Annotated in this window: 51 protein-coding genes, 1 tRNA gene and 3 pseudogenes (2 of these 55 only partly in view); 31 read left to right on the forward strand and 24 right to left on the reverse strand. The window is 61.3% G+C overall.

The genetic code is table 11. The features are described from left to right. On the reverse strand, window positions 1-299 hold the start of the coding sequence (locus FHX03_RS09890; protein ID WP_131710998.1) for a peptidylprolyl isomerase. The gene continues 1594 nt to the left of window position 1, outside the view; only the first 299 of its 1893 coding nucleotides appear in the window; it begins with the start codon at window positions 297-299; its stop codon lies off the left edge, out of view. Window positions 300-518: 219 nt separating this feature from the next. Between FHX03_RS09890 and FHX03_RS09895 the strand changes: the two genes are divergently transcribed. Beyond that, the gene (locus FHX03_RS09895) at window positions 519-800 is read left to right on the forward strand and encodes a hypothetical protein (protein WP_003573046.1); all 282 of its coding nucleotides are present in this window, start codon (window positions 519-521) and stop codon (window positions 798-800) included. Window positions 801-865: 65 nt separating this feature from the next. Here the strand turns inward: FHX03_RS09895 and FHX03_RS09900 are convergent, their stop codons facing one another. Next, window positions 866-1120 carry a GlsB/YeaQ/YmgE family stress response membrane protein gene (locus FHX03_RS09900; RefSeq protein ID WP_131710997.1) on the reverse strand — a complete coding sequence of 85 codons (255 nt, stop codon included), beginning with the start codon at window positions 1118-1120 and terminating at the stop codon, window positions 866-868. Between the two features lie 672 nt (window positions 1121-1792). Here FHX03_RS09900 and FHX03_RS09905 point away from each other — a divergent pair. The 3 genes from FHX03_RS09905 to FHX03_RS09915 all read left to right on the forward strand — a co-directional run bounded on the left by FHX03_RS09905 (window position 1793) and on the right by FHX03_RS09915 (window position 4228). Beyond that, entirely contained in the window at window positions 1793-1948 is a 156-nt protein-coding gene (locus FHX03_RS09905; protein ID WP_097628852.1) for an entericidin, read from the forward strand. 464 nt (window positions 1949-2412) lie between these two features. Next, window positions 2413-3285, forward strand: coding sequence for a transglutaminase N-terminal domain-containing protein (locus FHX03_RS09910; protein ID WP_097628853.1), 873 nt, complete (start codon window positions 2413-2415; stop codon window positions 3283-3285). A 100-nt stretch (window positions 3286-3385) separates the two neighbouring features. Then, window positions 3386-4228, forward strand: a complete 843-nt coding sequence (locus FHX03_RS09915) for a transglutaminase-like domain-containing protein (protein WP_097628854.1) — start codon at window positions 3386-3388, stop codon at window positions 4226-4228. Here the strand turns inward: FHX03_RS09915 and FHX03_RS09920 are convergent. Both FHX03_RS09920 and FHX03_RS09925 read right to left on the reverse strand, forming a co-directional pair. Then, window positions 4215-4439 carry an alkylphosphonate utilization protein gene (locus FHX03_RS09920; RefSeq protein WP_097628855.1) on the reverse strand — a complete coding sequence of 75 codons (225 nt, stop codon included), beginning with the start codon at window positions 4437-4439 and terminating at the stop codon, window positions 4215-4217. The genes FHX03_RS09915 and FHX03_RS09920 overlap by 14 nt on opposite strands. Before the next feature lie 118 nt (window positions 4440-4557). Continuing rightward, window positions 4558-5451: a LysR family transcriptional regulator gene (locus tag FHX03_RS09925; RefSeq protein WP_097628941.1), complete on the reverse strand. Its 894-nt coding sequence runs from the start codon at window positions 5449-5451 to the stop codon at window positions 4558-4560. A gap of 135 nt (window positions 5452-5586) precedes the next feature. On the opposite strand from FHX03_RS09925, the gene FHX03_RS09930 reads away from it, so the two are divergent. The 3 genes and pseudogenes from FHX03_RS09930 (at window position 5587) to FHX03_RS09935 (ending at window position 8208) form a co-directional block, all read left to right on the forward strand. Beyond that, window positions 5587-7014 (forward strand): MFS transporter, encoded by a 1428-nt coding sequence (locus tag FHX03_RS09930; RefSeq protein WP_409565138.1) that lies wholly within the window; start codon window positions 5587-5589, stop codon window positions 7012-7014. Between the two features lie 325 nt (window positions 7015-7339). Continuing rightward, a pseudogene (locus tag FHX03_RS34390) lies at window positions 7340-7432 on the forward strand (ATP-dependent DNA ligase); the annotation flags it as partial. A 311-nt stretch (window positions 7433-7743) separates the two neighbouring features. Further along, window positions 7744-8208 carry a hypothetical protein gene (locus FHX03_RS09935; RefSeq protein ID WP_183853480.1) on the forward strand — a complete coding sequence of 155 codons (465 nt, stop codon included), beginning with the start codon at window positions 7744-7746 and terminating at the stop codon, window positions 8206-8208. Window positions 8209-8716: 508 nt separating this feature from the next. Here the strand turns inward: FHX03_RS09935 and FHX03_RS09940 are convergent. The 3 genes from FHX03_RS09940 to FHX03_RS09950 all read right to left on the reverse strand — a co-directional run bounded on the left by FHX03_RS09940 (window position 8717) and on the right by FHX03_RS09950 (window position 10581). Continuing rightward, a tRNA-Ser gene (locus tag FHX03_RS09940) sits at window positions 8717-8806 on the reverse strand. A gap of 193 nt (window positions 8807-8999) precedes the next feature. After that, entirely contained in the window at window positions 9000-10175 is a 1176-nt protein-coding gene (locus FHX03_RS09945) for a GGDEF domain-containing protein (protein WP_183777672.1), read from the reverse strand. 202 nt (window positions 10176-10377) lie between these two features. Further along, complete coding sequence (locus FHX03_RS09950; RefSeq protein WP_097628858.1) at window positions 10378-10581, reverse strand: hypothetical protein; 204 nt, start codon at window positions 10579-10581, stop codon at window positions 10378-10380. A gap of 393 nt (window positions 10582-10974) precedes the next feature. Between FHX03_RS09950 and FHX03_RS09955 the strand changes: the two genes are divergently transcribed. The 4 genes from FHX03_RS09955 to FHX03_RS09970 all read left to right on the forward strand — a co-directional run bounded on the left by FHX03_RS09955 (window position 10975) and on the right by FHX03_RS09970 (window position 15238). Then, entirely contained in the window at window positions 10975-12069 is a 1095-nt protein-coding gene (locus FHX03_RS09955) for a septal ring lytic transglycosylase RlpA family protein (RefSeq protein ID WP_183777673.1), read from the forward strand. Window positions 12070-12143: 74 nt separating this feature from the next. Next, window positions 12144-13391, forward strand: coding sequence for a D-alanyl-D-alanine carboxypeptidase family protein (locus FHX03_RS09960; RefSeq protein WP_281413094.1), 1248 nt, complete (start codon window positions 12144-12146; stop codon window positions 13389-13391). A 132-nt stretch (window positions 13392-13523) separates the two neighbouring features. Next, window positions 13524-14204: a dTMP kinase gene (gene tmk / locus FHX03_RS09965; RefSeq protein ID WP_097628860.1), complete on the forward strand. Its 681-nt coding sequence runs from the start codon at window positions 13524-13526 to the stop codon at window positions 14202-14204. Window positions 14205-14212: 8 nt separating this feature from the next. Then, complete coding sequence (locus FHX03_RS09970; RefSeq protein ID WP_183777674.1) at window positions 14213-15238, forward strand: DNA polymerase III subunit delta'; 1026 nt, start codon at window positions 14213-14215, stop codon at window positions 15236-15238. A gap of 19 nt (window positions 15239-15257) precedes the next feature. Here FHX03_RS09970 and FHX03_RS09975 read toward each other — a convergent pair whose 3' ends face one another. Continuing rightward, window positions 15258-16046 (reverse strand): sulfite exporter TauE/SafE family protein, encoded by a 789-nt coding sequence (locus FHX03_RS09975; RefSeq protein WP_003586405.1) that lies wholly within the window; start codon window positions 16044-16046, stop codon window positions 15258-15260. A gap of 235 nt (window positions 16047-16281) precedes the next feature. On the opposite strand from FHX03_RS09975, the gene metG reads away from it, so the two are divergent. The 3 genes from metG to FHX03_RS09990 are packed head-to-tail and all read left to right on the forward strand — an operon-like array spanning window position 16282 to window position 19448. Continuing rightward, window positions 16282-17832 (forward strand): methionine--tRNA ligase, encoded by a 1551-nt coding sequence (gene metG, locus FHX03_RS09980; protein WP_183777675.1) that lies wholly within the window; start codon window positions 16282-16284, stop codon window positions 17830-17832. A 4-nt stretch (window positions 17833-17836) separates the two neighbouring features. Next, entirely contained in the window at window positions 17837-18619 is a 783-nt protein-coding gene (locus FHX03_RS09985; RefSeq protein ID WP_183853482.1) for a TatD family hydrolase, read from the forward strand. Window positions 18620-18623: 4 nt separating this feature from the next. After that, window positions 18624-19448, forward strand: coding sequence for an MBL fold metallo-hydrolase (locus tag FHX03_RS09990; protein ID WP_097628864.1), 825 nt, complete (start codon window positions 18624-18626; stop codon window positions 19446-19448). Between the two features lie 31 nt (window positions 19449-19479). On the opposite strand, the gene FHX03_RS09995 is transcribed toward FHX03_RS09990, so the two are convergent. After that, window positions 19480-20088 (reverse strand): TerC family protein, encoded by a 609-nt coding sequence (locus FHX03_RS09995; RefSeq protein WP_097628865.1) that lies wholly within the window; start codon window positions 20086-20088, stop codon window positions 19480-19482. A gap of 289 nt (window positions 20089-20377) precedes the next feature. On the opposite strand from FHX03_RS09995, the gene FHX03_RS10000 reads away from it, so the two are divergent. Together FHX03_RS10000 and FHX03_RS10005 are read left to right on the forward strand one after the other, a co-directional pair. Further along, window positions 20378-21037, forward strand: coding sequence for a hypothetical protein (locus FHX03_RS10000; RefSeq protein WP_183853484.1), 660 nt, complete (start codon window positions 20378-20380; stop codon window positions 21035-21037). Between the two features lie 79 nt (window positions 21038-21116). After that, entirely contained in the window at window positions 21117-21494 is a 378-nt protein-coding gene (locus FHX03_RS10005; RefSeq protein ID WP_183853486.1) for a hypothetical protein, read from the forward strand. Window positions 21495-21553: 59 nt separating this feature from the next. On the opposite strand, the gene FHX03_RS10010 is transcribed toward FHX03_RS10005, so the two are convergent. After that, window positions 21554-22042: a PAS domain-containing protein gene (locus tag FHX03_RS10010; protein WP_097628868.1), complete on the reverse strand. Its 489-nt coding sequence runs from the start codon at window positions 22040-22042 to the stop codon at window positions 21554-21556. A gap of 270 nt (window positions 22043-22312) precedes the next feature. Between FHX03_RS10010 and FHX03_RS10015 the strand changes: the two genes are divergently transcribed. After that, window positions 22313-23005 carry a DUF599 domain-containing protein gene (locus tag FHX03_RS10015; protein ID WP_003586416.1) on the forward strand — a complete coding sequence of 231 codons (693 nt, stop codon included), beginning with the start codon at window positions 22313-22315 and terminating at the stop codon, window positions 23003-23005. Between the two features lie 78 nt (window positions 23006-23083). Then, window positions 23084-23977: a LysR family transcriptional regulator gene (locus tag FHX03_RS10020; protein ID WP_183853488.1), complete on the forward strand. Its 894-nt coding sequence runs from the start codon at window positions 23084-23086 to the stop codon at window positions 23975-23977. A gap of 7 nt (window positions 23978-23984) precedes the next feature. Here the strand turns inward: FHX03_RS10020 and FHX03_RS10025 are convergent, their stop codons facing one another. After that, on the reverse strand, window positions 23985-24935 hold the full coding sequence (locus FHX03_RS10025; RefSeq protein WP_097628871.1) for an alpha/beta fold hydrolase: 951 nt from the start codon (window positions 24933-24935) through the stop codon (window positions 23985-23987). Between the two features lie 354 nt (window positions 24936-25289). Between FHX03_RS10025 and FHX03_RS10030 the strand changes: the two genes are divergently transcribed. The 3 genes from FHX03_RS10030 (at window position 25290) to FHX03_RS10040 (ending at window position 31933) form a co-directional block, all read left to right on the forward strand. Then, window positions 25290-26600, forward strand: a complete 1311-nt coding sequence (locus tag FHX03_RS10030) for an epoxide hydrolase family protein (protein WP_097628872.1) — start codon at window positions 25290-25292, stop codon at window positions 26598-26600. 155 nt (window positions 26601-26755) lie between these two features. Further along, complete coding sequence (locus FHX03_RS10035; RefSeq protein WP_097628873.1) at window positions 26756-28906, forward strand: mechanosensitive ion channel family protein; 2151 nt, start codon at window positions 26756-26758, stop codon at window positions 28904-28906. Window positions 28907-29674: 768 nt separating this feature from the next. Continuing rightward, entirely contained in the window at window positions 29675-31933 is a 2259-nt protein-coding gene (locus FHX03_RS10040) for an EAL domain-containing protein (RefSeq protein WP_183853935.1), read from the forward strand. Between the two features lie 341 nt (window positions 31934-32274). Here the strand turns inward: FHX03_RS10040 and FHX03_RS10045 are convergent, their stop codons facing one another. Continuing rightward, the gene (locus tag FHX03_RS10045) at window positions 32275-33147 is read right to left on the reverse strand and encodes a LysR substrate-binding domain-containing protein (protein WP_183853490.1); all 873 of its coding nucleotides are present in this window, start codon (window positions 33145-33147) and stop codon (window positions 32275-32277) included. A 102-nt stretch (window positions 33148-33249) separates the two neighbouring features. Here FHX03_RS10045 and FHX03_RS35085 point away from each other — a divergent pair. The 3 genes and pseudogenes from FHX03_RS35085 to FHX03_RS10060 all read left to right on the forward strand — a co-directional run bounded on the left by FHX03_RS35085 (window position 33250) and on the right by FHX03_RS10060 (window position 38368). Continuing rightward, window positions 33250-34261 (forward strand): annotated as a pseudogene (locus FHX03_RS35085) (YeiH family protein). Between the two features lie 108 nt (window positions 34262-34369). Further along, on the forward strand, window positions 34370-37615 hold the full coding sequence (locus tag FHX03_RS10055; protein ID WP_183853492.1) for an adenylate/guanylate cyclase domain-containing protein: 3246 nt from the start codon (window positions 34370-34372) through the stop codon (window positions 37613-37615). A 72-nt stretch (window positions 37616-37687) separates the two neighbouring features. Next, window positions 37688-38368 carry a peroxiredoxin-like family protein gene (locus tag FHX03_RS10060; RefSeq protein WP_003586427.1) on the forward strand — a complete coding sequence of 227 codons (681 nt, stop codon included), beginning with the start codon at window positions 37688-37690 and terminating at the stop codon, window positions 38366-38368. A 31-nt stretch (window positions 38369-38399) separates the two neighbouring features. Here FHX03_RS10060 and FHX03_RS34900 read toward each other — a convergent pair whose 3' ends face one another. Further along, on the reverse strand, window positions 38400-38675 hold the full coding sequence (locus FHX03_RS34900; protein WP_275593024.1) for a LysR substrate-binding domain-containing protein: 276 nt from the start codon (window positions 38673-38675) through the stop codon (window positions 38400-38402). Further along, on the reverse strand, window positions 38642-39007 hold the full coding sequence (locus FHX03_RS34905; protein WP_312865336.1) for a LysR substrate-binding domain-containing protein: 366 nt from the start codon (window positions 39005-39007) through the stop codon (window positions 38642-38644). Before FHX03_RS34905 ends, FHX03_RS34900 begins: the two co-directional genes overlap by 34 nt. Window positions 39008-39086: 79 nt before the next feature. On the opposite strand from FHX03_RS34905, the pseudogene FHX03_RS10070 reads away from it, so the two are divergent. Further along, window positions 39087-39572, forward strand: a pseudogene (locus FHX03_RS10070) (MFS transporter); the annotation flags it as partial. Here the strand turns inward: FHX03_RS10070 and FHX03_RS10075 are convergent. Further along, window positions 39545-41053 (reverse strand): winged helix-turn-helix domain-containing tetratricopeptide repeat protein, encoded by a 1509-nt coding sequence (locus FHX03_RS10075; protein WP_183853494.1) that lies wholly within the window; start codon window positions 41051-41053, stop codon window positions 39545-39547. The pseudogene FHX03_RS10070 and the gene FHX03_RS10075 overlap by 28 nt on opposite strands. A 127-nt stretch (window positions 41054-41180) precedes the next feature. Here FHX03_RS10075 and plsY point away from each other — a divergent pair, with 127 nt between their 5' ends. Then, the gene (plsY, locus tag FHX03_RS10080) at window positions 41181-41840 is read left to right on the forward strand and encodes a glycerol-3-phosphate 1-O-acyltransferase PlsY (protein ID WP_183853496.1); all 660 of its coding nucleotides are present in this window, start codon (window positions 41181-41183) and stop codon (window positions 41838-41840) included. 48 nt (window positions 41841-41888) lie between these two features. Here the strand turns inward: plsY and FHX03_RS10085 are convergent, their stop codons facing one another. Further along, complete coding sequence (locus FHX03_RS10085; RefSeq protein WP_097628881.1) at window positions 41889-42800, reverse strand: agmatinase; 912 nt, start codon at window positions 42798-42800, stop codon at window positions 41889-41891. 168 nt (window positions 42801-42968) lie between these two features. Here FHX03_RS10085 and FHX03_RS10090 point away from each other — a divergent pair, with 168 nt between their 5' ends. The 3 genes from FHX03_RS10090 to FHX03_RS10100 all read left to right on the forward strand — a co-directional run bounded on the left by FHX03_RS10090 (window position 42969) and on the right by FHX03_RS10100 (window position 45385). Beyond that, window positions 42969-44138, forward strand: coding sequence for an MFS transporter (locus tag FHX03_RS10090; protein WP_183853498.1), 1170 nt, complete (start codon window positions 42969-42971; stop codon window positions 44136-44138). Between the two features lie 78 nt (window positions 44139-44216). Then, window positions 44217-44708 carry a MarR family winged helix-turn-helix transcriptional regulator gene (locus FHX03_RS10095; RefSeq protein WP_097628883.1) on the forward strand — a complete coding sequence of 164 codons (492 nt, stop codon included), beginning with the start codon at window positions 44217-44219 and terminating at the stop codon, window positions 44706-44708. Further along, window positions 44705-45385, forward strand: a complete 681-nt coding sequence (locus FHX03_RS10100) for a GNAT family N-acetyltransferase (protein WP_097628884.1) — start codon at window positions 44705-44707, stop codon at window positions 45383-45385. The genes FHX03_RS10095 and FHX03_RS10100 overlap by 4 nt, the downstream gene beginning before the upstream one ends. Before the next feature lie 34 nt (window positions 45386-45419). Here the strand turns inward: FHX03_RS10100 and FHX03_RS10105 are convergent, their stop codons facing one another. Further along, window positions 45420-48263 carry a M16 family metallopeptidase gene (locus FHX03_RS10105; RefSeq protein WP_131710894.1) on the reverse strand — a complete coding sequence of 948 codons (2844 nt, stop codon included), beginning with the start codon at window positions 48261-48263 and terminating at the stop codon, window positions 45420-45422. A 196-nt stretch (window positions 48264-48459) separates the two neighbouring features. Here FHX03_RS10105 and FHX03_RS10110 point away from each other — a divergent pair, with 196 nt between their 5' ends. Next, window positions 48460-49440 carry a substrate-binding domain-containing protein gene (locus FHX03_RS10110; protein WP_097628886.1) on the forward strand — a complete coding sequence of 327 codons (981 nt, stop codon included), beginning with the start codon at window positions 48460-48462 and terminating at the stop codon, window positions 49438-49440. 65 nt (window positions 49441-49505) lie between these two features. On the opposite strand, the gene FHX03_RS10115 is transcribed toward FHX03_RS10110, so the two are convergent. The 6 genes from FHX03_RS10115 to FHX03_RS10140 all read right to left on the reverse strand — a co-directional run bounded on the left by FHX03_RS10115 (window position 49506) and on the right by FHX03_RS10140 (window position 55174). After that, complete coding sequence (locus FHX03_RS10115; RefSeq protein WP_183853500.1) at window positions 49506-50771, reverse strand: ABC transporter substrate-binding protein; 1266 nt, start codon at window positions 50769-50771, stop codon at window positions 49506-49508. Window positions 50772-50796: 25 nt separating this feature from the next. Continuing rightward, window positions 50797-51633: a carbohydrate ABC transporter permease gene (locus FHX03_RS10120; protein WP_183853502.1), complete on the reverse strand. Its 837-nt coding sequence runs from the start codon at window positions 51631-51633 to the stop codon at window positions 50797-50799. Further along, entirely contained in the window at window positions 51630-52553 is a 924-nt protein-coding gene (locus FHX03_RS10125) for a carbohydrate ABC transporter permease (protein ID WP_183853504.1), read from the reverse strand. The genes FHX03_RS10120 and FHX03_RS10125 overlap by 4 nt, the downstream gene beginning before the upstream one ends. Continuing rightward, entirely contained in the window at window positions 52546-53754 is a 1209-nt protein-coding gene (locus FHX03_RS10130; protein WP_183853506.1) for an ABC transporter ATP-binding protein, read from the reverse strand. The genes FHX03_RS10125 and FHX03_RS10130 overlap by 8 nt, the downstream gene beginning before the upstream one ends. Next, window positions 53751-54581, reverse strand: coding sequence for a metallophosphoesterase family protein (locus FHX03_RS10135; protein WP_183853507.1), 831 nt, complete (start codon window positions 54579-54581; stop codon window positions 53751-53753). Before FHX03_RS10135 ends, FHX03_RS10130 begins: the two co-directional genes overlap by 4 nt. 197 nt (window positions 54582-54778) lie before the next feature. After that, a complete protein-coding gene (locus FHX03_RS10140) occupies window positions 54779-55174 on the reverse strand; it encodes a hypothetical protein (protein WP_097628891.1) in 396 nt (131 codons plus the stop codon). Between the two features lie 208 nt (window positions 55175-55382). Here FHX03_RS10140 and FHX03_RS10145 point away from each other — a divergent pair, with 208 nt between their 5' ends. Then, window positions 55383-55571: a hypothetical protein gene (locus FHX03_RS10145; protein ID WP_097628892.1), complete on the forward strand. Its 189-nt coding sequence runs from the start codon at window positions 55383-55385 to the stop codon at window positions 55569-55571. Between the two features lie 45 nt (window positions 55572-55616). On the opposite strand, the gene FHX03_RS10150 is transcribed toward FHX03_RS10145, so the two are convergent. Further along, a protein-coding gene (locus tag FHX03_RS10150; RefSeq protein WP_183853509.1) for an alpha-amylase family glycosyl hydrolase crosses the window boundary here: on the reverse strand, window positions 55617-56365 show its 3' portion. It continues 1624 nt past the right edge of the window; only the last 749 of its 2373 coding nucleotides appear in the window; the start codon falls outside the window, past its right edge — the gene reads right to left on this strand; its stop codon occupies window positions 55617-55619.

The following is a 56365-nucleotide window of genomic DNA, read 5'->3' on the forward strand; positions in this document are numbered from 1 at the left end:
TCGAGCGAGGCGCCGGCGACGAGCTGGGAAAGCACCTGCTGCTCGACGCCGAAAGCGCGAGCCTGTTCCGGAGTGAGACGCGTGCCGAACTGCTGGCCGAGACTTGCCACCTGGCGCTGGTAGGCGAGGTGGAATTCGTTGACGTCCACATGCTGATCGCCGACGGTCACGACCGTGGTGCTGTTGCTGCCGGTAATCAGCGACCGGGAGACGCCCCAGATGCCGAACGACGCGACCAGCAGAAGCATCAGCAGCTTGGCGACCCAGGTCTGAGCGGCTCTTCTCAGGATATGGAACATAGAAACGCAAACCTCGCAGTATCATTGAGCCGCGCGCGGGCGGACATTCGACGTTCCTTAGAACAAACCCGACAGGAAATGAAGAGTTTGTCGCGCGAAAAGCTGCGCCGGGCGGCGGTGGCCGCGTGGCGGCCCTGCGGCCAACAAAAGATCGGCTGCGGCGGAACCTTTCGGGCCGCCATTTCGTTGAAGCGGCATCCCATGCAACAGGAGCAGACCATGGCTGAATTGAAAACCGCTTCCGCCGAATCCACCGCTGCACGCGTCAAGGCTGATATGGCAGCAGACGACCTGTCGGCGCAGGTCGCAGCCCTTCGCAACGATCTCTCCCGGCTGACGGAAAGCGTGGTCGCGCTCGGGCAGGGGGCAAAGTCGGCGGTTACCGACGAGGCGTCGTTGATGACGGAGCAACTGCGCGACAAGGTTCGTGAAGAACCGCTCATGGCGCTCGCGGTGACGGCAGGCATCGCCTATGTTTTCGGCCTGTTGAGCCGCCGCTGAAAGACAATTCGAGACAGAGAAAAGCCGGACGCGAAGCGCCCGGCTTTTAACTATGTCTGCGGCAATCAGCGACGGATGACGCGGCCGACGAAAATCAGAATGCAGGCACCGACGAAGCCGGTGATCAGATAACCCAGCCAACCGGCCAGCGGCTGGATGTGCAACAGACCAAGGATCCAGTTGGCAACGATAGCGCCGACGATGCCGAGCAATATGTTCATGAGCAAACCCATATTGCTGCTCATGACCTTTTCCGCCAGCCATCCGGCGATGCCACCGATGATAATGGCTGCAATCCAACCCACGCCTGCGTTTTCCATGGTTATCTCCCTCCTGGCAAAACGAGTCACAGAATGCACGAAACGAAAGGAAGTTCCACTCCCAGTTACGAGATTGCCTGCCGCTTCAGCGACTTATGTGACTTACGGCTGCAGCACGGTAACAGGGGAGTGCAAGGCGTATGAAGCAATCTGGAACAACAGGCCGGCAATGGCAATCATCGCGAAACCTAACGGCATGATCAGGCTTTTGGTAAACATTGTTCCTCTCCCCCTTTGCATAAAGCATAAGCGGAAGCGGACGACGCGCAAGTATATTATTAATGAATAGTTAAGTATGGCATTTAACTAAAATGTATTACATTGGCGAATGCTGAAATACTTGCAGAAATTGAAATGTTGCTTGTCTGTCATTTGAGAGTGCGCGCGCAAGGATCCGGGTCCATCGCGCTCGGCGGTTTGCGGAAGCTGACTGGCGGCAGCAACCTCTATGTCCGGTGGACGACGAGCATGAAGACGAGGAAGGAGGCTGTCGCAACGGTCGCGGCGAAGGCAATCTGATAATCCATGTCGTGAACCCCGGTTGGATGGCTTCCATAAACGCCGGTGGCGCCATTGAGTTCCCGATGCGGTTCGCGCTAAACGCCCGCGGATTGATTTTGCCGGGGATTGCATCATCTTTCCCTGATCGCCATTCCATCCGGGGAAAACTTGATGACAAAAACTGCAATCGCCTTCGCCTGCATTTACCTGCTCACACTTTCCGGCTGCGGCAACACCGCATACGGGCTGAAGAAGGATGGACAGGAGGCGAGCCACGCCATGGACAATGCGACACATCGGGTGCTTTCCGCAGGCGCCAAGAAGTAAGGCGGGCGCCAAGAAGTATGGCGCGGGAAAAAGAATCACGGCGAAAAAAGCCCGCCTGGGGTGAGGCGGGCTGGCAATAACAGGAGGAATGGACGGATAGACGCCGTCTCTGCTAATAATGCACTTCCTTAAGCGCTTGGCTTTACGTCATTCGACGTATCCGCCACCGTTCCAGCAGCAGCCTATACGATCAGGCTTCGGAATCGGATCAGAAGTTGCCCCAGTTCTGGGCGCGGGCACGGGCACGAATAATCCGGTATTCGCGACCGCCATAGAGCGAGCCGATTGTCAGCATAAGCGTCAGAACGTCCCAGATGATATGCATTTTATCCTCTTAGGTTGGACGGGCTCTGCCGTCGATCGGTTGATGCAGAATAGCAATCTTTCGAATGTGCTTATATGACAAGAAATCGGGATAAGCAGGAAGCGGGCAGGGCGCGCCTCACGCGGAGGATAGCCGGCCTATGACGATTTTCTCCGTCCGCCACATCACGTCCTATCGTTACGTCAGGGATGTCGATTTCGGCGAGCATCGCTTGATGTTCCGGCCGCGCGACAGTTTCGACCAGCGGCTGATCGAAGCGTCGTTGGCGATATATCCCGAGGAAAGCCATGTGCGCTGGATCCACGATGTTTTCGGCAATTGCGTGGCGCTCATCGATATTTCGAGGCCGGCGTCCGAGCTTCGTTTCGAAACCTGGATCACGCTCGATCATACGCCCCAGGTTGCCCTCGATCTCAAGGTCGACGATCAGGCGCTGACCTATCCATTCTCCTACGACAAGGACGAGATTGCCGATCTGACGCCGGCGATGCAGCGCCATTATCCCGACCCCAACGACGAGGTCGGACGCTGGGCGCGCCAGTTCGTCCGCCAGGGGCGTCCGACGGAAACCGGGCATATGCTGATGACGCTCTGTTACGCCATTCGCGAAAGCTTCGCTTATGCCCGCCGGATGGAGCACGGAACGCAGACGCCGCTGCAGACTTTGCAGCTTCGCTCCGGCACCTGCAGGGATTTCGCGCTGCTGATGATGGAAGCCGCACGCGTCCTCGGCCTCGCCGCGCGGTTTGTGACGGGCTATGTCTATGTTCCCGACCGGGACGGCTCCACCGTGCTCGGCGGCGGCTCCACCCATGCATGGTGCCAGGTTTACCTTCCCGGCGCCGGCTGGGCGGAGTTCGATCCGACCAACGGGATCGTCGGCAACCGCGATCTCATTCGCGTCGCCGTCGCCCGCGATCCGCGCCAGGCCGTCCCGTTAAGCGGCAGCTATGATGGCGATGGGACGGATTTCGACAGCATGACGGTGCAGGTCAACGTCACCACCAAGTAATCCTCGATTTGAGCGCGGCGACGGTCGCGGCTGCGGGAACCGGGCAGCACGATCGACGTTGCATAGTCACGCCATCTGGGCGGGATGCGAGGACGCCACCATGAAAATACGCGCCGGGTTTCATCTGGGCTATGAATGCATACAGCCGACGCCGATGCTGCTCGCCCTCAACATTCATCCTTCCCGCCGCGCCGATCTTCTCAGCGAGCAGGTGCTGGATTTCGACCGGCCGATCGAGGCCTGGGAATATACCGACGGTTTCGGCAATGCCTGCAGCCGGATCGTCGCCCCGGCTGGAGTGACGACGATTTCCACCGAGTTCGAGATTTACGACAGCGGCCAGCCCGACGTCGTTCCCGACGATGCCGTCCAGCACGCGATCAACGACCTGCCGGACGAGGTGCTCGTCTTCCTGCTCGGCAGCCGCTATTGCGACACCGACAGGCTTGCCGATTTCGCCTGGGCAACCTTTTCATCGACGCCGCTCGGCTGGGCGCGTGTCCAGGCGATCTGCGATTTCGTCCACGACCACATCACCTTCGACTACCTGAAGGCCGACCTGCTGCGGACCGCGCATGGCGGCTTCGTCGACAAGGCAGGTGTCTGCCGCGACTTTGCCCATCTCGCCATCGCGCTTTGCCGATGCATGAATATTCCAGCCCGATATTGCACCGGCTATCTCGGCGATATCGGCGTTCCGATCGATCCCAATCCGATGGATTTCAGCGCCTGGTTCGAGGTCTTTCTCGGCGGCCACTGGCATACGGTCGATGCCCGCCACAACACACCGCGCATCGGCAGGATCCTCATGGGGACCGGCCGCGACGCCACCGACGTCGCAATGTCGACAGCCTTCGGGCCGGCAGTGCTTTGCCGCTTCGAGGTGATCACCGAGGAAGTGCCGCAGGAAGCGGCTGATAAGGCCGATCCTATGCCTTCTTGAGGAATTCCGTTTTCAACACCAGACCCTTGACCTGCTTGGTGTTGCATTCGATCTCGCCGGGATTGTCGGTCAGGCGAATGCCCTTGACCAATGTTCCACGCTTCAGCGTCTCGGAAGTTCCCTTGACCTTGAGGTCCTTGATCAGCGTCACGGAATCGCCGTCATGAAGCTGGCTTCCGTTACTATCCTTTATGATGATGTCGTCGGCCATGATGTTCCCGCCTGATAAATTCGTTCAATGATCTTCGGCGGGTAATCACGTCGACATGGGATAGTCAACTATCACGAACGGATCGATCGTCTGCCCGCGGTGCTCCGTCGCCAGTCGATCACGTCGCCGCGCAGGCATCCCGAACGCAGCCGCGCAGCCAGCGATGGCCCGGATCGGCATCCATCCTCGGATGCCAGAGCAAGGAAAGCGTGATCTCGGGGATCGGAACGGGCAAGGGAAAACTGTGCATTTCCCGGCGCAATGCGCCTGTGTGCCGTTCCGGAACACAGGCGATCAGATCCGAGGCGCGGGCGAGCGCCAGCGCCGTGGAAAAACCGCCGACGATGGTGGCAATCTGGCGTTCGAGCCCGAGCGCATCAAGAGCTTCATCGATCGGTCCCTTGTCGAGCCCGCGCCGCGAGACGGTGATGTGCCGGCCGGCTACATATCGGGCGGGCGTGATCTCGCCCTGGCAGAGCGGATGCCCTATCCTCACCACGCCGACGAAACGGTCGCGGAACAAGGCCTGCGCCCGCAGCTCCGGCCCCATCGTTTCGCCGACGACGCCGGTTTCCAGGTCGACGGTTCCGTCGCGCAACGGGGCGCTGTCCTTATCCGGTTTCTGCACGAAGCGCAGCCGCACGCCCGGCGCTTCACCACCGAGGCGGGCGATCAGATCGGGTCCGAAGGTCTCGGCGAAACCTTCGCTGATGCGCAGCGTGAACGTCCGGACCAACCGTGTGAGATCAAGCGCCTCGGCAGGGCGCAGCACCGCTTGCGCTTCCTCGACGATCCGGCCGACCCGCTCGCGCAGTTCGAGCGCTCGGGGCGTGGGGACGAGGCCGCGGCCGGCGCGCACCAGCAGCGGATCGCCCGTCGTCTCGCGCAGTCGCGCCAGCGCCCGGCTCATGGCCGACGGGCTGAGCCGCAGCCTGTGGGCGGCGCGGGCAACGCTGCCCTCGACGAGCAGCACATCCAGGGTGACGAGCAGGTTGAAATCGGGTGTCGACATGCATCCGATATAACACAGCTTCATATGGCGTCCAACGCACGAATAGAATGCAAATGCTGCGCGTTCCGCCATACCGCGCGGAGGACTATGTTTGCCGGCGGCTCCCTTTCCGGAGCGAGAAAAACGGAGTCTACGGTGAAACCGATCATTACAGAGCGCGGCGAGGCCGCCGCCGAACGCCCCTATTCCGTCCGCTGGGCACTCGCCAGCCTTTCCCTCTCGATTCTGCTGCCATCGCTCGGCACCAGCATCGCCAATGTCGGCCTGCCGAGCCTGGCGCGGGGGTTCGACGCCGCCTTCCAGGATGTCCAGTGGATCGTGCTCGCCTATCTCCTTGCCATTACTACTTTGATCGTCAGCGTCGGGCGGCTCGGCGATGTCACCGGCCGGCGACGGCTGCTGCTCACCGGCATCCTGCTCTTCACTCTGGCCTCGGTCCTCTGCAGCCTCGCGCCGACGCTGTGGCTGATGATCGCGGCGCGCGCGCTGCAGGGTCTGGGCGCGGCAATCATGATGGCGCTGACCATGGCCTTTGTCGGTGAAACGGTGCCGAAGACGAGGACCGGCAGCGCCATGGGGCTGCTCGGAACGATGTCGGCGATCGGCACCGCTCTTGGGCCCTCGCTCGGCGGTCTGCTGATCGCCTGTTTCGGTTGGCCGGCGATCTTCCTCGTCAACGTGCCGCTCGGCTTGGCGACCTTCGTTCTCGCCTATCGCCATCTGCCGGACGATATCGGCGGAAGGAAGAAGGATCGGGCCGGCTTCGACATGGTGGGCACGCTGCTGCTTGCCTTGACGCTTTCGGCCTATGCGCTGGCGATGACGATCGGGCATGGCAGCTTTGGCCTGTTGAACCTCGCCCTGCTGCTCATCGCCGGTTTTGGCGCCGGTCTCTTCGTCTTCGCCGAGGCGAGAACGGCATCGCCGCTGATCCAGCTGGCGGTGTTCCGCGACCGCGTGCGCACCGCCAGCCTGGCGATGAACGGGCTCGTCTCGACTGTGATGATGGCAACGCTGGTGGCCGCGCCCTTCTATCTCTCCCGTACGCTCGGGCTCAACGAGGCGCTGGTTGGCACCGTCATGTCGATCGGTCCGGTGATCTCGATCCTCAGCGGTGTCCCGGCCGGTCGCCTGGTCGATCGCCTGGACACGCCCTTCGTGGTTGCTGCAGGGCTCGTCGCCATGGCCATCGGTTCCATCGCTCTCGCCGTGCTGCCCGGAATTGCCGGCTACATCGCCGGAATCGCTCTGCTGACATCAGGCTATCAGTTGTTCCAGGCGGCCAACAACACGGCCGTCGTGGCGGATGTGCAGCCCGACCAGCGCGGCGTCATCTCCGGCGTGCTCAACCTGTCGCGCAATCTCGGGCTGATTACCGGCGCATCCGTCATGGGAGCCGTGTTCGCGCATGGCTCGGGGAGCTCAGAGATCGCCGCGGCACGGCCCGAGGCCGTTCATTCAGGTATGCAGATCACCTTCGGCGTCGCAGCCGCATTGATCGCCATCGCGTTGACCATCGCGGCCGGGACCTACCGGCGGCGAACCAGTTCCGCAGGAGCATGAACCGCAACCGCAGCGCTCTAACCGGATCTATCGAGTAAGCTCTCCTCCAGGGGATTATGCATTCAGCCGTAGAACTCAGACCAAGGTCCGATCGGTCCCGGACTTCGTGCCCCATACCAACCTTCGATCGTTGCAATAGCTTTCCGGAATGAGTCGAATTTCGGAGCTTTTAGTGTGACCAAGATCATCATTTTGGGGATGATAGTGATGCCGGCTATCTTTTGGGGTTCTGTTGGCGTCTGGATCTATTCGCTGCTTTCGTGAGCGGCGTTCAGCGAATGGACGCCGGGAGAAGATGGAAAGCTGATCATCGCAAGCCTGCTGTCGATTGCAAAACGCGGTCTTAGTCGATCCGCGCCTTGTTGCTGAAACCGACTGTCGGGCGTGGACGCATGACGGCAAGTTGCGGCACACGTCACCTATTTGTGCTGTGCCTGGGCACCGGGCGCGGGAATGTGGGTTCGGTTGGATGGGGGCGGAATGCCACGACGGGCGGGCGGTGGTGCGGTGGACGGGTCGGACGGAGCATCATCGGGGTCGCGGAACGGATCGCGCCACGCGGCCATTCTCGGGGCGACGGATCGATATGGCGCAGCACTTGTAGACCCCACCCCCGCTGTTTCCTGCTCAAGGGGAGGGCCCTTCGCTGGTACCGGGGGCCTTCCGCTTCCTCCACGTCCCTCGCAAATTTTGTGAATTTTTTTGCTCGGAGGCCGCACTGGTGTGTGCGTGAAGACTAAGGCTGTTGCAGTGGCGCGCACCCCTAAGCTATGGGCTGTGTTCGGGCAACGGGCGAGCCGGCAAGGTATGAAACGGCCAGATCAGTTCAGTTTGAATCCATTTACTACAATCAAACTCGGAAGCGGTGTGCTGGGCAAGACCGCTCCGGTGATGATCGCTTTCATCATGCTTGTCAGTATTGCGATCTACAAGATGCCCAACGATTTGCCGTACATGGTTCTTGGGCTGGTGGCCTTAGTTGCACTTGTTCTAGTATTCTATTGTCTCAAGGCGTTTGGCTACGCCGAGCGTCACCCTGGCCCCTCAGTACTCGAAGGCGCGCAGTTGGTGAAATATCGACTAAACGAAATCGCGGCGAGTGATCCGAAGATCATTGATCTTTCACCAGAAGGTGGACAAGGACGATTGCCTCCGAGCGAGTTACGCGTTAGGGGCGAGGTCCGTGATGCCTAAGATTTATCTTGTGACATTACAGTGGATTGAGACCGCGCAAAATCCCGAGATGATCGATGCGCAACTCGGCCAATATGGTGACTGGATTCGATGGAACGGATGGACTTGGTTCGTTTCGACGAACTATGCACCTGCAGTGCTACGAATGGCGCTGATGTCCAAGTTAACGACATCCGACTTTGTTATCGTCTCAGAGCTTACGCCGCAGGCAATTGAGGGCTGGGCTCCGAATTGGGTCTGGGATTGGTTTAATTCCCGATGGTTCCCTCCACCTCCACCAACGACCGCGATACCTGAGGGGGCTCCGCCTCCGCAACGAGGGCTACTCGGTGATTAGTTGGGGGACAAAGAAAAAATATTCAGGAGACCTGAGAACACTGTCAGCCCCATCAGCCTATATCGAGACTTGTTGCAACATTGTTGCAGATTTGCGTTGACTATGTTGCAAACCAGTTTGAAGATTGCTGGCGTGGGGCGACGAAAATATTCAGGTTATTCAACAGGTTGCTGGCGGAAGAGGTGGGATTCGAACCCACGGTACGGTTTCCCGCACGCCGGTTTTCAAGACCGGTTCCTTAAACCACTCGGACACTCTTCCATCTGATTGAAAGGTTGAGAAACCACATTCCGTTGATTTCTTCCAACCGGCAGTTACTGCCGGTTTGCGCCCCAATCACTCGATGGCTGGGTTTTAGCAGCTTTGATAGCAGCGTCAACGTGCTCTGCAGCATTTGCCGGCATTCCGTTATGGCGTGCCAGTCAGTCTGAGCGTGACCGAGCTCCGGTGTTTGTCAGCCTGCGCGGGCCGTTCGCAGTTCCAGTGCAGGGGTGCTATTGACCAACTCCATGCCGGTGAACAACTCCACCCTGTTGCGACCGTTATTTTTGGCGCTGTAAAGCGCCTGATCCGCACGCTTCTGGACGTCTAGTTCCGTGAGGCCCGCTTCCCACAGCGCCACACCTGCGCTGACGGTCGGGGAGACCTGTTTTCCGTCGAAGACGAGACTCAAGGCGTTGACCGCCTCACGTATCTGCTCCGCGAGTGCGAAAGCAGAGGCTTCGGTTTCGCCGCGAAGGAAGAGGCTGAACTCCTCGCCGCCCAGCCGACCAAAGACGCTGGACCGGGGTATGCTGTCAGCAATCGTCCGAGCAACACTTACGAGAACAATATCGCCTTTGTCGTGTCCGAAGCGATCGTTCACGCTCTTGAAAAAGTCGATATCGATCAGGACGAATGCGTCTCCGCGCCCGAGGCTTTTGGGAAGTGAGCTGAAGAAATGCTGCCGATTGGGAACGCCGGTCAGCATGTCGGTATTCGCAAGTCTGGTAAGCTTCTCTTCGGCTCTTTCCTGTACGAGCACGAGCACGAACAGAGCCACCGCGAAATGACAGATAATCAGCAAAAAGAATGCGTAGCGCGGGGGAAGAGGCGCGTCGTTCGGAAAGATGAAACCGACCACGACCAAAGCTGAGAGAGATGTCGCGACAAAAATAGCCACGGAAAGACCGAACCGCGCAGTAAGGCGCTCCTGAAAGAAGTCGCGGGCGATCACTAACCCCGACAAGGCCAGCAGAAGGGCGGCGTTGCCGTTGAACACGGATGCTCTGAGCCCATTGTCCACATACCACGGCGTGATCGCAGCACTAAGCGTCAGGGTGACAGGCAGGAGCATCGGCCACCAGTCTCGAAGGGAGCTGTGACGCCGGCTGAGGCCAAAAAGACCCACCGCCATCAGCCCGTAACCATTGGCACCAAGCGAAAAACTCCAGAGTGTCCTGGCATTATTGGACATGTGAAGACGCTCATCCAAACCTGCCAGCGTCGAGGCGATCGCGAGCAAGGAAAAACCGACGGCGAGTACGCCAAGCCCTGGCGTCGCTCCAGAGCGCCATCTCACGTAGAAGAAGCAGATTGCTCCGACGATGAAGGAAGACTTGTGTAGAAGAAGCACTGTCGCAAGATCCATTGCCGGAACCCGATATGAGATGAGAAGCGGGGCCGGAATAGCGGCTAAAATCTACTTTTCGGTGAACGCTGCGGGACAATGCGACGGAGGCAATCGCTGTTCTTTAGTGTTGACGAGCTTCGCAGGCCGGCGGGAATTTGCGGGTCGGCGCGTAACTCGTTCCCGGGCAAGCTCTTTGAAACTTATGTCGGAGACATGAGATCTAGCCTCCGTCTGATCCGAGGCCTTTCGGACCATTGAGCTGGTTCATATCCTCGCAGAGAGAGCGAACCGCTTCCATCGTCACCGCAAGTGCCGACATCAGCATTGCGATGTCGCTCTCTTGATCCAGCTGGGAAAGCGCACGCGCCCGAACATTCAGCTGCCGGCTCACAGTGTCGAGCTGCGTTATGGTTTCATCGTTCATAGTGATCCTCCACAGGCATAACCTTCAAAGCCTTTCGCGGACGTTTCGTTCCCGGAGAGGATCGAGGCAGATCGGCGATGGAGCCGTGCCGGCGGCGTTTTCAATATGGAGCTTTTCGGGCGTCTGAAGCGGCCGGATGTTTACTATATGCCCCGCATCGGCACGGGAATTTCAGGCTTCTTTGCGGCAGTGGCAGGGCAGGGGGACAGGGCTCGCGTTAGCGATTTGTAAACCATAATCACTAGAATTATGACTATCGCTGCGAAATCGTTCGTAAATTTGCCACGAACTTCGCAAGATTAAACCCTCGTTAGGCGGGCGGGGATAAGGCGTATTGGCCCAGTATGGGGCAAAGTTCCTTAACCATAACGATCTTTGAGCGGCGTGGGACATATGAAATTGGGATACGGGGCGGCGTCTTTCGCAACGACAGTACGGTGGCTGGCGGTATCGGCGATGTGTGCGACGGTTGCGGCGTGCGGCACGACCCAGGGCGTGCCGAAGAAGAAAGCCCACGGCAAAGAATATTTCTCCGAATCCGAATATGGCGTGAAGGCGAGCCCACGGGTCGCCACCGGCAATAATATCCCGAAGGGCGGCGGCCGCTACATCGTCGGCAATCCTTACGAGGTGAAGGGCAAGTGGTATTATCCGAAAGAAGACTTCGCCTATAACAAGGTCGGCGTCGCCTCCTGGTATGGCTCGGCCTTTCATGGGCGCCTGACGGCGAACGGCGAAGTCTACGACCAGATGCATCTTTCCGCCGCGCATCCGACCTTCCCGTTGCCGAGCTATGCGCGCGTCACCAATCTCGAAAGCGGTTCCTCCGTCATCGTGCGCGTCAACGATCGCGGCCCCTATCATGAAGGCCGCATCATCGACCTGTCGAACAAGACGGCTGACATGCTGGATCTGCAGCACAGCGGCACCGGCAAGGTGCGCGTGCAATATGTCGGCCGCGCCCGCATGGACGGCCACGACATGCCCTATCTGATGGCCTCCTACGTGCCGAAGGGCAGCCGTATTCCCGGCGTCAATCCGGAAGGCCAGATCGCAACCGGCGTGATGGTCGCCTCCAACAGCCGCAAGATCACCCGCGACCAGCTGCAGAGTTCGGAAGATTACGAGACGCCGGCCAACGTGCCGGTACCGATGTCGGCGACTTCCTATGCCGGCTCGACACCGAGCGCCCGCTATAATACGGCGCCCGCTGTTGCTCCCGGCGCCCATGTCTTGGTCGCGCCGCAGGTACCGTCCGCCAACAATGCCTCGCAGGCCTTCGACCAGATGGTCGTGCTGCCGGAGATCGGTCCTATGCCCTATGAACGGCCGCTCGGCTCCCTCGCGCTGGGCTACCAGAACGACGACGTGAAGACGGTGACCGTCGATCTCGCCTTTGACGCGGTGATGGCGCGCAATGACGGGCTGACGCAGGAGTCGATCCTGGCCTCGGCCAAGCGTCATCAGGCCAAATTCGCCGCCCGCTGAGCGCGGCGATTGCATCGGATTTCCTCTCACTCTAACCTCCTGACGACACGCCGCTCGATCGATGGAAACGCCTGATGCTGAAGCTTGTGCTTCGCCTTTGTTTCACCGCAATTCCGGACGCAGAACCGCTACGCACTTTTGCTGGAATTGCTCTTGCATGCCTCATCCCGTTGACCACCGGAGCGCTTGCGGCCGATAGCGGGACCGCTGGTTTCGCCACCAAGGCGGCGCAGGCCTATATGATCGAGGCCGCCACCGGCACGGTGCTTCTCGCCAAGAACGAGGACCAGGGCTTTTCGCCCGCTTCGCTCGCCAAGCTGATGACGATGGATCTCGTCTTCGACGCGTTGACGAAGGGTCAGATTACCTTCGATACCGAATATCCCGTTTCCGAATATGCCTGGAGAACCGGCGGCGCGCCGTCGAGGACGGCAACGATGTTTGCCAGCCTCAAATCGCGCGTGCGCGTCGAGGACTTGATCAAGGGGATCGCCATCCAGGGCGCCAATGACAGTTGTATTATCCTCGCCGAAGGCATGGCTGGCAGCGAGCAGCAATTTGCCGAGTCGATGACGCGGCGCGCTCGAGAGCTCGGCATGGAAAAAGCCGAGTTCGGCAATTCCACCGGTCTTCCCGATGGAAAGAGCAAAGTGACGGCGCGCGAGATGGTGACGCTCGCCACGGCCCTGCAAAAGTCCTATCCGAACCTCTACCCCTATTTTGCGCAGCCGGATTTCGAGTGGAACAAGATCTTCCAGCGCAACCGCAATCCGCTACTCGGGCTCGATCTCGGCGCCGATGGGCTGGCAACCGGCTTTACCGAGGGCGAGGGTTATTCGATCGTCGCGTCGGTTGAGCGGGACGGCAGACGGCTGTTTCTGGCGCTTGCCGGCATTGCTTCCGACAAGGAGCGGACGGAGGAGGCCAAGCGGGTGCTCGAATGGGGGCTGACGGCCTTCGAGAACCGGCAGATCTTCGCCGACAACGAAGTGATCGGCGCTGCCAGCGTCTATGGCGGCACGGCGCGCACCGTCGATCTCGTAGCCAAGGCGCCGGTCAGCGTCTATATTCCGATCAGCAATCCCGACCGGCTGTCGGCGCGCATCATTTATCGCTGGCCGCTGACGGCACCGGTGACGCCGGACACCCAGGCAGGCACACTCAGGATTTTCGCGGGCAGCCGGCTGCTCAGGGAAGTGCCGCTCTATACAGTGCAGGGAGTCGGCCAAGGCTCGCTCAGCAGCCGGGCTGTTGACGCCATGTTGGAACTCGGCGAATCGCTTTTCTTCTCCTGGCTGTGGGACAAGTCCGCGCCGGGCTGAACGCCGGCTTTCCGATGCAATTTGCCGGGAAAGGTGAATATGTCGCCGCGGCGAAAGGTTTTCCTTCCTGCTGTCTTCGGATAGATAGAAGAAGCAAGGCGCGTGCGGCGCCTGGAATGCGGGAAGTTGTCATTGTCATCCGGTACGGGATTGTTCGTTACGTTTGAAGGCGGGGAAGGCGCTGGGAAATCCACGCAGATCCGCCGCCTCGCCGAGGCGCTGAAGGGCGACGGTCACGATGTGCTGGTGACGCGGGAACCGGGCGGATCGCCGGGCGCCGAGGCCGTGCGCCACGTGCTCCTGTCGGGGGCCGCCGAGGCCTTCGGCACGCGGATGGAGGCTATCCTGTTTGCGGCGGCGCGCAACGACCATGTCGAAGAGGTGATCCGCCCCGCACTGGCTGCCGGCAAGATCGTGCTCTGCGACCGTTTCATGGATTCCTCCCGCGTCTACCAGGGCGTCACCGGCAATCTCGAGCCCGATTTCATCGAGACGCTGCAGCGCATCGCCATTAACGGCGTCATGCCGGATTGCACCGTGATCCTCGATATCCCCGCCAAGATCGGGCTGGAGCGGGCGCAGAAACGCGCCGCCGCCGACGCTCCCGATCGCTTCGAGAAAGAGCGGCTCGAAACCCACGAGAAAAGGCGCGAAGCCTTTCTCGATATCGCCGCCCGCGAGCCGGAGCGCTGTCACGTGATCAACGCCATGCAGAGCGAGGAGGCGATCGCCGCCGAGATCGTGGCGATCGTCCGGCAGCTCATGTCGCCTGCAGGCCGTGCGCGCATGCCGGAAGCCGCACATCATGAGTGAAGCCCGTTATGAGTGAAGAAAGGCCTGGACTGCTCGACGGCGCCATCTGGCCGGGGGAAAATACCAGGCTGTTCGGCCATGAGGAGGCGGAGGCCTTCCTGGCGCAATCCTATCGGTCCGGCAAGGGCCACCACGCCATCCTGATAGAGGGGCCTGAGGGCATCGGCAAAGCGACGCTCGCTTTCCGCTTCGCCAATCACGTACTCTCCTATCCCGATCCTGCCACTGCCCCGGAGAGGATCGGCGATCCGGATCCTGCGTCTTCCGTGAGCCGGCAGATCACCTCCGGCGCCTCGCACAATCTCCTGCATCTCGCCCGGCCGGTGGATGAAAAAACCGGCAAGGTGAAGTCGGCGATCACCGTCGACGAGGTGCGCCGCGCCGGTAAATTCTTCTCGCAGACATCAGGCACTGGCAATTGGCGGATCGTCATCATCGACCCGGCCGACGACATGAACCGCAATGCGGCCAACGCCATCCTGAAGATCCTGGAAGAACCGCCGAAGCGGGCCTTGTTCCTGGTGCTCTCGCATGCGCCGGGACGATTGCTGCCGACGATCCGCTCGCGCTGCCTGCCGCTGAAACTGGCACCGCTTGCAGACGATGCGCTCATAGCCGCGCTTGCCCATCTCGGCATATCGGGAGAGGGTGGGGCGGTGCTTTCGGCCGCCAAGGGCAGCGTCGGCGAGGCGCTGAAACTGCTGAATTACGGCGGCGGCGAGATCATTGCCGCCTATGAGGAGATGCTGTCGGCCGAAGGGCCGACGGCCCGTAAGGCGATGCATCGGCTGGCCGATGCGCTTTCGGGCAAAGAAAGTGACACGATCTTCGATTTCTTCGTCAGCCATGTCGGCGACGACATCATGAACCGGGCACGCGCAGCGGCAGGCGAGGGGCAGATCGCGGCTGCAGAGCGGCTGGCACGGCTTTATTCCGAAATCACCGAACGGCTGACTATTTCGGATGCCTATAACCTCGACCGCAAACACACGATCATCGGCATCCTCGCCGATATCAAGCAGCCGGGTCTCTAGTTCCGTCCTGGTTCTCCGATCAGCCGGTCAGCAGCTTGACGGCGACGACGGCGAGTGTCGCGGCGAGGACGATGCGGATGGTGCGCTCGTGCAGCTTCGGCGCCAGGAGGCTGCCGATGATAATGCCCGGGATGGAACCGATCAGCAGGGCAAACAGCATCGGCCAGTCGATTTCGCCGATCAGCCAGTAGCCCGTGCCGCCGATCAGGGTCAGCGGGACCGCATGGACGATATCGGAACCGACGATCTCGCGCACATCGAGCCTGGGATAAAGGACGAGCAGGATCGTCACACCCAGCGCGCCGGCACCGACAGAGGTCAGGGTGACGAGGACGCCGAGCAGGAATCCGAGAATGACGGTGAGGGCAAGGATGGTTCTCGGCTGCGGCGGTGTGCGGTCGCCGATGGCGCGGCGTGCCAGCTCGAGTATCGGACCTCGGAAGACCAGCATGATCGCGGTCATGACAAGAAGCCAGCCGAGCGCCGTGGTGATGGTATTGGTGACACCGATGCTTTTGCGATCGACGCCTGCCAGCAGCCAGAGCATCAGCAGGGCGGCCGGCACGCTGCCGATTGCGAGACTGCCGACGATCTTCCAATTGACGCGCCCGTGCATGCCGTGGACGGCGGTGCCGGCAGTCTTGGTGATCGCCGCATAGAGAAGATCGGTGCCGACGGCGGTCGCAGGATGGACGCCGAAGAGCAGCACCAGCAGCGGTGTCATCAGTGAACCGCCGCCAACGCCGGTGATGCCGACGAGCGCGCCGACAAACAGGCCCGAAAGTGAATAGAGAGGCTCGAACGTCAATCAAGCGCCTCCGACGGCGCGCGGCCACGACAAACCGGATAGATGAAAACTGGCACTTCGTTCTGCCTCGCCCTCTTTTCCATGACGGGTAGATTGCGGCAGAAGCTGAGTCAAGTTCACCGCTGCCCGCGTCCCGGAAATCATTGGCGGCGGCAAAACTTGATGTTTCGCTGGACGGTGACATGCGCTAAGAGCGGCTGACCATTTTTATAGAGTAAGCCGGACATTGGCCGCCATGACAGACAAGACACCCTTCTACATCACCACCGCGATTTCCTATCCCAACGGCAAGCCGCATATCGGCCATGCCTATGAGCTGATCGCGACGGATGCGATGGCGCGCTACCAGCGCCTGGATGGCAGGGACGTGTTCTTCCTGACCGGCACCGACGAACACGGCCAGAAGATGCAGCAGACGGCGCGCGCCGAGGGCATTACCGCCCAGGCGCTCGCCGACCGCAACTCCGGCGAATTCCAGGCGATGGCCAAGCTGCTCAACGCCTCGAACGATGACTTCATCCGCACCACGCAGGAGCGTCATCACGAGACGTCGCGCAACATCTGGAACCTGATGGCCGAGAATGGCGACATCTACAAGGATAGCTATGCCGGCTGGTATTCGGTGCGCGACGAGGCCTATTACCAGGAAAACGAGACGGAGCTGCGCGCCGACGGCGTGCGCTACGGGCCGCAGGGCACGCCCGTCGAGTGGGTGGAGGAGGCGAGCTATTTCTTCAAGCTCTCCGAATATCAGGAGAAGCTGCTGGCCCTTTACGAGGCCAATCCCGATTTCATCGGTCCGGCCGAGCGCCGCAACGAGGTGATCTCCTTCGTCAAATCCGGCCTCAAGGACCTCTCTGTCTCGCGCACGACCTTTGACTGGGGCATCAAGGTGCCGAACGATCCCGCCCATGTCATGTATGTCTGGGTGGATGCGCTGACCAATTACATTACTGCGACCGGCTACATCGAGGACAGGAACGGCCCGCGGGCGAAATACTGGCCGGCCGATGTGCACATCATCGGCAAGGACATCATTCGCTTCCATGCCGTCTACTGGCCGGCCTTCCTGATGTCGGCAAAGCTGCCGCTGCCGAAGCGGGTCTTCGCCCATGGCTTCCTGCTCAACAAGGGCGAGAAAATGTCGAAGTCGCTCGGCAATGTCGTCGATCCTGTCAACCTGGTGAACCATTTCGGCCTTGACCAGGTGCGCTACTTCTTCCTGCGCGAAGTATCCTTCGGCCAGGACGGCAGCTATAGCGAAGAGGCGATCGGCACGCGCATCAACTCCGACCTCGCCAACGGCATCGGCAATCTCGCCAGCCGCTCGCTGTCGATGATCGTCAAGAACTGCGACGGCAAGATCCCGGAATGCGGGCCGCTAACCGACGAGGACAAGGCGATGCTGGCACAGGCCGACGCGCTGCATGCCTCCACACGCGAGGACATAGGCAAGCAGCAGATCCACCGGGCGCTTGCCTCGATCATCGCGGTCGTGTCCGAGACCGACCGTTATTTCGCCGGCCAGGCGCCCTGGGCACTGAAGAAAACCGATCCGGCGCGGATGGGCACTGTGCTTTACGTCACCGCGGAAGTCGTGCGCCAGATCGCCATCCTGCTGCAGCCCTTCATGCCTCAATCATCGGGCAAGCTGCTCGATCTGGTCGCGGCACCTGCAGACAAGCGAGATTTTGCTGCTCTTGGCGAATCCGGCCGTCTGGTTGCCGGAACGCCGCTCGAAGCGCCAGCGCCGGTCTTCCCGCGCTACGTGGCTCCGGAGGCTTAAGGCTGTGCTGATCGATACGCATTGCCATCTGGATTTCGCCGACTTCGAGGCGGAGCGCGACGAGATCGTTACGCGCGCCCATCAGGCGGGCGTCAAGCAGATGGTGACGATTTCGACGCGGGTGCGCAAGCTCGACCGGCTGCTTGCGATCACCGAGAAATATCCTTCGGTGTTCTGCTCGGTCGGCACGCATCCGAACAATGCCGACGAAGAGCTGGATATCCAGACGGAAGAGCTGGTGCGCCTTGCCAACGCCCATGAGAAGGTGGTGGCGATCGGCGAGGCGGGCCTCGATTATTTCTACGATACGCAGAAGCCCGAGGACCAGCAGACCGGCTTTCGTCGCCATATCGCGGCGGCGCGCGCCACACAGCTGCCGCTCGTCATCCACAGCCGCAGCGCCGATGAGGACATGGCCGCGATTCTGACCGAGGAAACGGGGAAGGGGCCCTTCCCCTTCATCCTGCACTGCTTCTCGGCAGGTCCGGAACTGGCGCGAACCGGCGTCGAACTCGGCGGCTATGTCTCCTTCTCGGGCATCCTGACCTTCCCGAAATCGGAAGAGCTGCGCGAGATCGCCAAGACGATCCCGCAGGATCGGCTGCTCGTTGAAACGGATGCGCCGTATCTGGCGCCGAAGCGCTGGCGCGGCAAGCGCAACGAACCGTCCTATGTCGTCAACACGGCCGAGGTGCTCGCCGAGACGATCGGCCTCTCCTACGCGGAGGTCGCACGGATCACGACGGAGAACGCTTTCCGGCTGTTTTCGAAAATGCCGAGGATCTGAGAGCGTGCTCTACCGGCGGCGCTTCACCATTCTCGGCTGTTCGTCGTCACCCGGCGTGCCGCGCATTACCGGCGACTGGGGCGCCTGCAATCCCGACAATCCGAAGAACCGGCGCACGCGCGCCGCTTTCATGGTGCAGCAATTTGCGCCGGATGGCGGTGTCACCACCGTCGTTATCGATACCGGACCGGATTTTCGCGAGCAGATGATCAGGGCAGGGGCCGACCATGTCGATGCCGTGCTCTACAGCCATCCGCACGCGGACCATATTCATGGCATCGACGATCTGCGCGGCTATTTTCACAATACGCGCCGGCGGGTGCCGATCTTTGCCGACCAATATACGATGGACAGGCTGCGCGAAGCCTTCGGCTATTGCCTGGAAACGCCGCCGGGCAGCAACTATCCGCCCATCGTGCTGCCGGTTGTCATCGAAAACCTCGACGAACCCGTCGAAGTTCGCGGCCCCGGCGGCAAGATACGGTTTCATCCGCATATTCAGCAGCATGGCGATATCCACTCGCTCGGCTTTCGGATCGGCGATGTGGCCTATTGCAGTGATATCAGCGACTTCCCGCCCCAGACCGTCGACAAGCTTCAAAATCTCGACGTGCTGATCATCGACGCGCTGCAATATACCTACCATCCGAGCCATCTGTCGCTGGAACAGTCGCTCGACTGGATTGGCCGGCTAAAGCCGAGACGGGCGATCCTCACCCATATGCACACGCCGCTCGATTATGACGTTGTGATGGCCGAGACGCCGGACCATGTGGTCCCGGCCTATGATCAGATGAGTTTCGAAACCGAAGTCAGGATCGGGGCTTAAGCCCTGACCACAAAGACAATCGAGCCTGAAATCACTGCATGTAGGGCATAATCTCGACGGCGCCGCGATAGATCATGTCGAGCGAAACGTAGAGGATGATCAGCAAGCCGACATAGGCGATCCAGCGATGGTTGTTGAGCAACCGGGCGATCAGATTGGCGGCGATGCCCATCAGCGCGATCGACAGGGCAAGGCCGATGATCAGCACGCTTGGGTGTTCGCGCGCCGCCCCGGCAACGGCGAGCACGTTGTCGAGCGACATTGAGACGTCGGCGATGACGATCTGGGTCGCCGCCTGGAAAAAGGTCTTTTTCGGCGCCCCCTCGGCGCCCGCCGCGTCATGGTTGTCGCCATGGCCGGCGCGAAGCTCGCGCCACATCTTCCAGCAGACCCAGAGGAGCAGAAGTCCGCCGGCCAGCAGCAGGCCGACGATCGCCAAGAGATAGACGGCAACGCTGGCAAAGAGAATACGCAGGACGGTCGCGGCTGCTATGCCGACGATGATCGCCTTTCGGCGCTGCGTGGCCTCAAGCCCGGCAGCAGCGAGACCGATAACCACGGCGTTGTCGCCGGCAAGAACGAGGTCGATAGCAATGACCTGCAGCAAAGCCGTTAGACCGGCTGCCGTAAAGATGTCCATATGAAATATCCCCAATGCGTCAAAAGCCGTGCTAGCGTCTCGACGGTTTGACGTCAACCGCTAGAGCGCCTTGAATTGCGGTGGTGCGGGACAACGATCCTCGATGCCAAACCGTTCCTCATTTTGATATCGGTGAGCCGCCAATGTGGGGGGCGGCCGGTGCGACTGAAGCCGCTATCGCCTGCCGACGCATTGGCTTGGAACATTCCATTCGCCCACCTGTTTTTCTGATCAGGAAACCAGCCGCCGGATCCGCGGCGTGGGTCTATGCATCGAGAGGAGATTTCCCGTGAGCAGCATTTACCACGATACCAATCCAGCCTTCTCCGGCCCGACAGGGGGCAGCAGCCTCACCGCATTTTTCGACAGCCGATCGCAAGCCGAATCCGCCGTCTCCCGTCTTGAAGACGCGGGCGTGCCGGTTGCGAGAATAAGGTTGATGCCAGGCTACGAGGCGGACGAAAAAACCGCCGGCGCCATGAGCGACGACCGCGGCGGCTTCTTCGACGCGCTGGCCGACTTCTTCTTTCCCGACGAGGATCGTGCGGTCTACGCAGAGGGGTTGCGGCGAGGCGGCTTCCTCGTTCAGGTCAACGATATCGATGACGCGCTCTATGAGACCGTCCACGATATTCTGGACGACGAGGGCAGCATAGACATGGACGAGCGGGCGGACCTCTGGTCGCTGGAAGACAGGCAACAAGGCGCGTCCAATACCGGTTTTGCCGGCAAACCCTCCGGCGGCAAAGCATCGGAAGACCTCGCCGTGTCCGAGAGTGCATTCGACGATACGCGCCCCGTAGCGACGCGCGACACCGTGCATGGAAGCGCCAAGGTGCGTGCCTACACTTATAGCGCCCCCACGCTTTCGGACGATGCCAATCGCCAATCGCAGAACCAGTCGCAGGGCGGATCGCAGCAAAGCCAGGGTTTCCGGCGCGACCACTGATCCTCTGACCTGCATTGGAAGGCGCGGCCGCGATGCCGGGCCTTCATCTCATCCCGCTTCTTTATTTGAGGATATGTCCATGCAATCATCCATCAATCGCGACGGCCGCCTTCCTGACCCCGATGAACTGATCGCCGAAGGTGAACCGCCTTTTGCCGATGCCGCCGTTGTAAGCACGCGTGAAAAAGTCGACGAAGATCTGAGCGGCCTGCAGCAGGAACTCAGGCTGCTGAAGGCTCGGATAGGCATGCTGCGCGAGGACGCGGAGGCGGCGCTGAAGGCAAAGGCCACATCGGTTGATGCAAACGCCCATGTCCAACTTGGCAGCTATCCCTGGGCGAAGCTTGCCGCAGCGATCTGCGCAACCTTCATTGCAGCCAGGCTGGTTCGAAATGTGCCGCTGGGGGACATGCTTGCCGGATTTCCCGGTCATCTCTCCGAGGCGAGATGGCGTTGACCGGCGAGCTTTGAATCGCTGCACAAGGGCAGGCGCGTCGCTCGATGCGTCGAAGAAAATCAATGAAGCGGCGCGATGCCGGAAGCCATCGGCGTCGCAAGCTCTTTCAGAATCGCCTCAAGCGCGTCGGCCGTCGCCTGCAGCCCGGATGACCTCGCAATTTTGAGCGCCGCGCTGCAATGCGCAGACAATTCGTCTTGCTGGCTTTGATCATTCGTCCGAAAGACGATGCCCGCATAGTGCGATGGGTTTCCGGCTGCATCCCTGAAGCAGCGGCCGAAGGCGGCCACGGCTACGATTTGTCCGCTTCGATCAAATACCCGATAGTCATGGCGGTAGGGATCTCCTGTCACCACCGAGTCTGAAATCGCCTTGGCCACGGATGGCTTGTCGTCCGGATGAATCCTGTCGAGATATTTTATGATCGGCAGCCCCGCGATGGTCTGCTCCGGATCAAGCCCAAAGAGGTTCGCTAGTGCCGAATCCGCGTAAACCGTGTCGGTCGCCAAGTCCCACGTGAAGATGCCAGGCTCTTCGGCAAGGTCCATTCCCGTATCCCCAAGTCTGACCTGCCGGTTGACCACGTCACGCGGCTGGTGACACCCAATCTTAGTCGCCTTTCAATGGGACGCAATATCGACGTTTCCAATCTTGCTCGTGCATGCGGCTTGAGACCGCCGTACAAGCTCGCGACGCGCAGCCGGTAGCGGCCTCCCGCCCTTGCGCACCAAAGGAAGCCGCGGACGGCGATTGACGCTTGGAGCCGCCGTTCGCTCGACGTAGTGTTCGGAAAAACGCCATTCAATTCGGGGGACACCATGGATTTTTTGAACGTCGCGGCGATCGTATTCTTCCTTCTCGTCTGGGTGGCACTCGAGCCTTTGATGGCAATGGGGTGGCCGCGGCGAAACGACAGCCTTTCCGTCGACATGGTGCGCATTCGCGCGGCCTGGATGCGCGAGGTGCTGACCCGAGACAATAACTTCATCGGCGACGCGGCGATCCTCGGGCACACGATCAATTCGGCATCCTTCTTCGGATCTGCCAACCTCATCGTCATCGTCGGGCTCAGCGGTGCGCTGTTCATGGAGCCGAATTATGGATCGGGCGGCGGGCTGATCGCGCTGTTTGCGGCGCAGGATCCCGCCTGGTTCTTCCAGTGCAAGGTGCTCCTGATCATGGCGACGCTGCTGCGCGGCCTGTCCGATTTCATATGGGCGGTCCGACAGATCAACTATTGCCTTGCGGCGATCGGGGCGAGTCCGTCGCGCGATGAAGACAGGGACATCGTCAGCTGGACAAACGCGCTCACTCTGGTCTTGAACCCGGCTCTTCGCTCGTTCAGCGTCGGCGTCCGATCCTACTACTTCACCGTCGCTGCCGCCTTCTGGTTCATCGGGCCGATCCCCTTCATTGTCGCAACCATCCTCAGCGTCGGCGTTTTGATCTGGCGTCAATCCTGGTCGGATGCTGCAAAGGGGATCATGGCCATACGCAGGCTGCTGGATTAGGATTGCCTGCGGTTCTGGGCAACGTCATAGTCTGCCGGCCGATGATGAGCAGAAGCGATATCTTACGGTCGGGTGCCAATGGATCGTCTCGAAGCGATGCGCATATTGCTGGCCGTTGTCGACGCCGGAAGCATCTCGGCCGGCAGCAGGCGGCTGAACGCGCCTTTGCCCAGCGTCAGCCGCAAGGTGGCCGAGCTTGAACGCCATCTCGGCGCAAACCTCATCGTCCGCACCAGCCGCAATCTTCAGCTCACCGACGCCGGCCGCGACTATGTCGACGCCGCCCGAAAGATCATTGCGGATCTCGATGAGGCGGAGCGAAGGGCGTCGGGCGAATACCAGACGCCCAGAGGCGCGCTCACGATCACGATGCCGATCGAATATGGGAGCCGGTATGTGCTGCCCGTCGCGCTGAGCTTCATGGACAAATATCCGGAGGTGTCGCTGAAGCTCCTGTCGCTCGACCGCACGGTTGATCTTGTGTCCGAGCAGGTGGATATCGCGATCCGTCTCGGCGACCTTGCCGACAGTTCCCTCCATGCGGTCAAAACCGGCGAATTCCGCCTGCTGACCTGCGCGAGCCCTGCCTATCTCGCGCGGCATGGCGAACCTCAGCGCCCAGGCGATCTCGTCGATCGCGACGGGATCTTCTTCAACAAGCCGGCATTCTTCTGGACATTCGACGTTGAGGGAAAGCCGATCGAGGCGATGCCTCGCAACCGGCTGGAAGTGAATACCGCGGCGAACTGCGTCGCGGCGGCCGTCGGCGGAGCGGGGATCGCGCGGCTCTTCGACTACCAGGTTCCCGACCAGCTGGCGTCGGGCGCGCTGGTGCCCATCCTGCGGGATTTCGATGGACCGCCACAGCCTATTCATATCGTTTACGCTCGCCAGGGGATTCTGGCGCTGAAGGTACGCGCGTTTGTCGACTGGGCTCCACCCCGGTTGCGCGCGCTATCAGAACGACGATAATAAAACATTATCCGAATGATGCGCGGATTTCTTCAACCGTCTGTTTCGCATTCTGCAGATGGGGAAAGTGGCCGATACCCGGCAGGATATTGATTTCAACACCGATCCTGGCGGCGAATTCGATGCCCATTTCCTTGTTGATGTAGAGGTCCTTTTCGCCCCAGATGACTTTGACCGGCGTCTTCAACCGGTCAAGGTTGGCCTCGAGGACGTTCTGGTCGCGCGTGAAATGAGCGTAGTAATGGGCAAAGGCGTCCGCCGACGTCATTCCGCCCAAGTTCCACGAACGGACCAAGTCCTGCTGAACGTCGGTCGGCAGATCGAATTGTTCCGCCGGCGACAGGCCGCGCCTGTGCACGTTCTGAAGGATCTCGTCGCTTGTCTTGTTCATATAGGCGCGGGTCGGCGAGGCCGTCGGCTCGGCTTTGAGATTCTGCAGGTTCTCCCACATGTATTGCGGCCGGTCGAACGGCGCGAAGTCTCCGACGATGATCCGCCTGGCGATCGCCGGCTCATCGAGAGCAAGCAGCAAAACGGGGAGGGCGGCAATATCGGTCGCATAGATCACGAGGTTCGAACGGTCGATGCCTGCCGTCTCGATATAGGCCTTCAACACCGCCGCGTAGTCCTGGGGCGCATAGGAAAACCATTGCAACGCGGGGCGCGACGACTGGCCGTAGCCCGGCCAATCAAAGGCGTGGACGTCGTAGTCGCGAGCAAGCGTGCTCGCAATGTCCCTCCAGACCAACAGCGTTTCCGGAAACCCGTGCAGGAAAAGCACGGTGCCTTTTGGCGCCGGCGCGCGAACAATCATTCTCCTCAGCGTGAGCATCTCGTCGACCTTGATGAAATCAACGTCACCGTGCTGGGCTTCAGCGGACGCGAAGATTTTTCCGACGGGGAGGGATGGCGTGGCTGCGGCCGATGCAGCCCTATTTTCGGTTTTGTCTTCGGACATGTGAGTTCCTTTCCTGAACGACAGGTCCATAAGTAGCCACGCCGTCACCGCGCAGTAGCTGGAAAAATTGAGAGGCAGCCTCTTGATCGTGGTCGCTGTGACGGCGCTGGCCAAGGCTGAGTTTCCAACGAGAGGCTGCCTCTCAGTTTCTCCGGGTGCCGGCCCTGCGTCGCGCCACCCAAATAATCACCAGCCGCCGATTTGAGACAGCTCGCGGGGGATGGCGGAGCGCAGCGGCGACAACATAAGGAAGAACTGATATGACTGACATCACATTGAACCCTATGCGGTCACCAATGGCACCCCTTGCCGAACCTGTCCGTTGACTCTCATTGTCATGAAAGGACACACGTCATGGCACTGCTGACCTCTTTGAACCAAAGGCTTCTATCGCGACGCACGCTGCTGTCATCGGGTGCCGCGGCCGGCTTATCCGCCGTTCTGCTTCCGCTGGTGTCGGAAGCCGCCGACGTCATCGGCGCAACCATCGGAGAGATCCGACCGTTCAAGGCCGAGATCCCCGAGGCAGCGCTGACGGACCTCAGGCGGCGACTTGCCGAAACCCGATGGCCCGACGGTGAAACCGTCACGGATCGTTCGCAGGGTGTTGAGCCCGACAGGCTGAAGGAGCTGGTGGCCTACTGGCAGGCCTCCTACGACTGGCGCAAGGCAGAGAGCAGGCTGAATGCCTTTCCGCATTTTCTCACCAATATCGACGGTGTGGACATCCATTTCATCCATGTCCGTTCCCGTCATGAAAACGCGCTGCCGCTGATCATGACCCATGGCTGGCCGGGTTCGGTGTTCGAACTGCTCGATGTCATCGGGCCGCTCACGGACCCGACGGCGCATGGCGGTACGGCCGAGGATGCCTTCCACCTGGTGATCCCTTCGATCCCGGGATTCGGTTTCTCCGGGAAGCCGTCGACGACGGGTTGGAACCCGCAGCGGATAGCGGCTGCCTGGGACGTGCTGATGAAACGGCTCGACTATGACCGCTATGTCGCGCAAGGCGGCGACTGGGGCGCCATCATCAGCGACGCCCTGGGTCGCCAGGCACCCGATGGGCTGCTCGCCATCCATGTCAACAGGATCGAGCGGGCCACGACGTTCCCATCGGATGCAGCCCAGGCTCTTAAAAATGGAGGGCCGGCTCCCGACAATCTGTCTGCGGACGAGAAGGTCGTCTTCGATGAGGCGCGGAACTTCCTCAACAACGGCTTCGGCTATGCCGCGATCATGAGCACACGTCCGGAGACAGTCGGTTACGGCATTGCGGATTCGCCAGTTGGCCTTGCCGCCTGGCTTTACGACAAGATCGCCGACTGGGTGTTCACCCGAGGCGATCCGGAACAGGCGCTTGGCAAGGATGTCATCCTCGACAATATCACGCTGTACTGGCTGACGAACACCGGCCCCTCGAGTGGCCGCATCTATTTCGAAAACGCCATGGCGGGCGCAAAGCTCACGGAGGTCAAAGTGCCGGTCGCCGTCACCATATTCCCCGGAGAGGTCTACAAACCGCCAAAGCACTGGTTGTCGAAGGCCTATCCGAAGCTGGTCTACTATAACCGCGCGCCCACGGGCGGCCACTTCGCGGCCTGGGAGGAGCCGGAACTCTTCAGTCAGGAGATCAGGGCAGGGTTCAAAACGGTGCGATCATGAGCAACCGCCGTTAACCGACCGGCGTGTTTTCAGGGGCGGCGGCACGGCGAGCTTTACGCCCGCCAGACAGGTCGTCGATTGACGTCGATTACGCAACGCTTCACAACGTCCGAAGTTGCTAGAAACAACGCCAGCTTCTTGGGGACCAGGGCTATATGCGCATCAATGACGACCGTCATTTTTTTGGTAGAGTGTCGATATTCTTGACGGTGGTATTTTCGACGCTTGTGTTCGCGAGCGTAACCGTCGCCCCAGCGGCCGAACCGACCAATTCCTCGGCACCGATCCGGGTTATCATCGAATTGCCCAACGATGATGCCGGACGCGCGCTGGTCAACCGGATCGTTCCCGGCACTCAGGAACCGGCGCAGCCGGCAGCGGCCCCGCAAGAGGTGGCACCGCCGTCGATTGCCACCGCATTGCAGGATCTACGCCAAAGGTTGCTCACGCTCGTCGATGCAGTCCCAACGCTTCCGGGACAGGTTCAAACGGCGATCCGGGTCTTCCAAACGGATGATCGCATCGATGCTGTCGGACTGATCCTGGCGGTGACACTCTTCATTGCAGGCGGATTCGCTGCGCAGCGCCTTGCCTGGTGGTCCGGGCGAGGGCTGCTTCATTTTGTGTTGACCGCGCCTGCCGACACCGTCCGGCAGCGGATCAAGCTCCATGCGGCCCGGCTTTCAATGGGCCTTCTCGCGTTGGTCGGTTATCTCATCGGCAGCCTCGGCGCCTTTATCCTCTTTCCCTGGCCTGCCGTGTTTCGCGATATCGCGCTCATTCTGCTATCAGCGGCGCTGATGGTGCGCCTTGGCGTGCTTGTCGGCCGCATCGTGATTGCGCCCGGCGCCCGGCTGCCGCATATGCGGCTTCTGACGCTTGTCACCTCGCTTGCCTGGTTCTGGTATTACTGGCTTCTCGCAATCGTCGCCGTACTGGCGGCCGGCTGGGCGATCATCGAAGTGTTCCAGACCATCGGGGCTTCGCCCATCCTGGTCGATCTCTTTACCGCCGCGTGGCTCGGTGTCGTTTCGATCACGCTGATTACGATGATTTGGCTGCGGCATTTCCGTTCCGACGGGCCGCCGGTGAACCGGTTAGTCTGCGTCGGCTTCAGCGCGAGCATCGTATTATCGTGGCTGTTATGGGTGTCCGGGCTGCGCGGAGTATTCTGGACGTTGATCGTCCTGACGCTTCTGCCGCTTACCGTTTCCGTGGCGCGTGATGTCATCGGTCGCATCGTACGATCCGGCGGCGAACACGCCGTCGAAGATCCGGCTATCGTCGGATGGTCCGTCGTCATCATGCAAACGCTCCGGAACGGCCTGATCGTGGTCGCCGCACTGCTGATTGCCCGCGCTTGGAATGTCAATCTCAGTGACCTTGCCGCTGCCGAAACGGTGACCACCCGTTTGATCCGTGCAGGCATCCGCATCGTTATCGTGCTGCTGGTGACCGACGTCATCTGGAAGCTCGCAAGCACGCTGATCGACAGTCAGATGGCGGTGGCGTCGCGAAGTGCGGAGGCGGGGCATCTGGACGGACCCGAAGCGCGCCGGCGCCAGCGGTTAAATACCCTGCTTCCGATCCTTCGCAACGTGCTGTTTCTGGCGATCGGCGCTGTCGGCTTCCTGATGATCCTGGATGCCGTCGGCATTCAGATCGGACCGTTGCTGGCCGGCGCCGGTGTCGTCGGCATCGCCGTCGGCTTCGGCGCGCAAACGCTCGTCAAGGATATCATCTCAGGCGTCTTCTATCTGTTCGACGATGCCTTTCGCATCGGTGAGTATATTCAGGCGGCAAAATATAAAGGGACAGTCGAAGGTTTCTCGCTGCGATCGATCCGCCTTCGGCACCACCGCGGTCCGGTCACCATCGTTCCTTTCGGCGAACTCGGCGCGGTGCAGAACCTGAGCCGCGACTGGGTGATCGATATCATTACGCTGACCCTGAACTATGACAGCGACCTTGAGGAGGTCCGCAAGACCATCAAGCGCATTGGCGTCGAGCTGCTGGACGATCCCGAACTCGGGCCCAACATCATCGAGCCCTTGAAAATGCAAGGGATCGAGCAGATGGCCGATTACGGTGTGCAGATCCGCCTGAAGTTCATGGCCAAACCCGGCGAGCAATTCGGCGTTCGCCGAAAGGCACTGGCCATGCTCAAGAAGACATTCGCGGAAAAAGGGATCCAGTTTGCAACTCCGACGGTTCATGTTTCCAGCGGGACGGCCGATGCAGCAGCTTCCGCCGCCGCTACAGAGCTACAAAGACCGGCAAAAGTGATCCCAACACTTCAGGAGTAACTGCGCAGAGCACAAGACAAGCTCGGCGAGAGTGGCGACGCTATATGCCATTGTAATAAAAAGGCATTCTGTTGTTCCATAATCTGTCTTATGCGATTTTTGTGTGGCCGCAAAGTTGAAGTGTCCTGTTTCTGTAAAGTTTGAATGGCACACTCCCCGCGTTTTCGATTACGTGGGAGACGAGATGACAAGCCAGCTGTCTGGCAATCCCTGAGAACAAAGCTGGAGGCAAGCCTCCCATAGCGGCGTCTTACAGGAGGTTTCGTCCTGTAGAATGTCGAGCCCGTCGCGATGGTCGCGCAGCGATCCGAGCTAGCACACGGGACGGCGAATTTCTTCGCGAAGCTCTCGCTGCATCGTCCAAGGTTCCGCAGTCATTTCTGCGTGCTCCGCCGGGTATCACTCGTTCACTAGGTCGTTCAGCGACCAGCGACGTCAATGTCGGCAAGCAATTCGATTTTTGGAAGCACGCTGAGGTCCCGTTCAAACGCTGGAGCATAAAGCGGATATCCATCCACCAGGATCATGAGAATAGAAACTTAGGAAGCTGAAGCCGATGTGTGCACCCTCACCTGCCCGATCTGCCCAGCAACCAGGAGCAGCCAGTCAGATTGTGCCAGGCCATCGTGCCGTGGCAGACCAACGTTCCAACCAAAACGATGTCTTGACGCGCTACCGGATCGGCTTTTCTCGCAGGCTAGCCGGTTTAGCGTTGCCTTAAAGAAACTGTGCGAGGATGCATCTGTGTCCATCCGCGCCGGCAAACTAATGAAGTTTCGAAGAAATCCAAAGATACTCCGTGGCCTTGCTGCCTCCGCAGCCAGCCATGCAACCGCATTTGCTCCGGCACTATTTGCGGCGGTTATTGCAGTTATTGTCGTCTGGGTCGCAACGAACTGGCGGCTGGAGCGATCGCTGGCAGAGGAGCGCTCGATTGTTGCGGGCGAGCTTGCCACAATATCATCTCGGCTTCAGACGAACCTCAATAGCAATGTGAAGCTGCTGCAAGGTCTGGCGGCTGGCATCGCAGTCGACCCGGCAATGGGCCAGAACGGATTTTCCAAACTTGCCGCGCAGATCCTGCAGCCCGATTCACAATTACGCAGTTTCGCTGCGGCGCCCGACATGGTGGTCAAATGGGTTTATCCTGAGAAAGGAAACGAAAAGGCCATCGGGCTCGATTACCGAAAGAATGACAAGCAACGGGCTGCCGCGATGCTGGCGCGCAACACCCACAATATCGTTCTGACAGGGCCAGTTGAACTCGTCCAAGGCGGAACCGCTTTCGTCGTCAGATGTCCGATCTATATCGATGACGGAAACAGCCAGATCTTTTGGGGGCTGCTCTCCGGAATTATTGATATCCCAAGGCTCTATAGTGATAGCGGCCTTGGATCGACCGAGCTTGAGATTGCCATCAGTACCGTGCCGGAGCCAAATTCGCCGAAACAGGTTTTCCTCGGAAGTCTGGAAACCTTTTCGAAGCAGCCGGTCGCGACATCCGTTGACATGGCTTATGGCCGGTGGACTTTCGGCGCCGTGCCCAAGCACGGATGGGGCCAAAATAACGGAATCGGCGTTTTTGAGTTTTATGCGAGCTTGTTGGGCCTCTGTGTCGTTGCGCCGATCATTTGGATCGGCTTCCTGACCAAATCACGCCAACGAACGATCGAGAAGCTTCGCCTTCACAAGAAGAAGCTCGTTCGAGCGCGGCAACGTCTGGAATATCTGTCGTTGCACGACGCCCTGACGGGGCTGGCTAACCGACGGTTCGTCGACCAGATGATCTCGCAACCACAGAGACCCGATGGCGAAGACTGTCTGATCCTCATTCATATCGACCTCGACCGATTTAAAGAGATCAACGATACGAAAGGGCATGCCGGCGGTGACATGGTCCTTCAAACAACCGCTTCGCGCCTCGCCGATTTGACCGGCCCAACCGACGTCGCGGCTCGGATCGGTGGGGACGAGTTCATTTTCGCCAGGTGGAGCGCCAACCCCGAGCCTGAGGCAGCCGAATTGGCCAAGCAGATCGTCGCCACGCTCCAGCAGCCCCTCCTCATCGATGGGGCGGAGTATGTGGTCGGAGCAAGCGTCGGTGTCGCCTGGGAGACTGAACATGCCTCCGGGCGGGATCTCGGCCAGTTGCTTCTCAATGCCGATTTGGCCCTCTACGAAGCGAAGAAGGCAGGGCGCGGCCGCGCGGCCATTTTCACTGAAGAGCTTCGCAGCGCCGCAATCCATTCAAAAGAATTGGCGGATGAGTTCAATCTGGCGCTCGACCGCGATGAGCTTGTTGCATTCTTCCAGCCGCAATTCCATGCGGATACGCTGGCTATATCAGGCGTCGAGGCCCTCGCCCGCTGGGATCACCCGCGAAAAGGTCTGCTCGGCCCGAACAATTTTCTCGACGCCGCGGAAAGGCTGGGGCGTAGCGGCGACATGGATAGGCTGATCCTGCATAAGGCCCTGTTCGAGCTGACGAGATGGGACAGCCTGGGAATGCAAATCCCGCGTGTCTCCGTCAATATTTCAGCGCGCCGACTGGCTCAGGCGAATCTGCTCGCCGAGCTGTCCGGGCTTCCCGCAGCGAGGGGTCGCCTCTGTTTCGAGCTGCTCGAGACAATTTCCTTCGACGAGCTTCAGCCTGCCCTCAACGAGGTCATTCCGGCAATCAAAGCGCTCGGCATTGAAATCGAGATCGACGATTTCGGCACGGAACATGCCAGCATCATCAGTCTGCTTCGGTTTGAGCCGCGGCGACTTAAGATCGACCGCGAAATTATCAAGCCGATCATAGCCTCTCCGTCTCAACGCCGCCTGGTTTCCTCCATTATCGAAATCGGCCGGTCACAGAACATCGACATCGTTGCCGAGGGCGTCGAGACAATGGAGCACGCGAAGATCCTGAAAGATCTCGGTTGCCATTTGCTGCAAGGCTATGCTCTGGCGCGGCCAATGACGTCGGAGCAGCTGATCGAATTTTGCCGCGTGAAGCACAAGGGACTGACGAAAGCAGGCTGATGCGCGAAATCACACCAGCCTAGAACCGGATGATTTGAGGCCGGATCGGATTAAAATCATCCGGTTCAGACGCAGCCGCGAGACCCCGCTCAAGGGCGACGGACAAGCTCCTGAAGCCTTCATGGTAGGCACCGGGCCGCAGTTTCGTCAGTCGATCGATCTGCTGATGGCCCAGCGGAGCGATCGTCAATCCGAATGGCAATGCCGTGGGTTGAGGGCAGTCCCCTGCCTCGACGATCGCCATCACAGCGGGAGGCGATCCAACGACCGCCACATCGCTCTCGAGTTTAGAGCTCCCGAAGTTATCGCTCTAACGGCTGCGGTCCACGGAATCTGGCATATCAAGCGTGGGCACGGCAGAATGCCTCGAATTCCCGCGCAGGCGCAGTTCGATGGCGCTCCTTGTGTCTAAGCAAGGTGAAGCGTCGCGGCGGGAGCTCGACGTCGAGCATTCGCAACTGGCCATTCTCGACGAAGGGCATGACGATCGCCTCGGAGAGCGCCGTGACGCAGCCGCAGCTTCTCACGGCCGACAGTACCGCTTCGTTCGTGGGAAGCACCAGCGAGACGTCGAGTTTGGAAGGATCGATGTGAAGCTCGCGCAGCGACTGTTCGAGCACCGAACGCGTTCCGGAACCCGCTTCCCGCATGATCCATTTGAGGCGGCCGAGGTCCCCTGCTTCAATATCGTCGCGGTTTTCGGATCCGACGACAAGAACCAGCCTGTCGCTGGCAATCATGGAATTCGAAAGCGTGGGTTCGTCGACCATGCCTTCGATGAATCCCAGTTCCGCGTCGCCCTGCTTGACCGCCGCAGCCACGGTCATCGTGTTGCCGATCGTCAGATCGATATCGATGCCCGGATAAGCGTGGGAGAAGCCGAGGAGCCGCGAGGGCAGCCAATAGTTGGCGATGGTCTGACTGGCATGGATGTCGAGCGTACCGGTCTTCAGCCTGCCAAGCTCGGCGAGAACCGCCTCGGTTGCCTTGACTCTTGCCAGCGTCTCCTTGGCCTCGCGCAAAAGGACGGCCCCTTCCCTGGTCAATTGAATGCCGCGGCCAACCCGGTCGAAGAGCTTCACGCAATAGAACGTCTCCAGCGCCTTGACGGACGCGCTGACTGCGGAGGGTGTCAGTCGAAGAGCGGAAGCCGCCTGCGTGAGATGCTGCCGCTCGGCCACTGCCACAAAAATCGAAAGCTGCTCGAACGTCATCGAAAATCGTTCTCTCACACCGAATGAAATGTCAATAATTATTCGATGGAGGAGCACAAAACGGAGGACTATCCTACAAATAGAATTTCTTTTGGATATTTCATGTCGCCTTCCTCGAGATTGTTGGAAATCCTTCCCGGCATCGCCGCCTCCGTCGCGATAACCATCTTGGCGTGGGGCATGGTTTCTCTGGAGAAAGCCGTCATCGGCTTCGAAATCATCGATGGGCTGGTCTTCGCCATCCTCCTGGGCACGATGCTGCAGACCTTCGTGGGCCTGCCGGCCCGTTTTCATGCAGGGATCGCCTTCTCGAGCAAGGTCCTTCTGGAATTTGCCATCCTGCTACTCGGCGCATCCGTCAGCATAGCGACCGTCGCCGCGGCCGGCACCACCATGATCGTGATCGTCATGGGAACAGTGCTTCTCTCGCTGGTGACAAGTTATGGGATCTGCAGGATGCTTGGCCTTCACGACCAGCTGGCAACTCTTGTCGCCTGCGGCAATTCCATTTGCGGGAATTCTGCGATCGTTGCCGCAGCACCAGTGATTGGCGCCCGCGCGGACGACGTTGCATCGTCGATCGCCTTCACGGCGGCGCTCGGAATAGTCGTCGTCCTGGTGCTGCCGCCGCTTTTTGCGGTAACGCATCTCACGGAATGGCAATATGGCGTTCTTGCCGGCATGACCGTCTACGCGGTTCCGCAGGTGCTTGCAGCGACCACGGCCTGTCGGCGCCGTCAGCGTACAGGTCGGCACCATCGTGAAGCTCATGCGGGTCCTGATGCTTGGTCCGGTCGTGCTGCTGCTGCAACTCAAGAGGGATGCGGAGCATCCCACCCAAATCTCGCTTGCACATCTTCTGCCGTGGTTCATTGTCGGTTTCTTCGCGATGATGGGCTTGCGGAGCTTCGATCTCATCCCGCCGCAAGCCGCAACGGTGGCGAGGGAATCCTCGTCCGTGCTCACCCTCGTCTCGATGGCTGCCCTTGGCCTGTCGGTGAACATGCGGACGGTACTTGCCTCCGGCAGGCGTGTGCTGCTGGCCGGGGTGCTGTCGATGCTCGCGCTGGCGTTTATGAGCGCTATCGGACTGATGATCCTTCACCCCAACTGAAATCCTGCTTGCGGGCCTCACGCAGCAGGTTCATGCTTGTTTCTGTTAAGGCCCGTCGGTTGCGACCGGGATCCCGTCGCATATCTGGCCTTTCGTGGGACGGGTGCGATGGAGTGCGCCGGCTGCGGTTTCGATATTCAAAGTGGTTTTGCCTTCTGCCCGCGATGCGGCGCCAGGCAGCCCCTCTCCTGTGCTGCCTGCGGCTGTGCCTGTCAGCCGGATTTTGCCTTCTGCCCGAGATGCGGCGCGGCCATCTCGGGCCGAGTCCCGCCTGCGCCGAAGCCAAGCATCGAGGTGGTGCCGCATAAATCAGACAGCGATGCCGACCGGCGGCCGGTCACGGTGCTCTTTGCCGATCTCTGCGGCTTCACGACGCTGAGCGAGCAGATCGACCCAGAAATCATGCGGGTGCTGCAGAACGAACTATTCGAAGAGATGACGCAGGCGGTCGAGGCTTATGGCGGCTTCGTCGACAAGTTCGTCGGCGATGCGCTGCTGGCGCTGTTCGGCGCCCCGGTTGCCCATGAAGATGATCCGGTCCGGGCGCTCGGTGCCGCACTCGATATGATTCGGCGGGCGACTGACGTCGGCGACCGCTGGCGCTCACGCGCCGGTGTGCCGCTGCGTCTGCATATCGGCATCAATAGCGGGCCTGTCGTCACCGGCGGCTTCGGTGCGGTCAGCACAAAATCCTATTCGGTGACCGGCGACACGGTGAACACCGCCCAGCGGCTGCAATCGATGGCCGGCGAAAACGATATCCTCGTCGGACCGCTGACCTATCGCCTCACCCGCCATGCCTTTGCCTTCGACAGTCTTGGCGCGCAGACGCTCCGTGGCAAAAGCGGAAACGTCCTCGTCCATCGGCTGGCTGGGCTGCTGGAAGCGCCGCATACGGCGCGCGGGCTCGAAAGTTTCGGCCTTCAGGCGCCGATGATCGGACGCGATGGCGAGTTGTCGCGGCTGCTGACCTGCCTCGATCTCGCCTGCGGCGGTGCGGCGCAACTCGTCCGCCTGATCGGCGAAGCCGGTATCGGCAAATCGCGGCTGGTCAACGAATTCGTTGGAACCGCCGGCGATGCGGCCCGTTTCCCCGGCCTTGCCATCCGCAACGCCACCTGCTCTCCCCTCGGCGAACGATCCTATGGCACGCTCGCCGCGGTCGTGCGCAGCGCTTACGGTATCGGCGAGCGGGATGATCTCGCCAGAACACGGCAGCTGCTGACAACCGGATTCCGCGCTCTCGATCTCACCCAAGAGGATGTCGAGGGGCTTTTGCCGCTCTTTCTGCATGTCCTCGGTCTCGGCGACGCCGATGGGGCATTACGGCACATCGAGCCGGAACAGTTGCGGCGACAGATCTTCTATGCGGTACGCACCGTCTTCGAGCGGCGGTTGGCGCAAGGCCCTCTGTTGCTCGTTATCGAGGATCTGCACTGGGCGGACGTTGCCTCGCTGGAAGTGCTCCGCTTCATGATGGATCGGCTGGAGCGCAGCCGGCTGATGCTGCTGGCGATCTACCGGCCGACATCGCAGACCGACCCGCTGAACTCCGATCGCGTCAACGTGACCGTGCAACGTCTCGACCCGCTCTTTGCAGCCGATGGGCAGAAGTTGCTTGCTGCCTTTTTTGGCGAGAGCCATAGCAAGCTGCCAATGGCCATGCGCAAGCGCATCCTGGATCGGGCCGGCGGCAATCCGCTTTTCATCGAAGAAATCCTGCGCGGACTGATCGACATGGGCACGCTGCACCATGACGGTCATCGCTGGCATGTCGCAGCCGACGACACGGATGTCGATATCCCGGTCAATCTCCAGGCGCTGTTGCTCGCCCGCGTCGATCGGCTGCCGCAAGAGATGAGACGGTTGGCGCAGGAGGCTGCGGTTGTCGGCCCAAAGTTCGATACCGCCCTGCTCCGCACCGTCACCTCCGACCCGGCCGGCGTCGACGCGGCGCTGGATTATCTCTGCGATGCCAATATCATCGAGGAATTGCGCGGCCCGGATGCCGGCGGATCGCCGGGCTATCGCTTCAGCCAGACGCTGATGCATGACGTCATCTACCACAATCTGCTACTGCAGCGGCGCATGGAGCTGCATGGCAGGATCGGCCGCGTTCTGGAACGCCAATATGGCGAAGCGCCCGACCGGGCCGAGCACCTGACGCAGCTCGGCCATCACTTCAGTCTGACCACCGAGAAAGCCAAGGGCGCCGGCTATCTGATGGCGGCGGGCGATCTGGCGCGCAAGACCTACGCCAATGACGATGCCATGCGGCTCTACCATCAGGCCCTTGCCGCCTTCGCCAACGAGCCGGAGGTGTCGCCGGAGCAATTGGCGCTCATGGAGCGTCTTGGTGATCTCTGCGGCCCTGCCGGCCGGCGCGATGCTGCCTTGACCCATTATCAGCGGGCGCTTGCGATCCACCGCACCAAGGACGATCGGATCGCCGCAGCACGGATCCTGCGAAAGACCGGCCGTCTGCATCTCGACGCGGGGCGCCGCGACCAGGCGGAAACCCATTGCGCTGCGGCCGAAGCGTTGATCGCGACGATCGATGCGCCGATCGAACATGCGCACTTGCTGCAGGAGCGCGGCCATCTGGCCTTCCGCATGGGCGATCAGGCCGCTGCCGCCGAATGGGCGACGCAGGCGCTGCAGCGCCTGCAAACGCTGCCCGTCGACGGAACGACCGAGGCCGGACGGGAGGCAGCACGGGCGATGGCGGAGGCGTTGAACACCAAGGGTGCGGCGCTGGCGCGGCTCGGGCGCCGCCGCGATGCGGTGCAGGAAGTCGAGCGCAGCCTTTCGGTCGCTGAAAAGGCCGATCTGCAAAGTGCAGCGTGCCGCGCCTATTCCAATCTCGGCGTTCTCTACACCATCGTCGATCCGGCCAACGCCATCAGGATCTGCCGGCGCGGCCTGGAGGTCGCCACCCGCATCGGCGATCTTGGCTTCCAGGCGCGGCTACTCGCCAACCTCGCGGTTTCCTGCTGCACCTTTACCGATCGCTGCGCGGCCGAGGGTGTGCCGGCAGCGGAGAAGGCCGTCGAAATCGACCGGGCGCTCGATCAGCGCGACCATCTCTCCGTGCCACTGATTGTCCTCGGGCAGATTCATCAATGCCACGGGCAGCCGAAGCTAGCTCGTAAGTATTACGAGGAAGCCCTTGAGGTTGCAAAGGAAATTGACGAGCCGCAACTGCTCTTTCCGTGCTATGATGGCTTGGCGACACTGAGCCTCGAACATGACGATATGGACGAGGCGGAACGGTATTTCACGCTGGCGCAGGATGTGTGCATCCGCCACAACCTCGATCCAGGCACACTCGTCGTTTTGCCGTTTCTCGACTAACCTTCCTCCTGGTGTAACTTCTGGAGAGCGGTTAGTCCAATTACGTCAAATAGATAAAGGGAGGAATTAATCATGCAGGAGAACCACTCGGAAAGACCATTACAGCCCGGAGATCGCGCGCCAAACGTGGTGCTGGATGCGATTACTCGCCAGGGCAAGATCGCCATCGATGATTTTCGTGGCCAGAAACCGGTGCTTGTCGGGCTGTTTCGCGGACTGCATTGCCCCTTCTGCCGCCGGCAGATCGCCGCCATGGCCGAACTCACCGGTGCATTGCAGGAAAAGGGCATCGACAGCCTGACTGTCGTGAATACCCCGATCGAGCGTGCCCGCCTCTATTTCCGCTACCACCCGCTTCCCAACCTGCTGGCTGCTTCCGACCCGGAACGGATGTCACACAGGGCCTTCGGCTTGCCGAATGTCCAGTTCACCGAAGACGAGAATGACTGGCCGCACAAGCTCAGCATGAGCACGGTCACCTCGATGCGTATCGACATGCCGGGTGAGCTCCCGGAGCCGATGGATGTGATGGCGGCGGTGGACTATCTCGACAAGGCGGATGGCTACGAATTCACTGAGGACGACACGCAGATGATTGCGACCGGCCATGGCCAGCTTGTCGGCGAATTCCTGCTCGACCGAGATGGCGTCGTGCGCTGGTGTTTCACTGAAGTCGAAGACGGTGGCCGTCATATGTTCGGTGGTCCCGCCCCTCGGGAAGTGATGTCGGCAGCCTCGAATATGGCTGTTTGAAGCGAGTAATCTTTCCTCCGGGGATCGCCGTCTATCTCGGGCGCGAGGCCAGCCAGACGTGAAACGCTGCAACCTCGTATCGACTCAACGCCTTTGGCGCTGCGACGATGTAATACGCCCACTTCACAGGCCAGCGGACGTCTGGCAACAGATGGACCAGCCTGCCGCTGTCGAGTTCCTGCGCCACGAGCGCCTTGCGCACGAGGGCGACGCCCCTTGCCGCGACGGCAGCCTGAATGACTGCCGCCGTGGAATTGATCTTCAGCCCGCGTTCTATCGGAAGCCGGTTTGCGCCGGATCTCGCCAACCATTCCGCCCATGTCGGAAAGTCGCCGCCCGGATGCGGCGTGCCGTCAGCGTCTGTTCGACGATCCAGCCGGCGGTCACCTCCCGATCCACCTCGAGCAGCCGATTGTGGCACACCGCGATAATCTCCTCACTCATGAGGAATGTCGACTTCACACCCTTCCAGGCACCAAGACCGCAGCGTATGCCGATATCAGCCTCGCCCTGGGCCAGATCGATGACTCTGTCGGCGACATCAAGCTGGACATCGACCGTCGGAAAGTTCATCGAGAAGTCGTCCAATCTTGCCAGCAGACAGTTGGCAACCAGCGCCTGGGACGCGGTGACCACCACGACCGACCGGGCTTTCCTGCCGCGAAGCTTCCGCAGCCCGGTTTCGAGACGATCGAGCCCTTCCGCGATATCATAGAGCGTCGGGCATGGTCACTCGATCGACCAGGCGGCATTGGGCATCCAATGGCATATCCTCGCCATGTATGCCCCGAGCTTCGTCACCGGCCGCCTGATGGTGCGCTTCGGAAAGGAACGGGTCGCGGCCGTCGGTCTCCTCCTCATCGGCAGCTCGGCGGCGGTCGCGCTCTCCGGCTTCGACATCTCCCACTTCTGGCTCTCGCTGGTTCTGCTCGGGATCGGTTGGAACTTCGGCTTCATCGGAGCAACCGCGATGGTCGCCGACTGCCATACGCCGGCCGAACGCAGCAAGGTGCAGGGGGCAAACGACTTCGTGGTCTTCGGTACGGTCGCCTGCGCGTCCTTCTCGGCCGGGTCGCTTCTCCACAGCTCCGGCTGGGAAACGATCAACTTGATCGTGCTTCCGGCGGTCGCCCTGGTGCTGTTTCCGTTGGTCTGGCGGGCGGCGCGGCCCGGCGATCACTCGGGAAGACCGGCCTTGCGGTAGCCATCGACAAAATGCGCAAGCGTCCGAGCGTCGCGGAAGGGCTCGGTCGCCGCCCAGTGGCGAATGGAAAAATGCGGGTTGGCGACGAGGAAGAGATCGGTCTCGGCGCGTGCCTCGTCGGGCCGGCCGAGCTTGGCAAGGCTTGCCGCCAGGAAACGGCGTGAGCTTGAGCGATAGGTCTCGTCGCGGCGCAGCGTCTCGACGGCGGCCGCATATTGGCCGGCCGCATATTGCGCCTGGCCGAGCGTCAGATAGTACCAGCTTGCCGGAAACGGGTTCAGCCGGAACGCTTTGCGAATATGCTCGAGCCCCTCGCCGACCCGGCCGGCAAGGACGGTGATGTCGGATAGCGCGGCAAAAGTATCGGCCTCATTCGGGTCGAGCTCGATCGCCTTGGCGAATTCCGCATCCGCTTCGGCGAAGTCGCGCTCATAGGCAAGCAGGTAAGCCAGGACCCAACGGCAGCCGGCATCGTTGGGATCGAGCGTGACGGCCCTGCGTGCCAGTTCTAAAGCGAGGCTGCGGTCGAATTCCGTCGGCCCGCCGCTATGGATCCGTCCCATCCAGTGGTTCATGGCGAGCCAGCGATAGGCCTCGGCATAATCAGGGTCGAGGGAGACGGCGCGCGTCAGCATCAGATGCGCTTCCTCAGCCGCCTGCGGGGAATCATCCATCAGCCTGCGCGCCCGCACACAAAGGTCGTAAGCCTCAAGGCTGATTGGCCGGTTGCGCGGCGGTGGTGCGCGCAGCCGCCCGAGCAGCGCCTCGACGATCTTTTCCGCCACCTCGTCCTGAACGGCAAAGATATCGTCGAGGCTTCGATCGAAGCGTTCGGCCCACAGGTGATCGCCGCTCGCGGCGTCGATCAGCTTGGCATTGATGCGGACCCGTCCTGCGGCGCGTCGGGCACTGCCTTCGAGCAGGTAGCGCACGCCGAGTTCCCGAGCGATCTCTCGCATGTCAACCGCCTTTCCCTTGTAGGAAAACGCCGAGTTGCGGGCGATGACGAACAGACCCGGCATCCTGGAAAGGTCGGTAATCAGGTCTTCGGTCAGCCCATCGGAGAAGAATTCCTGCTCGGGGTCATCGCTGATATTGACGAAGGGCAGCACAGCAATGGATGGCCTGTCAGGCAGCGGCAAAGCCTTTCGCTTGACGCCACCGGGCTGATCTGTGGCCCCGGTGAAGCGGTAGCCGACGCGCGGAACCGTGGCAATCCACTCGCCGCCGTTTGCAGCAGGGCCAAGCAGCTTTCGCAGCTGCGCGATCTGGACGGTGAGGTTGCCCTCCTCCACCGCCCTGCCCGGCCACGCCGCATCCATCAACTCGGCTTTGCCGAGGATTTCGCCCGGCCGCCCGACGAGCGCCGCAAGCAGCTTCAGCCCGCGGTGGCCGACGGCCACGGGATCGTCATTCCGAAGGAGCGTTCCCGCCGCCGGATCAAGCACGAACGGACCAAATGCAAAACGCGATCCCTGCATAGCCGCATCCTAGAGTCTTTAAAGCTTGGATGAAACTGTTCGTCCGCTTAGTCCGCGTGGTATCGAGGATGCGAGCAGTAATGGCGGCGACCACGCGGCCTGAACATAGACCGTCGAGGTGACACGCATGGTTTTCTGGATAGCGGCTGCGGTCGGGTTGGCGATCGCCTATCTCCTCGGTTCGATACCCACGGGCTATCTGGCAGGCAAACTGCTGAAAGGCATCGATATCCGGGAACATGGCTCCAAATCCACCGGAGCAACGAATGTATTGCGAACGCTCGGCAAATGGCCGGCGTCGATGGTGCTTCTGGTCGATGTACTGAAAGGTGTGGGCGCAATCGCCTTTGCGCGCGGGTTCTGCCTCTGGCTCTCGACAGTCCCATCATCCACTCCACCGGCAGCCTTCGATCTGCAGAGCTCGGAGCCTTGGGCTGTCTGCCTGGCGGGGTTTGCTGTGTTGCTAGGGCATAGCCGGTCGGTCTGGCTCAATTTTGCCGGAGGCAAGTCGGTTGCGACGGGGCTCGGCATGCTGCTGGCGATGTCATGGCCCGTGGGTTTAGGGGCCGCGGTGGTTTTCGGCGCCGCGCTGGCTATCTCCAGGATTGTTTCCCTCAGTTCAATGCTGGCGGCGTTGACGGCCATGGCCCTGGTCTGCGGCCTGGAGCAACCGCTGCCCCAGCGGCTGCTGGTGATCGCCGGCGGCGTTTACGTGATTGTGCGCCATCGCGCCAACTTTCGGCGGCTTCTGGCTGGGACGGAGCCACGTCTGGGCAAAGTTGCCTAAGAGAAAAAGAGCAATGACCCCATCGACGGCTTGCTGCGAGAAGCAGGATCAAGCCTGCCGGACGATGGCGCCGATCGCATTGACAAGAAGCCGCGAGGCGGTGAGCGCCGACAGACCGTCAATGTCGGCGGGAGGATAGAACTCGACAAGGTCGAATCCCGCGATCCTCGCCCGCCTGCCGAGGCCGGCGATCAGGTCGACCACCTCAGAGTAAGTGAGGCCACCAGGGGTACGCGCCGCCACACCAGGCATGATGCCGGGATCGATGCTGTCGCAATCAAGGGTGACGACGACCTGCGCTCCTTCCGGGATATGCTGGAGAGCGGCGCCGACGCCCTGGCTATGAACCTCGCGAGCGGTCACAAAACAGCTGCCATAGCGTTGCGCCGCTTCGATGTCGGCGGTGCGCGCGCTGCCGACACTGCGCAAGCCGACTTGCACCATGCCGGCGACATGCGGCATCTCGCTCGCCCGGCGCATCGGACTTGAATAGCCGTGATGTTCGCCATGCACCTCGTCGCGCCAATCGATATGGGCGTCGATCTGCAGGACCCAGACCGGCCCTTGCGCCGCAAAACCGGCAAGGAAAGGAATGGTCACGGAACAGTCACCGCCGAGCAAGATCGGTATGGCCGGCAATGCCAATACCTTTCGCGTCTTCGCCTCGATCCGCGCCCGGTTGCCGATATTGTCGTGCATGGTTGTCTCGACATCGCCGGCGTCGGTGCATGCGATCGGCTTGCCATCGAACAGCGGACCGCCGAGATCGAAATCCCAGTGCTCGATGAGCCCGGCATCGTCCTGGCTTGCAGCACGGATGGCGCCGGCCGCCAAGGCATAGCCGCCGCTGTCCTTGCCGGGATAGGTCGTGCCGTGGGCGGCCGCGAAAATCACCGCCCGGGGCAAGCAGTCATCAGCGAGGCGATTGGGAAGGCCGAGAAAGGAGGGCGAGGCGGTCATTTCCTGATGGTCCTGCGTTCGATCCTGACCTGTTTAGCGCCTTTGGAAATTTTTGAGAACTTTTTGGGAGAGCTTAATTACGGCGTTCGCCATATCCCGCAGAATTCATCCTCCTAAGCCGACGGGCTCCAGGGTTCTGAGGACATAGGGTCTGACGAGGATATCTGCATGAGTGCCGAAAACACCCTATCACTAAGGGAGGCCCGTATCCCATGGGTGGCGATGGCAGGGGTCATCGCGACCGTTACGGTATTCGCCGTGGCGCAGGGGCTGACCTATCCGCTGCTGAGCTTCATCCTGGAGCGGCAGGAAACGACATCCGGCCTGATCGGCCTGTCGGCGGCGATGACGCCGCTGGGTTTCATTGCATCGGCGCCCTTCATTCCGGCGCTCTCACGGCGCCTCGGCGGGGCGCGGCTGGCCATCCTGTGTTCGATCCTGGCCGCCCTCACCCTGATTGCGATTGGCTTGATGCAGAATGTTTGGGTCTGGATGCCGCTGCGCTTCCTGCTCGGCGTCTTTGCCAATCCGCTCTATGTGATCAGCGAGACCTGGCTGATCACGATCACGCCGGCGCCGCGGCGCGGCCGGATCATGGGCCTTTATTCGTCGATTGTTTCGGCTGGCTTCGCCATCGGCCCGCTGTCGCTCGGCTTCACCGGCACGGAGGGCTGGCCACCCTTCATGATCGGTATCGCGGCCTTCCTCGCCTGTGGCTTCATCGTGGTTGCCGTCGCACCACGCGTGCCAAAGATGCCTCGCGAAGGCGAGGCAACATCGCTCGGCGGCTTCCTCGTACTGGCGCCGCTGCTGATGTTTGCTGTTTTCACAGCTGCCGCCTTCGAGCAGATCCTGCTTTCCCTATTCGCGGTCTATGGCGCGGCCCTCGGCAGCGCCATGGGACGGATCGCTGCGCTCATCACCTGTTTCATTGCTGGCAACGCGGTGATGCAGATCCTGCTCGGCCGCGTCGCCGAACGGCTTGGCTCGACAAGGACCATGTCATTCTGCGTCCTGGCTTGCCTTGCCGGTTGCCTGCTGCTGCCGCTGGTCTTCAACGCATGGCTGATCTGGCCGCTGGTTTTCGTTTGGGGCGGGGTCTCGTTCGGGATTTACACCATGTCGCTGATCCAGCTCGGCGAACGTTTCACCGGCCAGGCCCTGATCGCCGGCAACGCGGCCTTCGCTTTTACATGGGGCATCGGCGGTATGGTGGGCTCGCCCGCTGCGGGATTGGCGATGCAATTGATTGGACACCAAGGGCTGCCGATGTCGCTTGGCCTACTCAGCTGTGTCCTGGCGGGGGTTCTGTTGGCGGCGAGACGGCGGGGCGGGTGAACCCTGCCCTCGACTTTCAGGCATTGAACCGCGAGTATATAACGCGTTATATAACATTCAATGCAACGGAGAACAGGCATGGTCGAAGATGTGGTTCGAACCCTCGGTTTTCTGTGCTTGGGCAGCCGGCTGCGGCGGATCGGAGAGAGGCTGCAGGCCGATACGCAGCAGGTCATCGACGAAGCCGGTCTCAGCATTCAGGCGGGCAAATATCCCTTTTTGGCCGCGATCGACCGATCCGGCCCGCTGACGATCGGTGAGCTTGCGCAGGCGGTCGGGATCACCCAGCCCGGCGCAACCCGCACCATCGGCCAGCTTCTCGAACTCGGCTTCGTCGATATGCAGCCGGCCCCGGACGATCAGCGACGCAGACTGGTCTCGCTGACCGGCAAGGGACAGGATCTTGTCGATCATTCGAAGATGGTCATCTGGCCGCGCATCGCGGCGGCCGTTGCGGATCTCTGCGGCGATCTCGACGGGCCGATTCTGGAGCAGCTCGCAGCCATCGAGGACGGGCTTGCGGCGGTGCCGCTTGCGCGCCGCCACGCCGCCAAGGAGGAAGAAGCATGACCCATATCCTCGACCGGCCGATCTGGACCGCGTTGGAGACAGCGCATGCCGGCCTTGCAGAGGGGAACGAAAACGCGCGGCGATACCCACCATCGATCGTCCCCTTCGCGGCGTCCGCCGACGATAGGCCTGAAAGCCTCGACGCCCTGGAGATGCTGCCGGCGTCGGAGGAGAGCATGATCCTCTTGGAAGCCGGGCCGATCGCCATCCCAACAGGCCTTGCCGTTGCCACGGAAGCATCGGCGGTCCAGATGATTGCCGAGCGGCCGCATAAGCGGATTTCGGATTCCCGCATCGAGAGGCTGACGGAGGCCGATGCCGCCGACATGCTGGCTCTGGCGACGCTGACCAAACCCGGCCCATTCACGCTCAGAGCCCAGAGCCTCGGCAGCTTCTGGGGGATCAGAAGCGAGGGCCGGCTAATGGCAATGGCCGGGCAGCGGATGCGGCAGACCGGTTTCATCGAACTCAGCGGACTTTGCACCCATCCCGATTTCCAGGGGCGCGGCCTCGGCACCCTGCTCTTCCGCTTCGTTGCCGGCGAAATCGCATCCGGCGGCGATACCGCCTATCTGCATGCCTATGCGGCAAATACGTCCGCCATCGCCCTCTACCTCGCGCTCGGCTTCACGCTTCGCTCAGAGATGAACATGCGCGTGGTCAAACGCCGCGGCTGAGCGATCGCACGACGATGCCGGAGCCCCGGAGCGCCTATCTTACCGCCGCCGGCAGTACTTCGAATTTCCAGAAGTTTTCCGGGCTGAAATAGGTCCCGGCAAATGCGCGAATATCCTCGACGGTGACCTTGTCGTAGCCGCTGAGACTGTCGCGTATCCGGTCTAAACGACGCGGATCCATCTGAGCGCCCCGCAGAGATTCGATCCAATATTCGTTGCTCTGCCGCTGATGCTTCAGTGTCTCGATGATCGGTTCCCGGGCGCGCGCGAACTCGTCCGGGGAGACATCATGCGATCGCAGGTCATTGGCGATGTCGTCGGCAAGTGCATAGAAGCGCCCGATCTTTGCCGGTTCCGTCTCGACGTAGAAAAATGCGTAGCCATAGCCGGGGATTTCGCGTGACAGGTTCGCGTCACCCTCCAGGACATAACTTGCGCCTTCCGCAATACGAAACTGGTCGATCAGCCTGTTCTGAAAAATCTGGGTGGCGATATTGGCGGTGAAGGACCGCGGCAGATCGGAGAGCAAATCGCCGATCGGTGCCCCGAAGGCGGCGGCCGCGTTATCCGCCCTGCCGCTATGGGTCAGCAAAATGGGCGTCTTGTTCGCCGCCGGGAAACGCACGTCACCCCACTCCTTGCTCAGCACCGCCTCCGGCCGCGGCGGCAAAGCGCCAAAGGTTTCGGCTGTCATCCGGATTGCGTCATCCACCGTGACGTCGCCGACGATGGTGATATCGATCGGGCCGGTGGAAACCATGGGCCGGAACTGCGCCTCGAAATCGTCCGGCTTGGCGGCGGACAAGGCAGCGCGATCGGGGAAGGTCCAGCGCGGATCGCCGGAATGCACGAGACCTCCGAAATCGCGACTGACAACGCCGCCGGGGGTCGCCTGATACTGATCGAGGCCGCTCAAATAGGCCTGCTGCACCCGCTTGAAAGCCTCCGGGCGGTAGGCGGGATCGGCGGTGTATGCCGTCATCAGCTGCAATTGCGTCGCAAGATCTTCAGTTCGCGTGCGGCCGTCGAAGCTGAAGGAACTGTCGCCGACGGAGAAGTCGATGCCGACGATGTTGGCCGTCAGCGCTTTCTGGATATCCTGGTAGTCCATGGCCTTGACGCCGGACAGCGCGACGGCCGGAGACGCCCAGATCGGGGCGGGACGGTCCTGCGGCAGGTCCAGCCGGCCGCGGCCGATATCTTCGCGCACCAGCACTTCATTGGCGCGCAGCTTGGTCGGCTTGACCGTAAGCCGGACGCCATTGGAAAAGCGCACCATGGTCACGCCGAGATCGTCGACGGCGCGGCGTTCGACCACGGCGCCCGGCTCGCCGAAATGGGTGTAGGGCCAGGCGACGTCGGCTGCACCGGATGATGCCGAGACGGCAGTAGCCTTTGAAGCATCATAGGCCTGCCGAACCGCGTCGGCTCCGCCCTGCGGTGATTGGGCCGTCTGCAGCACGACCTGCGGACCGTTGCCGGAGAAGGCATGCCGCAGCGCCTGATTGACCTCGGCTGCCGTGACGTCCTTCGTGATCGTCTCGAACAGCGAAAGGTCTTCGGCGGGCGACGTAAAGACCTGATTGTCATCGACGCTGCTGGCCAGCATGGAAGCGATGTCGGTGGTCGTGCGCGTCGCGGCTCCGGCCGCGGCAGCCTGGAGGAACGAGCGATATTCGAGGATTTCACGATCGAGTTCAGCCTGCGCAACGCCGAACTCCTCGATACGCCGCTGTTCCTGGTCGATGGTCGCGAGCGCCGCCTGCCATTTATCCGGCTCGGAATTCGCCACGATCAGGACGATATGCGCGGAATCAAGAAGATCCTGGGAGCCGGCGACCGCACTGATGAAAGGGGCATCCGCCTTGCTGGCAATAGTGCTCACCCGACGTTTGAGCACCAACAGGCCGAGATCTTCGATAAGCTGCGTGCGGCGCTTGGCAAATGTGTCAGCCGCGGCGTCATTGGGACGCGTCCAGGCTATCTGGATGCTGGTCATGCCGCCGGGAACAGCGAGGACGTCGGCGCTTTCGCCTTTCGTCTCCAGTGTGCCCAGATCCGGTTTTGTTGGTGCCCGCCCCACGGCCTTCCAGTCGCCGAAGTGCTGCCGGATTTGGGTTTCCATGGCAGCCGGGTCGATATCGCCCACCACCATCAGCGTTGCCCGCTCGGGCCGATAATTGGCCCGGTAATAATCACGGACGAGGTCTACAGGCGCATTGCTGATGATGTCGGTTTTGCCGATCGGCACGCGGATGGTCGCGCGGCGGCCGGCGAGCAAGGAATTCATGATTCCGAGCCCTGCGCGATATTGCGGCGTGTCGCGCAGCCGCTCCTCCGACAGGATGACGCCGCGTTCGCGATCGAAGGCGCCGGCATCGAGGGTCAGTTCGCTCGCCGTCTCCCGCATCAGCATCAGGCCCGTCGAAACCGTGTCAGCATCGACCTCGGGAAGATCGAGTGCATAGACAGTCTCGTCATAAGAGGTGTGGGCGTTGGTATCAGGCCCAAAGGCCAGGCCCTTGCGCTGCAGGATACGGATTATCTCCCCTTCGGCGACATGCGTCGAACCCTTGAAGGCCATATGCTCCAGAAAATGCGCCAAGCCCTGCTGGTTGTCGTTTTCCTCGAGCGAGCCGGAGCCGATGCGAAAGCGGATCGCCGCCTGCCCGGGTGGCGTGGCATTGCGCATGATCGCAAACCGCATTCCGTTGGCGAGCGTGCCGAAATGGACGTCGGTGTCGGCTTGTAGGTCGCTTTGTGTTTGTGGCCAGGATGTGGACGAGGTGTCCGCATAGGCCGGCGACGCCAAGCTTGCGACCAGAGCAACCGTCGCGAGAAACCGCCAGGCGGCGGAGCATTCCATTTTATAAGACATTCTTGTCCAGGGATGAGCGTAAAGAGATGGATCGTGTTGATCTGACTATTCCACAGGTTGCATTTCTCTTCAACTTCTATGTGTGCCAGTGGACGAGACGGCAAAACTCCGGCCAGCTGCTTCCGCCGATGTCAGACCAATGTCATCGAAACCTCCTAAGGGATTGCGCCTTATCTGTCACCAGGAGGCGTTTTCGATGGCGACATTGCAGCAGGTCGCTTTCCGGGCCGGATGTTCGCTGGCAACCGCAAGCCGGGTTCTCAGCCGTGACGGACCGGCGAGCGACCTGATGGTGCGCAAGGTGCGCCGCGCCGCCGCAGAACTCGGCTATCGCCCGGCCGGCCATTCCGCCGGGCGGATCGGGCGCCGGCCGGTGGTCGGCGTGCTGATTCCGAGCATCACCAATCCGGTCTTTGCGTCGTCGCTGTCGAGCATCCAAAACCGCATGCTGGTCGCCGGCCACGGCGTGTTGATCGCCCAGTCGAATTACGATCCGGCGCGCGAGGCTGACGCCGTCGCCGCCCTGCTCAACGACCAGCCGACCGGGCTGATCCTCACCGTCTGCGATCCGTCGACCAGCGAGGCGCTGCTGGCCAGACTGCCGCCGACCGTGCTGCTCAACAACCTCCCGACCGCGCAGTTTCCGGCGGCCGTCACCGCCGACAATCGCGGCGCGGGCCGCGAGATCGCCACCTTCCTGATCGGCATGGGCCATCGCCGCATTCTCTTCCTTTCCGGCAATTTTGCCGCTTCCGACCGCGCCCGCCTGCGCTACCGGGGTTATCTCGACGCCATGGCCGAGAACGAGCTGCCACCGCTCGACGCCGTGCAAATCCCCTTCCTCGGCGGCTACGACCAGATCGACCTCGGCACGGTGATGACCTCGCTTGCGCCGACGGCGATCATCGCCTCCAATGACCTTCTGGCGCTCGGCGTCATCGGCGCGCTGAAGCGCGAGGAGCTGTCGGTGCCCGGGGATGTATCGGTCGCCGGCTTCGACGGCATCGCCATCGGCCGGCTGATCGATCCGCCGCTGACGACAATCGAAATGCCGGATGCCAGCATGGGGGCGACGGCCGCCTCGCTGCTCCTAGACATGGCGGAGAATGCCGCCCCTGCCCGCCATCTCGATGTCGCCTATACGCTGCGCCGCGGCGGCACGGTGCGCGCCATCTGAAGCTTCGAAACAAAAGGGCCGCCACGCACTCGGCGTGACGGCCCTTCCTCTGACGCGGAAAGCGATCAGCTGCGCGGCAGCATGCCTTCGACGTCGGCGGCCGCGTCGTCGAGCGCTTCTTTGGGTTCGGCCGACTGGTCGACGATGCGCGAGAGGTTGTCGACGATCGTCTGGGTGACCTTGACGCCGTTGGAGCCGGGGAAGGCATACCAGGGGATCATGACAGGCATCTGGCTGAGGCCGGCTTGGAACAGCGGGTTCTGTTTGTAGAAATCGCCGAGATAGTTGGCTGACTTCGCGGCAAGCTCGTTGTTCGGGACATAACCGGTGCCGGGCACGACGACCGAGGCGCCGTAAGGGCCGGCGGCAAATTTGGCGAACTTCCAGGCGGCGTCCTGCTTGGCAGCGTCATGGGTCAGGATGACGACGGCGTTGCCGCCGGTGGGAAGACGGCCGTTCACCGGATCGATCAGGGGGATCTTGGCTGTGCGCAGATCGAATTTGTTACCGACATTCTTGATCGTGTTGCGCAGCGCGCCCGTGGTCTGGAACTCGAAACCGACCTTGCCGGCTGCAAATGCCTGTTCGCCGGCGGGCTTGGTGAAGACCGGCATGCCGCCTTCGGTGGCCAGGCGATGCAGGACCTCGACGGCCTTCTCGCCTTCCGGACCGTTGAAGGCGACCTTGCTTTCATCGTCGTTCAGCATCCTGCCGCCGGCGCCGAAGAGCAGTGCGGAGAACATCCAATCGTCGCCCTGCCAGCGGAAATCGATGCCGTCGACGCCGTTGCCGAGCGCCTTGATCTTGCCGCCGAGCGCAATGACCTCATCCCAGGTCTTCGGCGGATTGTCAGGGTTGCCGCCGGCTGCCTTCACGAGATCGGCGTTGTAATACATGATCGGGTTGGAGGTCGCGAATGCGAGGCCCACCTGCTTGCCCTTCACCTGGGCGAGCTTGAGAATCGTGTCGGAGAAGCCCTGCTCGGCCATGTTGCCGTCTTTCTTGACGAGCGGGCCGAGGTCGACGGCGACATCGCGTTCGTCGAGCATGCGCAGGCGGTTCAGGCCGATGAAGGTGATATCGGGCATTTCGCTGGTGCCGACCTGGCGAAGGATCGTCTGGATGCCTTCCTCATAGGTCGCCGACGGGCTGGCGAACTGGATTTTGATATCGGGGTTCTCCGCCATGAACTTCTTCGAGATCGTGTCCATCACGTCCTTGAAGAAGCCCGGCATGGGGTAGTGAACCGTCAGCGTCGTCTCGGCATGCGCTGGAAGCGCGATTGCCATCGATACGGCCGCTGCGGCGAGAAGCTGGGTGATATGTTTCATCGCTCGTTCTCCTGGTTGAAGCCGGTCAGCCTTTGAGACCGGTCATGGTGATGCCCTCGACGAAACGCTTCTGCGCAAGCAGGAAGGCGGCGACGAGAGGAAGGGTAATGATCAGGGTCGCCGCCATCAGCGCGCCGTAGTCGTCGCCGGCCTCGGCGGCGCGGAAATACATCAGCCCGAGGGGTGGCGTGGCATAGTCCTGCTTGCTGATGACGATCAGCGGCCAGTAGAGATCGTTCCAATGGGCGACGACCGAGAAGATGGCGAAGGCGGTGACCGCCGGCCAGGCATTCGGCACGATGACGCGGGCGACGATGCCGAGCTCCGACATGCCGTCGAGACGGGCGGCATGGATGAGGTCGTCCGGCATGGCGCGGAAGAACTGCAGGAACATAAAGATCGCGAAGACCGAAATGGTGAAGGGTGCGATCAGGGCGGCATAGCTGTTGAGCAGGGCGGCGCGGTCGAAGGCGACATAAAGCGGCAGCGCCGTCGCATGGATCGGCACGAGAAGGCCGAGCATGACCAGCACCATCAGCGCGCGGGCAGCGCCGAAACGCAGCTTCGCCATGGCATAGGCGCAGGGGATCGCCACCAGCACCTGGAAGAAGAAGATCAGGCTGCAGACGACGACGCCGTTCCACAAGAGCCGCGCCATCGGCACCCGGCTCAAGGCCTTGGCGAAATTCTCAGCATAGGCGAAATGCGCCGGGATCAGCGACAGCGACGAGGTGAAAATGTCGCTCTGCGTCTTGCCGGCCGCCGAGATCATGAAGATGTAGGGCGACAGGAAGACGATCGCGCCGAGGGAAAGCAGGCTGAGGCGGATCACTCTGCCGAGGGAAAAAGCGCTTGTCGTCATGTGTAATGCACCCGGCGGTCGAGAATGCGGTACTGCAGGAACATCAGCACCACCAGGATCAGCAGAAACACCACGGTCATCGCCGAGGCATAACCGACACGCAGATAGACGAAGCCTTCCTGGTAGATGGTAAAGAGCAGCACTTCAGACGCCTTGTTCGGGCCGCCCTCGGTCAGCGTCTTGACCGTCTCGAAGACCTTGACCGCATTGGTGATGCTGATGGTGATGACGAAGAGCGTCGTCGGCCCGAGCATCGGCCAGGTCACCAGCAGGAAGCGGTCGAGCGAGGATTTTGCGCCGTCCACTTCCGCTGCGGCGTAAAGCTCGCGCGGGATTGCCGTCAGCCCCGCCAGGAAGAGCACCATGTTGAAGCCGGCCGATTGCCAGACGCCGATGATCGACAGGCTGTAAAGTACGGTGCCGGAGCTGCCCAGCCAGTTCGGACCGGGCAATCCGGCAAGCGCCAGCAGCGCATTGATCGGGCCGATCGTCGGGTGGAACATATATTGCCAGACGGTCGCCATGGCGACGATCAGCGAGGCGACCGGCAGGAAATAGGCGGTGCGGAAGACGCTGCGGGCCGCAGTCTCGCTTTCGATCAGCATGGCGATGCCGAGGCCGAGCAGGATCGAGACGGGCGCGACGATCGCCGTATAGACCGTGGTATTCCACAGCGACTTGCGAAAGGTGCGGTCGGTGATCAGGTGGGCGTAGTTCTCGAAGCCGACGAAACGGAACTTGCCGTAGCCGAGTTCGAAATCGGTAAAGCCGAGCACGACGACAGCGGCGACCGGCAAAAGTACGAAGAGAAAAAGCAGTGTTATCGCCGGCAGCACCAGCATCCAGGCGATGCGGCCCTCGCTGCGGCGATGGGCAAGAGCGGAATGACCAGGAATGGCCATGGAGGCGAGGCTAGCCATGCGCCCTCTCCCGCTCGGTATCGGCATCACCACTGAGCCCGGCATTAGCAGAGCTGAGTCCGGCATCGCCGCCGGCGACCACGCCGGCGAGCCGGCTGCCGTCCTCGGCAAAGACCAGCGCGCGGCCGGGCGACAATCGGAGCCCCACGGCATCGCCCGCCGCAAGCCCGGAGGCTTCGGACGGCTGTACCTTGGCGATGACGGTCTCGCCGATCGCATCGAGCCGGCAATGGAGGATGACTTCGGACCCCAGGAATTCGAGGCGTTCGATCCGGGCGGCAAGGCCGTCATGCCGGCTCTTGGCGAGAAAGACGAATTCGGGGCGAATGGCGATCGTGACCGGCGTCTTGCCGGCAGGTGCATTTTCAAGCGTCAGCCGCAGGCCGCCGCACAGGATCACGCCGCCTTCGACAAAGGCCGGAAGCAGGTTGATGCGCGGCTGGCCGATGAAGCGGGCGACCTCGATATGGGCCGGGTCGTCATAGATGACCTGAGGAGTTGCGATCTGCAGCAATCGGCCACCTATCATCACGGCGACGCGGTCGGCCATCGACAGCGCCTCCGCCTGATCATGGGTGACGTAAAGCGTCGGCACGCCGGCGCGGCGGTGCAGTTCGACGATCTCGCCGCGGGCGTGGACGCGCAGGTTGGCGTCGAGATTGGACAGCGGCTCATCCATCAGGAAGATGCTCGGCTGGCGCACCATGGCACGGGCGAGCGCCACACGCTGACGCTGGCCGCCCGACATCTGGCCGGGTTTGCGGTCGAGCAGATGGTCGATCTTCAGCGAGGTCGCCATTTCCCTGACATCGTGGGCGATCGCCGCCCATGTGGCGCGCTGTCCTGGAATGAGCGATCCCACGAAAGGCAGCCGCTCCAGTCTCGACAGCCGGCGCATCGCCAGCGGCACGGCGATATTCTGAGATGCCGTCAGATGCGGATAGAGCGCGTAGGACTGAAAGACCATGGCGATGTTGCGCTCGGCTGCCGCCACGCCTGACATATCTCGTCCGCCGATCAGGATCTCACCGCTTTCGGCATGGTCGAGGCCGGCAAGGACGCGCAGCAGCGTGCTCTTGCCGCAGCCGGAGGGGCCGACCAGGGCGATGAATTCGCCGGCGCCGACATCGAGGCTGACGCCGTTGAGGATCTGATTGCCGCCGAAGGCCTTGGTGATGCCGCGAAGCGAGAGCGCGCTCATTCGACGGCCTCGCGCGGCTTGACCGCCTGGGGATAGACCTCGAGCACGACATCGTCGAGCACATGCGCGGTCATGCCGGGAACGGCGACGATCTGGCTTTCGACCGACCTATCGAACTCGTGGATGACGGCGCCGATCAGGCGCTCGCCCGGCATCTCGCGCTCCATCTTGTCGATGATGAAGGCCGCCGACGGGCCCCAGGTCAACTGGGTATCGTCGAAGCGACCCTGCCAGGCCCGGTGAAGGTGGCCGCTGGCAAACAGCGCCACGTCATGGGCTGCTATCAGATCATAAAGCCGCCGGCGCTGAGCCGGACGAACGCTCCAATAGCCGGTATCGCCTTCATCGGGTGCATCGACGAACAGAGGCTTATGCGCGAAGAGAGCCACGCGCCGCCCTGCCCTGTCTTCGAGCGCCTTGGCGAGCCATTCGAACTGGGCCTCTTCCTCGTCATCCTCATGACCGAGAAGCAGCGAGTTCAAGCCGATGAAGCGCCAGCCGGCCGCATCCTCCAGCCAGCGATCGTCACCGGCAAGGCTGCGCCAGCGGGCCAGCCGCTCGGCGTTGACGGGCTGGTCGGACCCCTCGAGATGGCCGACATCGTGATTGCCGGGGACGATCAGCATCGGGATCGACACTTGCCGCATCAGATCCATCGAGAATGTGATGTCCTCGTCCTTGTCGGCGCCGTCGAGTGTGAGATCGCCGGTGTGGATGATCAGATCGGCGCCGGTCGCTTCGATCCAGCTCAGAAGCGGCGCCCAGTTGCCGTTGAAATGCGGCTTGTTCGGGCTGAAATGGGTGTCGGTGATCTGAATGATTTTCATGAGTGCGTCTCCGAGACCTTAGAAGCGCGTCGTGCGCACTCCCTTCTCGGGCCCTCTCTAGAAGGCCCCCATGTCAATCAGACATCCGATGTTTTCAGCTGTTTCTCAGTTTTGACATCGATCTGTCATGCAATGAAAAGGCTGCCCGCTGGAACGGGCAGCCTTTTCCGGCAATTGGAATTCAAAAGGTAGTGCGATCAGTGCCGTCGCGCGTTGGCGGGAATGGACGATACCGTTGCCGATACAGGGTCGCTTGCCGGAAAGCTGTCCTCAAGACCTTCATTGAGCTCTTCCTCCAGCACCGCGCTATCATGGGTCGAACGTGCGCTCGGCTGGCCGATCAGGCCCTTGCTGCCTTCGTCGAAATTGCCGTTGCTCAACGCGTCGTAACGGTTGATGCTGCCATCCGCCTCGCTGCCGGAAAAGCTGGTCAGCTGGACCATCATCACCTTGGCGTGGTCGACGGCCTTGGAGTGGTCGAGTTCGCCGTGAGAGTTGTCGATCTTGACGGAGATCGATTCCCCTCCCTCGCCCAGGAATTCGACGGTGAAGATGTCACCGGCCTGTGACACTCGCGTATCGATCAACTGCATGGAAACCTCCTGTGTCCTTCGATATCAACGGCAATCACGGTCCCTGAGTTCCACGGCAAGGCCATTCCGCGTCGACGTGTGCGGCAGGACGTTGGCAACTGCTGAGCCTTTCCGTGACGCTTATGGTTAATTTATTAATAATTCAGAGTTTATAAACGGAACGAAGCGGCCTTTCCGAGTGTTGATGGTGCGCCGCGGAGGAACCCCGATGATCCTGAAAATCCTTACCCCCAAGATCGACACCGATTGCCACGACACCGGCACTTATGCCGATGGGATCTTTGCCGAAAACCGGATCGATCTGTCGGCTCGCCGCGACGGCCGCCGCCGCTCGCAGCACGAGCGCGACTACGGTGCCGGCAGAAAACTGGAAAACCTGCCGGTCGGATTTGCCTGAGCGCCCTGCGCACCCATTACCTGCTGCCTTGGAAGGCGCGACGCATCACAGCCTGCGAAACACCAGGACGCCTGAGGCAGGCAGCACGGCATCGAGCATTCCCGCAGTGGCTCTGATCCTTCCGCCGCCGTTGCCGACATTCCAGCCGCCATAGGTCTCAGCATCGCTATTGAAGATCTCTTCCCAGAGGTCGTCTCCCAGACGCTCGCTGCGCAGCCGATAGCCGTTCTGGAAAGCAGCGTCGTTCAGCGATCCCACCACGAGGAAATCCTCGCCGTCGTTCCACCGATGAAATGCGACCACCCGGTCTTCGTCATGGACGTAAGGAATGGCGATGTTGCGGGAGCGAATGGCTGCCTCTTTGATGCTGAGGGCGATCAGGTCGCGATAACAGCTGATCATCCCTGCCCCGTTGCCCGCAGCCTCGCCGAGGATATTCTCCCGGTTCTCGAGGAAATCATTGTAACGATAGGGCTTCTGGGCGCCGATTTCCTCGCCCATGAAAAACATCGGCGTCCCGGCCGATAGCAGCGTCATCGCCGCCGCAAACCTGGATCTCGCCTCCGCCCAAGCTCTAGTCTTGCCGACGATCGGCGCGAAATTGACCGCGATGACAGCGGTTCGTGCCGACCCTTCGCGATTGCCGCAATCGTCGTGCGACTGGTTGTAGACCACCTTCGATCGCGCGCTCGTCTGCAATGCGCCGGCAAGCGACGACATGGTCAGCGCCCGACTGTCGCCAAAACCGGCATTCTTCAAAAGCTGCGCCTGCGCGCCACCGTGATATTCGACAA

The organism is Rhizobium sp. BK456 (genome assembly GCF_014194045.1).
GTDB classification, from domain to species: domain Bacteria; phylum Pseudomonadota; class Alphaproteobacteria; order Rhizobiales; family Rhizobiaceae; genus Rhizobium; species Rhizobium redzepovicii.

What these genes read in the sequence shown, in the direction of transcription:
- FHX03_RS09895 (WP_003573046.1), top strand. Translation starts at nt 519, where the DNA reads ATGGCTGAATTGAAAACCGCTTCCGCCGAATCCACCGCTGCACGCGTC.
- FHX03_RS09900 (WP_131710997.1), bottom strand. Translation starts at nt 1,120, where the DNA reads ATGGAAAACGCAGGCGTGGGTTGGATTGCAGCCATTATCATCGGTGGC.
- FHX03_RS09905 (WP_097628852.1), top strand. Translation starts at nt 1,793, where the DNA reads ATGACAAAAACTGCAATCGCCTTCGCCTGCATTTACCTGCTCACACTT.
- FHX03_RS09910 (WP_097628853.1), top strand. Translation starts at nt 2,413, where the DNA reads ATGACGATTTTCTCCGTCCGCCACATCACGTCCTATCGTTACGTCAGG.
- FHX03_RS09915 (WP_097628854.1), top strand. Translation starts at nt 3,386, where the DNA reads ATGAAAATACGCGCCGGGTTTCATCTGGGCTATGAATGCATACAGCCG.
- FHX03_RS09920 (WP_097628855.1), bottom strand. Translation starts at nt 4,439, where the DNA reads ATGGCCGACGACATCATCATAAAGGATAGTAACGGAAGCCAGCTTCAT.
- FHX03_RS09925 (WP_097628941.1), bottom strand. Translation starts at nt 5,451, where the DNA reads ATGTCGACACCCGATTTCAACCTGCTCGTCACCCTGGATGTGCTGCTC.
- FHX03_RS09945 (WP_183777672.1), bottom strand. Translation starts at nt 10,175, where the DNA reads ATGGATCTTGCGACAGTGCTTCTTCTACACAAGTCTTCCTTCATCGTC.
- FHX03_RS09950 (WP_097628858.1), bottom strand. Translation starts at nt 10,581, where the DNA reads ATGAACGATGAAACCATAACGCAGCTCGACACTGTGAGCCGGCAGCTG.
- FHX03_RS09955 (WP_183777673.1), top strand. Translation starts at nt 10,975, where the DNA reads ATGAAATTGGGATACGGGGCGGCGTCTTTCGCAACGACAGTACGGTGG.
- FHX03_RS09960 (WP_281413094.1), top strand. Translation starts at nt 12,144, where the DNA reads ATGCTGAAGCTTGTGCTTCGCCTTTGTTTCACCGCAATTCCGGACGCA.
- FHX03_RS09970 (WP_183777674.1), top strand. Translation starts at nt 14,213, where the DNA reads ATGAGTGAAGAAAGGCCTGGACTGCTCGACGGCGCCATCTGGCCGGGG.
- metG (WP_183777675.1), top strand. Translation starts at nt 16,282, where the DNA reads ATGACAGACAAGACACCCTTCTACATCACCACCGCGATTTCCTATCCC.
- FHX03_RS09995 (WP_097628865.1), bottom strand. Translation starts at nt 20,088, where the DNA reads ATGGACATCTTTACGGCAGCCGGTCTAACGGCTTTGCTGCAGGTCATT.
- FHX03_RS10005 (WP_183853486.1), top strand. Translation starts at nt 21,117, where the DNA reads ATGCAATCATCCATCAATCGCGACGGCCGCCTTCCTGACCCCGATGAA.
- FHX03_RS10010 (WP_097628868.1), bottom strand. Translation starts at nt 22,042, where the DNA reads ATGGACCTTGCCGAAGAGCCTGGCATCTTCACGTGGGACTTGGCGACC.
- FHX03_RS10015 (WP_003586416.1), top strand. Translation starts at nt 22,313, where the DNA reads ATGGATTTTTTGAACGTCGCGGCGATCGTATTCTTCCTTCTCGTCTGG.
- FHX03_RS10020 (WP_183853488.1), top strand. Translation starts at nt 23,084, where the DNA reads ATGGATCGTCTCGAAGCGATGCGCATATTGCTGGCCGTTGTCGACGCC.
- FHX03_RS10025 (WP_097628871.1), bottom strand. Translation starts at nt 24,935, where the DNA reads ATGTCCGAAGACAAAACCGAAAATAGGGCTGCATCGGCCGCAGCCACG.
- FHX03_RS10030 (WP_097628872.1), top strand. Translation starts at nt 25,290, where the DNA reads ATGGCACTGCTGACCTCTTTGAACCAAAGGCTTCTATCGCGACGCACG.
- FHX03_RS10035 (WP_097628873.1), top strand. Translation starts at nt 26,756, where the DNA reads ATGCGCATCAATGACGACCGTCATTTTTTTGGTAGAGTGTCGATATTC.
- FHX03_RS10040 (WP_183853935.1), top strand. Translation starts at nt 29,675, where the DNA reads ATGAAGTTTCGAAGAAATCCAAAGATACTCCGTGGCCTTGCTGCCTCC.
- FHX03_RS10045 (WP_183853490.1), bottom strand. Translation starts at nt 33,147, where the DNA reads ATGACGTTCGAGCAGCTTTCGATTTTTGTGGCAGTGGCCGAGCGGCAG.
- FHX03_RS10055 (WP_183853492.1), top strand. Translation starts at nt 34,370, where the DNA reads ATGGAGTGCGCCGGCTGCGGTTTCGATATTCAAAGTGGTTTTGCCTTC.
- FHX03_RS10060 (WP_003586427.1), top strand. Translation starts at nt 37,688, where the DNA reads ATGCAGGAGAACCACTCGGAAAGACCATTACAGCCCGGAGATCGCGCG.
- FHX03_RS10075 (WP_183853494.1), bottom strand. Translation starts at nt 41,053, where the DNA reads ATGCAGGGATCGCGTTTTGCATTTGGTCCGTTCGTGCTTGATCCGGCG.
- plsY (WP_183853496.1), top strand. Translation starts at nt 41,181, where the DNA reads ATGGTTTTCTGGATAGCGGCTGCGGTCGGGTTGGCGATCGCCTATCTC.
- FHX03_RS10085 (WP_097628881.1), bottom strand. Translation starts at nt 42,800, where the DNA reads ATGACCGCCTCGCCCTCCTTTCTCGGCCTTCCCAATCGCCTCGCTGAT.
- FHX03_RS10090 (WP_183853498.1), top strand. Translation starts at nt 42,969, where the DNA reads ATGAGTGCCGAAAACACCCTATCACTAAGGGAGGCCCGTATCCCATGG.
- FHX03_RS10095 (WP_097628883.1), top strand. Translation starts at nt 44,217, where the DNA reads ATGGTCGAAGATGTGGTTCGAACCCTCGGTTTTCTGTGCTTGGGCAGC.
- FHX03_RS10100 (WP_097628884.1), top strand. Translation starts at nt 44,705, where the DNA reads ATGACCCATATCCTCGACCGGCCGATCTGGACCGCGTTGGAGACAGCG.
- FHX03_RS10105 (WP_131710894.1), bottom strand. Translation starts at nt 48,263, where the DNA reads ATGTCTTATAAAATGGAATGCTCCGCCGCCTGGCGGTTTCTCGCGACG.
- FHX03_RS10110 (WP_097628886.1), top strand. Translation starts at nt 48,460, where the DNA reads ATGGCGACATTGCAGCAGGTCGCTTTCCGGGCCGGATGTTCGCTGGCA.
- FHX03_RS10115 (WP_183853500.1), bottom strand. Translation starts at nt 50,771, where the DNA reads ATGAAACATATCACCCAGCTTCTCGCCGCAGCGGCCGTATCGATGGCA.
- FHX03_RS10120 (WP_183853502.1), bottom strand. Translation starts at nt 51,633, where the DNA reads ATGACGACAAGCGCTTTTTCCCTCGGCAGAGTGATCCGCCTCAGCCTG.
- FHX03_RS10125 (WP_183853504.1), bottom strand. Translation starts at nt 52,553, where the DNA reads ATGGCTAGCCTCGCCTCCATGGCCATTCCTGGTCATTCCGCTCTTGCC.
- FHX03_RS10130 (WP_183853506.1), bottom strand. Translation starts at nt 53,754, where the DNA reads ATGAGCGCGCTCTCGCTTCGCGGCATCACCAAGGCCTTCGGCGGCAAT.
- FHX03_RS10135 (WP_183853507.1), bottom strand. Translation starts at nt 54,581, where the DNA reads ATGAAAATCATTCAGATCACCGACACCCATTTCAGCCCGAACAAGCCG.
- FHX03_RS10140 (WP_097628891.1), bottom strand. Translation starts at nt 55,174, where the DNA reads ATGCAGTTGATCGATACGCGAGTGTCACAGGCCGGTGACATCTTCACC.
- FHX03_RS10145 (WP_097628892.1), top strand. Translation starts at nt 55,383, where the DNA reads ATGATCCTGAAAATCCTTACCCCCAAGATCGACACCGATTGCCACGAC.